This window comes from Acinetobacter sp. ANC 3882 (assembly GCF_022549545.1).
Taxonomy (GTDB): Bacteria; Pseudomonadota; Gammaproteobacteria; order Pseudomonadales; family Moraxellaceae; genus Acinetobacter.
In genome coordinates this window covers 1-57,671 of the sequence record NZ_JAKZGB010000005.1, presented here as the reverse complement: position 1 = coordinate 57,671, position 57,671 = coordinate 1, and the positions used below count along the sequence as shown (strand labels likewise).

Here is a 57,671-nt window from a genome sequence, read left to right as displayed (position 1 = left end):
ACGCGTATCTTCATCAAGTACGATACCTGATACATCAGCTGGCTCTAATGCACTTGCGATATATTGCGCTGGATCGTCAGACCACACCACAACATCAATGCGCTCACCATTTAATTCCTGTTGTACAGCTTGGATACGTGTACCACGCATACCAATACATGCACCTACAGGGTCAATACGATGGTCATTGGTTTTCACTGCAATTTTAGCACGAACACCTGGCTGACGCGCCGCTGCTTTAATTTCGATGATTTCTTCAGAAATTTCTGGAATTTCTTTCTTCATCAAAGCAATCAGCATTTCAGGACGAGCACGTGACAATAACAATTGTGCACCGCGACCTTCACGGTTCACGTTAAACAAAATTGCATTGATACGTTGCTTAGGACGCAAAATTTCTTTGTGAATGGTTTCTTCACGCGCTAAATATGCTTCTGCATTGTCGCCAAGATCAATGATAAAGCCATCTTTGGTCTGCTTCTTCACTTCACCGTAAATCAGCTCGCCGACTTTAGATTCATAGGCATCAGCAACCAATGCACGTTCTGCTTCACGAATCTTTTGTACAATGACTTGTTTTGCAATTTGCGCTGCGATACGACCAAATTCAATTGATTCAACTTCCAACTCGCGTACATCACCGATTGACCACTGAGCAGGGTCCAAATCAGAAATAGCGTCTTGGCATGCTGGCATTTCATGGTCTTCATCCGCAACCACAGTCCACTGACGGAAAGTACGGTAATCACCAGTTTTACGATCAATCTCAACACGTAGTTGAGCTTCTTCTGAACGTGTACCTTCGTAAAACTTTTTCTTCGTTGCCGCAACAAGTGCTTGCTCTAACGCTTGGAAGATCGCTTCACGACTAACACCTTTTTCATTACTAACCGTTTCTGCAACGGTAAGAATTTCGCGGCCCATAAGTCACCTACCGATTTCTTATAAAATTAAGTTAATATTAGTCTTGATAGATTAAATTTGCTTTATCAATATTATGACTATCAATTTCAAGTACATGATTACCTTCAACTTCGACTTGAATCGTTTCGTTTTCTAAGTCTACAGAAAGTAATTTCGCCTGAAATTTTCGACGGTTTTCGACAGCAGCAATTAATCGTAAAGCCACTTGTTGCCCGATATACGCAGGCAATTGATTGAGTTGGAAAAATGGACGATCCCAACCTGGCGATGACACTTCTAACGCGTATTCACCAGCAATTGGATCATGGACATCAAGCATTGCACCCACTTGTTGTGTTACCAGAACACAATCTTGAACGCCAATACCACGCCCTTGTTCGACTTCACCATCTTCATTTAAGACAGATTCAACATTCTCATCGATCGCTTTATCAATATAAATGCGTAATAAAGAACGTTTACCTTGTGGCAGGAACTCAATCCCCCACAGATCTACACCACAAGCAGCCACAGCTGGTGCGATTAGATCATGCAATGCTTGAGACTTATTTGATAATTTCATTTACTCTCGTCGCTCTCATGCGAGCCAATCAATCTTAACCATATAGTGAAGCACGACTATTTGACCAATTGATGTCGAACAACTACACGATAGCTAAACAACCAATAAAAAAGGGCGCAATCGCCCCTATATATTACACAGAAAAAGCATAGCCCACTGTGCAAAAAGGCCCACCGTAATTGTGAGCCTCTTTTTAGAAACTTGGTAGCGGGAGCTGGATTTGAACCAACGACCTTCGGGTTATGAGCCCGACGAGCTACCAGACTGCTCCATCCCGCATCAACGTGCAAAAATTATATACAAATATGAAAAAAAGTCAATCTAAGTTTTCATATCCGCTTGATTAAGTTGCACCTTAATCAAATGGTAGCGGGAGCTGGATTTGAACCAACGACCTTCGGGTTATGAGCCCGACGAGCTACCAGACTGCTCCATCCCGCAACAACACAAAAACTGCATACACCGAACTTACTGGTTATTAAGTTTGGTGCGGAAGGGGGGACTTGAACCCCCACGCCCTAAAGCACTACCACCTCAAGGTAGCGTGTCTACCAATTCCACCACCACCGCAGTTTGTGGGACGCATTCTAGTCCCTTAAATACAAAAAGGAAAGTATTAATTCAACTTATTGAGTTGTTTTTGGTGCATTTGGCGAAGTTTCAGGCGATGTCACGGGTGCAGATGTTGTTGTTTGAACAGTTTTCAAACTATATGCATCTGTGGTTTGCTTTTTGGCAAATACCGCCAAGGTCAAACTGGTTGCAAAAAACAATGCCGTAAAAATCGCGGTTAAACGAGTTAAAAAGTTACCTGCACCTGAAGCACCAAAAACAGTAGCAGCACCGCCACCACCAAATGATGCTCCTGCTTCCGCACCTTTACCTTGTTGTACCAAAACCAATGCAATAATTAAAATTGCTAAAATAATATGTACAACGAGTATAAAACTATACATCTCAATTCCTCGTTATTTGCTTTGAGCAAATGCTTTTGCGATTTGGTAAAATGATTGTGCATTTAAAGACGCGCCGCCAACCAAAGCACCATTAATATCTGGACATGCAGCCAATTCAACTGCATTTTCAGCCTTAACACTACCACCATATAAAATGGCAGTATGTTCACCATATGATGTAATTTGTTTTAAACCTTCACGAATCTTTGCATGCATGGCTTGAGCGTCAGCTGGCGATGCAGTTTTACCTGTGCCAATTGCCCAAATTGGTTCATAAGCGAACACAATTTTTTGCCATTGATCCGCTTGAACAACCGTCGCAATATCACAAATTTGTTGCAATACCACTTGCTCAGCAGCACCCTGCTCTCGTTGTTCTAGACTTTCACCAACGCAATAAATCACGGTCAAACCTGCATTTAACGCATTATGCAATTTTACTTTTAAAATTTCGACATTGTCGCCAAATAATTCACGGCGTTCAGAATGCCCAATTAAAACAAATTCAATGCCACTGTCCTTCAACAACTCAGCACTGACTTCTCCAGTATAAGCACCTGTACCTGCAACGCGAGAAACATCTTGAGCAACTGTATAAATTGTTCTCGCCGCATCTTCAAATTGCGTTTGAATATGACTCAAAGCAATCGCGATAGGCGCGACACCAATATGACATTGCTCAGGCGCAATATTGTCCTGTTGTAATAACTGTTTGAATTCTTCTACTAATTGGAAAGCATTCGCATGCATTGGATTCATTTTCCAATTGCCAACAACCCAAGGAGTAATGCTCGAGTTCGACATACTTCGCCCACCCACTGTTAATTAATTTCTCAAAAATGCTGCATATTTTACACGGATTTTTATAAAATTCAGTTTTTTCTTTTAGGGGAGTAGAAATCACTCCAAAATCATAAAGATCAACAAAAGTGAGCATTCTACGTTCATGAAAGAGTTACATTCGTTTAGCAATAAAAAGCTGACTTACATACAATTGATTTGATTATTGGTAAGATTTAGCTTAATAAAAGAAAATTAATTTGCAAAACACTCGATCAGTTCAAAGTTTTGGCTATGAATCAAGGTAAAAGCAACACTTTCTGTAGTGGTATTTTTGCATAACAAAAGTATAATTTTTAGAATACATATTATAAACATTTATTGTCATAAGGCGGACAGATGTCAGGATTACATACGTCTCCAAAGTTTTCGGGGTTTATTCGACGGTTAGTTGAAGATGGGCACATGCCTACAGCAACAATGCAAACAGCCATCGATACTGCTAAAAAAGCACAACAAGATATCGTTGCACACTTGATTGAACAACATCGGGTGTCCCCATTAACCATTGCTGAAACCATTGCAGCCGAGTTTGGTGAACCACTTTTCGATTTGGCTGTTTATGATACGGCCTTATTGCCGCGTGATTTGGCAGATAATAAACTAATCCAGAAACACAAAGTGATCCCGCTGATTCAACGCGGTCAAATCCTCTATGTTGCCACCAGTAATCCCACCAATATCGAAGCACTGGATGCGATTCGCTTCAATACTAAGCTCAATATTGAACCAATTATTGTTGAACATACAAAACTCGAAAAACTGATTGAACAACAGTTTGGTGATTCTGGCAGTTTTGATTTTGGTGATAGTGAAGACTTCGACCTTGATATCGATGTAAATCAAGACACCGCCAAAGACGACGACGAAGCACCTCAAGGTGATGAATCGCCTATCGTTAAATACATCAATAAGCTGTTGATTGATGCCATCCGTATGGGTGCATCTGATTTACATTTCGAACCTTATGAAAAAATGTATCGCGTGCGCTATCGTGTTGATGGTGTATTACGCCAAATCGCCAATCCACCTTTACAAATGGCAACCCGACTCGCTTCTCGTTTAAAAGTCATGTCACAAATGGACATCTCAGAAAAACGAATGCCGCAAGATGGCCGTATTAAACTGAAACTGTCCAAAACCAAGGCCATTGATTTCCGTGTCAACTCACTCCCGACACTATTTGGTGAAAAACTGGTACTGCGTATTCTTGATCCATCCAGTGCCATGCTTGGTATTGAAGCTCTGGGCTACGAGGACGAGCAGAAAGCTTTATTTATGGATGCATTGGATAAACCTCAAGGCATGCTCCTGATTACAGGTCCAACAGGTTCTGGTAAAACGGTCTCGCTATATACAGGCTTAAATATTTTAAATACTGAAGATACCAATATTTCCACGGCTGAGGATCCTGTTGAGATTAACCTAGAAGGGATTAATCAAGTCAACGTGAATCCTAAAACAGGTTTAACGTTCTCCGCTGCATTAAAAGCATTCTTACGCCAAGATCCTGACGTGATTATGGTCGGTGAGATTCGAGACCTAGAAACAGCGGAAATTGCAATTAAAGCCGCTCAAACAGGTCATATGGTGATGTCTACACTACATACCAATAGTGCACCTGAAACCTTGACTCGTTTACGTAATATGGGTGTACCTTCTTTTAATATTGCAACCTCTGTCAATCTGGTAATTGCACAACGCTTGGCACGCCGTTTATGTAGTCAATGCAAAGAAGCCATTGAGATACCGAGACAAAGTCTCTTAGAACTTGGGTTTACCGAGCATGACTTAAATGACCCTGATTTCAAAATTTTTCAGCCCGTCGGTTGTGCTGAATGCCGCGAAGGCTATAAAGGCCGTGTTGGTATTTATGAGGTAATGAAGGTTACACCTGAAATTTCCAGGCTGATTATGGAAGATGGCAATGCAATACAAATTGCAGCTGCTTCACAACAAGCAGGTTTTAATAATCTCCGCCGTTCAGGTCTGAAAAAAGTCATGCAAGGAATTACCTCTTTGCAAGAGATCAACCGAGTAACAAGTGAATAAAATTAATAAAAAGGATTAATAATCATGGCAGCTAAAAAAGCGCAAATGATGCCAACTTTTGCTTATGACGGGGTCGACCGGAAAGGAGCAAAAATTAAAGGGGAATTACCAGCACGTAATATGGCTTTAGCGAAAGTCACCTTGCGTAAACAAGGCGTGACCATCAAAAATATTCGAGAAAAGCGTAAAAACATTCTCGAAGGCTTGATGAAGAAAAAGGTCACCACACTCGATATCACCATCTTTACACGTCAGTTGGCAACCATGATGAAAGCAGGTGTACCACTGGTACAAGGCTTTGAAATTGTCGCTGAGGGATTAGAAAATCCATCCATGCGTGAGGTAGTGCTTGGTATCAAAGGCGAAGTTGAAGGGGGTAATACCTTTGCTGGCGCACTGAAAAAATATCCACAATATTTTGATAATTTATTTTGCTCTTTGGTTGAATCAGGTGAACAATCTGGTGCACTTGAAACCATGCTCGATCGCGTGGCAATTTATAAAGAGAAGAGCGAATTACTCAAACAAAAAATTAAAAAAGCGATGAAATATCCAATCTCCGTGGTTGTGGTCGCGGTGGTCGTCACCATTATTTTGATGGTCAAAGTGGTTCCCGTGTTCCAAGATTTATTTAGCTCTTTTGGTGCGGACCTCCCTGCTTTTACCAAAATGGTGGTGAATATGTCGAAGTGGATGCAAGAATATTGGTTTATTTTGATCATCGTCATTGGTGCAGTTATTGCGGCTTTCTTGGAAGCTAAAAAACGGAGTAAGAAATTCAGAGATCTCTTGGATAAAATGGCACTGAAAGCACCGATTTTTGGAGATCTGGTTTATAAAGCGATTATTGCTCGCTATAGTCGTACCTTAGCCACAACATTTGCTGCGGGTGTGCCACTGATTGATGCACTTGAATCGACTGCGGGTGCAACCAACAATGTCGTCTATGAAGAAGCCGTCATGAAAATTCGTGAAGATGTTGCTACAGGCCAACAATTACAATTTGCCATGCGCGTTTCCAACCGTTTTCCGTCTATGGCGATTCAAATGGTTGCAATTGGGGAAGAGTCTGGTGCGTTAGACAGTATGCTGGATAAGGTGGCAACGCATTATGAAAATGAAGTTGATAATGCCGTCGATGGTTTAACCTCAATGATGGAACCTTTAATCATGGCAATTTTAGGTGTTTTAGTCGGTGGTCTGGTAATTGCCATGTACTTACCAATCTTCCAAATGGGTTCTGTGGTCTAAGATTTATGCAACAATTCCTTTCTTATTTTATTGAGAACCCAACTGCACTCTATCTTGCGGTTGGGCTTTTTAGTTTATGCATCGGCAGTTTTTTGAACGTTGTTATTTTCCGTACTCCTCGCATGATGGAACAAGAGTGGCAGCAAGAATGTCAAATGCTGTTACATCCTGAACAGCCCATCATTGATCAAAGTAAACTGACCTTAAGCCAACCTGCTTCAACCTGTCCTAAATGTGACGCACCTATTCGTTGGTATCAGAATATCCCCGTGATTAGCTGGCTAGCATTACGTGGTAAATGTGGGAGCTGCCAAAATCCGATTAGTATTCGCTATCCGCTGATTGAACTGCTAACCATGCTCTGCTCTTTGGTTGTTGTTGCCGTATTTGGCGCAACAGTACAGATGCTGTTTGGTTTAGTCCTCACTTGGGTATTGATTGCATTAACCTTTATTGATTTTGACACCCAATTACTACCTGATCGCTTTACTCTTCCCTTAGCCGCTTTGGGCCTTGGGATCAATAGCTATGCCATTTATACCACCGCAAGTGCTGCAATTTGGGGATATCTCATCGGCTTTCTCTGCCTTTGGATTGTGTACTACATTTTTAAACTCGTGACTGGCAAAGAAGGCATGGGCTATGGCGACTTCAAGCTCTTAGCCGCACTCGGGGCATGGATGGGGCCGATGCTACTGCCTTTAATTGTGCTACTCTCTTCTATGGTCGGTGCAATTATTGGTATTATTTTTATGAAAATGCGTGGTGAAAATCAGCCATTCGCATTTGGCCCTTATATTGCAATTGCAGGTTGGATTGCATTTTTATGGGGTGATCAAATTATGAAGGTCTATCTAGGCGGTTAATATGAGTTTTATCTTGGGCATTACGGGTGGTATTGGTAGTGGAAAATCTGCGGCCACACAATGGTTTGAATCTCAAGGTATCACCGTCGTTGACGCTGACATTGTCGCAAGAGAAGTGGTAGAACCAGGTCAACCCGCCTTGCAAGCGATTCAACAAAGCTTTGGTGACTGGGTGTTATTGGAAGATGGTCAACTGGATCGACGTGCACTGCGTGAGCATATTTTCCAGTTCCCGGAAGCGCGTAAAAACTTAGAAAAAATTACCCATCCTGCCATTCGCCAATCGATTATTCAGCAACTACAAAATGCTGAAAGTCCTTATGTAATTTTAGTCTCACCACTGTTGTTTGAGACTAATCAACATGAATTGGTTCAACATACATTACTGATCGATGCTGATGAACAAACTCAACTGCAACGCGCAGGCCAAAGGGATGGACAAACTGAAGAACAGATTCGAAAAATTATTGCAGCACAAATGCCACGTGCTCAAAAACAACAATTAGCCAATGATATTGCACTGAATGATGGTTTATTAGAGCATCTGCATCAACAACTCAAACCTTTGCACTTCAGTTATTTACAACGAGCAGAACACGCTTTCTAGCCTTTTTTCTGTTTAGCAAGTTGAGTAGCCAAGGTGTCTTTACGAAACCAACGCCATGGCTGTAAGGCACCCACACCCATCCCGATCAAGCCACAAATAATAGCTGCATTCAATGGTTCATTCAGTAAAGGCACAGCCACAACAGCAGCAATGAAGGGTGCCAAAGTCACAATACTGCCTGTTTTAAACGCACCTAAGCGCTCAATTGCAGCAACATAAGTCAATGTGGCAACAATGACCACCAAAATGCCATGAAATAGCCCTTGGATCAGCAGATGTAGAGGTGCTGCATCATGAAAATGCTTGGGAATAAAGAAAAGATAAATCGGCAAGTAGATCACGGCTGACCAAATCACCACACCGGAGGTTGCATGCCAAGCAGATAATTTCCACTGTTTCAGCAACACCGTGAATATTCCCCACCATACTGCGCTGATGAAAAGTAACAGATCGCCCCATCCCAATGCTGACGCTTGGTCATGCAACATCAAGTAACTCATGAGAATTAAAGCAGCCATCATGATCATTAGACTCAACCATGTGTGTTTATCAAAGGGTTGTCTGAATAGCAGATAGGCCGCAACGGCTGTACAGAGTGGGATGCAGCCATTTAAAAAAATAGCAGCGTGTGCAGCAGGTGCATGTAAAAAAGCAGTATAGACGGTGAAACAATAAGCCAAGCCACCTATGAGCGCCAAGATGACGGGTCGAGTATCCCATAGAAATGTAAAATCTTTTTTATAGATCAAGACAGGTATTAAAATCAGGGAGGCAATTGCAAAGCGCATTGCCACCAGATCCCAGACACTCACATGCCAATGTGCATTTAAACGGGAGAAAATGGTGAATCCTCCCCAAATGCACATGGTAATAAAGACAAAGAAATAGCCTTGTGTACGGACGGTCATCTGAGTTTACATTGCCAACATTTGTTGGCTCAATTATACAGCACTACGCTGACGACACGCCTCATAAAGTGCCATACCTGTGGCCACGCTGACATTCAAACTTTGTAGATCACCTGACATCGGGATATACACGGTATGGTCACACTGTGACTGGGTAATCGGACGAAGACCTGTATCTTCAGCGCCCATGACAATCACCACAGGACCTTTGAAATCACATTGATGAATCGGCAATGCTTTTTCATCCAGCATGGTGCCAATCACACGGGTATGTGTGCTGTCTTTTAAATGTGCTAAGGTTCGCGCTAAATTGGTCACTTGAATAAACTTAACTTTCTCAGCACCACCTGCCGCAACCTTACGTGCTGTTGGTGTTAAACTTGCTGAACGATCACGTGGCACAATCACCGCCTGAACACCCATCGCAGCTGCGGTACGAATACATGCACCGAGATTATGCGGATCAGTCACTTGATCAAGCGCCAATAACAAAGCATCTGGTGACTGCTGCATCAATTCATCCAAATCTTTTTCATTTAAGGTTGGATGTGGACGAACAGCGGCAACCACTCCTTGATGGAATGGCAAACCTGCCAGCTTTTCTAAGCTGTCACGACTGGCTTTTTGAACACTAATCCCAAAAGGTTCTGCCAGCTGCAAAATCTTTTGCAAACGCTGATCATCACGACCTTTCAAGGTAAATAAAGTCAAAACGCGTTCAGGCTCTAACTCCAACAATGACTCCACCGAATGAACGCCATAATAATATTCAGGTTTAGCCATGAACGACCTCTAACAATTTCATATCAACGAAAAATAAAAATCCTGCAAAGCGACTTTACAGGTGAGGAGCGATTATAGCTCCGCAAGAATACTTAATAAAAAAATCCTGCAAAATGTCTTTACAGGATTTCTATTGACTCTAGTGTACTCGATTTAGAAGGGAATAAGTTAGCCTTCTAAATGACAAACATAATCGAGTACTTCATCCGCTTCGATGTGGAACATACTATTACCAGGCACATAGAAAGACTGACCTGCACGGAACAATTCGCTTTCAGTGCTATCTGCTATTTTGACACGGCATTCACCAGAAATAATTTCCATACGTTCTGGAACATGTGTTTCGAAAGTTAAAGCCTGTTCAGTAGGTAGAATTACACCCAAAGTCTTTTTTGTACCATCTTCAAATTGTACTGTATGGCTAATACATGCCCCACCAAAATACACATTCGATTTCTTAATGACCGTTACATGATCAAATTGCACTGAACTCATGCGTACTCTCCAAATAATGCCGCATTTATATTAAATTATGCTGGACGTAGTTTAATTGCGCCGTGACAACTAATCAATCCATTTTCTAGGCTAAACATAGCAATTTTCATACCTGAGCGAGGAAAAAACAAAGTGAAACTTTGTCCGAGTGCAAGACGAGTAGCTATGCTACGAGTGGCGAGAAAAAAACAAATCATAAAAAGCGGTCTGGGCGCAAGACGAGTAACTATGTTACGAGTGCTCAGACGAACAAAGTAAAGCTTTGTCCTGAGGAACGACTCAAGTTCCGCAAGAAGACGAGTAGCTATGCTGCAAGTGATGAGGAAATAATATTTACCTGAGCGCAAGAACTTACGCCATATATGGCTCATATTCTCCAGATAGCGCACAAGAAACCAAACAAATTGCCCAAGCGCAAAACCTTAGCTCACCCATATAAATGCTGAAGAAAAAATCAAGCAGCTAAATACATAACGAAATAACCCTCTATCTGCTCAGTAAATCAGGAAAATCCTACATTCAACTCTTGTGGCAACTTTAAAACTTCTCTATCTTTAAGCAAAAGATTCTGTGCATTGGATGCGTTTATGCTCACCCATTTAACTTTAATTAATTTTGCACTCGCTGACCATTTGGCTTTAGATATTGAACAAGGCTTCAATGTGCTGACTGGTGAAACTGGCGCGGGCAAATCATTATTGTTAGATGCCCTGTCTGCCTGCTTAGGTGAACGTACTGATACCAATTATGTGCGCTACGGTGCAGATAAAGCAGACATCACTGCAGTATTTAGCTATCAGCCTGAAAGTGCCGAAGCACATTGGCTGACGGAACACGAACTGGATGATGACTCAGGTGAAATTCATTTAAGACGTGTGGTTTTTGCTACAGGTCGCAGCAAGGCCTGGATTAATGGCCGCCCGAGTAGTTTAGCTGAACTCAAAGAAATTGGACGTTTGCTGGTACAGCTCTATAGTCAACACAGTCAACAACAGTTATTAGAACCGCCTTATCCGAGACGCTGGTTAGACCGTTATCATAATTTTGCTGAGCCCTCAAATGCGGTACGCGAAGCGTATAGTACATGGCAAAAGAATATTCGGCTGCATCAAGCGGCTTTGGATGCTCAAGCCACACGGATTCAAAAAATACAAAACCTAGAGTCTCAAATCGAAGAACTTGAGGACGTGGTTCAAACAGATTATCGAGAAACTGAACAAGAATTTGATCGTCTGAGTCACCACGAACATATCATGCAGGACTGTAGTTATAGCCTAAATGTATTGGATGAAGCGGAGCAAAATATTACTCAAGAAGTTGCCTCGATCATTCGTCGCTTAGAATCTCATGCGGGTCGCAGTGAACAACTTTCCAATATTTATAATGCATTATTGAATGCCCAAAGCGAAATCGATGATGCTACGGCGAGCTTACGTCAATTTATTGATCGCCAAAGCTTTGATCCTGAGCGTATGGAACAGTTGAATGCGACTTTAGAAGTATTCCATCGCCTAGCACGCAAGCACCGTACTCAACCTGAATTACTGAAACAAGAATACGAAACTTGGCAGCAAGAATTAGAACAATTACATCAACTTGAAGATCCAGAAACCTTAGCCGAACAAGTTGAAATTTCTTATCAAGCATTTATGCAGAAAGCACAGCATTTAGATGATATTCGTCGTGCAGCTGCAATTCCATTGGCCAAACAACTAACCGAACAAGTTAAACCGCTAGCACTACCTGAAGCACATTTCGAATTTAAGTTTGAACCACAAGAAGCTGCCAATGCAGAAGGATTAAGCTTCATTCAGCTGTTATTTACCGCGAATAAAGGGATCCCACCGCAGCCACTTGCACGTGTTGCATCAGGGGGCGAACTCTCACGTATTGCGTTGGTGATGCAGGTCATGAATGCCGAAAAAACGGATGCTGAAGTACTGGTATTTGACGAAATTGATGTGGGGATTAGTGGTGGCACGGCTGAGGTGGTTGGACGTCTGTTGGCGGATTTAGCCCAACACGTACAATTGCTGTGTATAACTCACCAAGCACAGGTTGCTGCGCAGTCTGACCAACATTTATTGGTGAAGAAACAGCAGACCGATCCTGCAAGCAGTACCATTATTGAGCTTGACGAAGATCAACGTATTTTAGAGCTGGCACGTATGTCGGGTGGTGTTGAAATCAGCGAAACCACCTTGCAACACGCAAAACAATTACGTCAGCTCAAATTTCAATCTGCCTGACCCTGTTACAAAATATTAGAAAATAATTGGCGAAATCCGATTAACTCTTGTATGTTGATAAAAAGAACCTATATAGATAGATCAGCACAATTTTTGATGGAGAACCGCCTAGGTGACGAAACAATACTTAACTCACCGTTGTCTCATCGCTCCACCAGACATGGCAGATGACAGCTTTGCAAACACCGTCATTTATCTTGCTCGCCATGACGAAGACGGTGCTCAAGGCATTATTATTAACCGCCCATCTGACCTACAAATCAAAGAACTACTCAATGATTTAGAGATTGATGCCGACAATGTACAGCCACATGCTGTTTTGCAGGGCGGTCCATTACGTCCAGAAGCAGGATTTGTTCTACACACAGGCCAACCGACATGGCATTCATCAATTGCAGTGGGTGAGAACGTCTGTATCACCACCAGCAAAGATATCTTGGATGCGATTGCACATAATGAAGGTGTCGGACGTTATCAAATCGCATTGGGTTATGCGAGCTGGAGCAAAAATCAGCTTGAAGAAGAAATTGCACGTGGCGACTGGCTCATTTGCGATTCGGACATGGATCTGATTTTTAATCTGCCATATGACGACCGCTGGGATGCAGCTTACAGAAAAATCGGGGTAGACCGTACTTGGCTGGCGTCTGAGATTGGTCATGCCTAATATGCAAAATGCTCAATCGATTATGGCTTTTGATTTCGGTACCCAAAAAATGGGGATGGCAATCGGTCAATCCAGTATTGAAAGTAGCAATCCCCTGCCATTATTTACAATGAAAGATGGTATTCCTGATTGGGATAAACTTTTAAAGATCGTCAAAGAATGGCAACCTCAATTATTTTTAGTGGGCTTACCACTGAACATGGATGATAGTGAATCTGAACTGTCTGCTCGTGCCCGTAAATTTGCCCGACGTTTACGTCATCAAACCAATATCGAAACTTGGATGGTGGATGAACGACTGACTACACGTGAAGCGAGAGAAGAACTTGAGTTTTATCAAAATAAAGGTCAGGCCAAACGCTTATCCGCTGATAGTTTTGCCGCTGCATTACTGATTCAAAGCTGGTACCACGATCCTGCTGGGATTACGCCTTAAAAAAATCGCACTCCAGTTCTTTCAACATAGCGGCATCCGTGCCGCTCAGCGCAAGTGAATAAGATCATTTTTCAATAATTCTAACCGTTGCGGTACGTCCAGAAACAAAAGCCAATGGATTATGCGGTTGCTCATCCAAAACAATTTTCACTGGTACACGTTGCGCCAAACGCACCCAACTAAAGGTTGGATTCACATTTGCCAACAGATTAGAACTGCCTGAACGTTCACGATCTTCAATCCCTGTGGCGATGCCTTGTACATGTCCGCGAATCTGCTGACGATCACCCATCAATTGGACAGTTGCCGAATCACCGACATGAATACGATTCAATTTGGTTTCTTCAAAGTAACCGACGACATAAAGTTGTTGGCGATCTAAAAGTGCTGCAACCGCTTGCCCAACTTTGACGTAGTTACCCACGCGTAAATCAAAGTTTGATAAGGTTCCGTCCGCTGGAGCAACCACCTCCGAGCGATGTAAATTCAATTGCGCCAAATGCAGGTTACTATTCGCAACCTCAATTAAGGCTTGTTGTTGTTGAATGGCAGCATTGGCTTGTTCAATATTGGCCGTCAGTTGCTCTTTTTCAGCTACAGCTTGATCACGCACAGCAAATACTTGATCCTGTTCCTGCTTTGAAATCGCACCATCCATCAAGCTTGCATATCGAGCTGCATTTCTTTCTGCCAGCTTTTTATTCGCTTCAGTCTTGACCAAACTGGCTTTTGCACCCGCTAGATTGGCATGTGCTTGTGCCAGACCTGCTTTGGCTTTGGCTAAATCTGATTTAGCTTGCTCAACATCCAGTGCTTGACGTGCCACATCAATTTTAAAAAGTACCTGCCCTTTTTTCACCGTCTGGTTATCTTGAACCAGTACTTCGGTGACTAAGCCGTTGACGTCAGATGCAACCTGAATCACATCACCACGGATACGACCATCACGCGTCCACGGAGCAGCATTGTAGTAATTCCATAAATGCACCACCGTATATACAGCAATCAGAACTGCCAGTATCAATACAATCGGACGTATGATTTTTCGCACATCAAATGCATTCATGTTCATCACCTCTACCACTTTCTTTTAAATCATTAAATTTCAGAATAAGCATTTATTCAAAGACCTTAAGCCCACAGCCACACAAACAACCAATGCACCACAAGCAATAAACCAAAGTAAAAACATAGGTTGAAAATACTCGGTAAGGCGATCCAGCCCTTGATTGCCGCACGGTCAATGAAAGGACTCATCAACTTGAACAGCACGTAGGCAATAATGGCTTGCACCAAAAGGATTGGGATATAAATCCCATAAACATTAATTTCACCCATGAGATACACCTAAGCCGTATATATCCGAATACATCTGTTCTGTTGAGACATGACCAATGCTTTCGCAAATATTATTGAGAGAAATCAACAGCCGCTGGTGCAATTGAACATCTTCAACCTGTTGTGCCATACGCTGCAAACGTTCTATTTGCTGCACAATGTGTATTGGGAAATGATTGATTGACAGCTGTTTTTCTTGGGCATAGAAATAGTCAGCGAGTTGCTGCTGCAATACATTGAGTTCACTTTGCAGCGCTGTCTGTTGGGGTAACTTCTGGCTAATTTCTTGTAACCGTACCAAATCAACTGTCGAGCTACTTTCAACCAACGCATGTTGAATCGCAGTTTTAATCTCAGGATTTTGTACCATCTTGGTATTCAATACCCCGACACGGTCTAACATACTGCGCAAATGGATTTTAAAATCACTGCCATAAGACAAATACAGAGTTTGTCGCATCGCTTGATAATGTAAAGCCAAAATCCGCGTTGCACTGGTATCTGGTGAAATTGCACGGACCAAATTAATGACAATCAGAGACACCAAAACCCCTAATATCATCCCAAAAGAGCCATCCAGATAAGAAACCGCATCCATCGTATATTGGTTATGCAAGTTCAAACCCATCATGGTATTAATCCCAAGCACCATCCCGATCGGCATCAACATCTGATTCGCCATCATCGTCACGGCCACAAGGAATACAGGAAAGAGTACTAAAGCTAACTGCCAGAAATGAGTCACATGCGGAAAAATGCCAAAGGCGTATAAAAACACCAGACCTGCCGAGACAACACTGCCCCAGATAAAGATTCTGAGTACAGGTACAGGGTTATCCAAAGCCGTCAGAATACAGGCGGTAATCGCACCCATTTGTGCCATCATAAAACCTGTTTTCCAACCCGATAAAATCCATGCCCCTGTCACAATAAAGGTAATCAATACCGCGCTAATCCCACCACGAATCGCAATGCCATGATCGCGATGCAAACTCGGATATTTGGTTGTGATTGCTGTAATCTCAGCTGGAATATCTTTTTGACCTTGTTGGATCTGCTGCCAAATCAACTTCACCGCCAAAATATTGGCAATAAAATGCCGAACATCCATTTTCAATGCAGCCAGCACGATTTGTTGTTCAGATGATGCCATCGCAATCAGTTCAGCAAAATCCTCTTCAAAACCTACAGGAAGCTCTTGTAAATCGCTTGGAACTAACTCTCTTTCCTGCTTTAAAAATGCCAGTGTATGTTGATGAATACGATTTAAATGCGGTGCAAGGTCAACCAACTGCATATGCTGTAACTGTTTGACTCGCTGAGACAATGCAACCAGATTGGCGACCACCAATGAAACCTGATGAAGCATTTCCTGCAAAGGTTTGGTCATACCATTGAGTTCACCTTTTTCATACGCCAGATGTACTGCCAAGGCATGAATATCTGAAGCATCACGGGTGATCACCGACAAAACCTGAGTGTAATTCTCAGGTTCATCCTGAACTTTAATTAATCTTTCAAAAGTACTTTCCAGATCACTTAAGGTCTTGTTGACACGCTGCTTGATCATTGCACCAACATGAACTGGAAAGAAAGTTGCCGATACCACTGCCGTTGCTATCACGCCAATTGAGATTTCCAAGACTCGTGCCAAGGCAATATCAAAAATATTGTAGGTGTCGATATAGGTAATGGCATTATAGGCAATCATGGCCGTTGAATAGCCTGCCAGCATAAAGACATAACTACGAGCAGTACGGTCAAGCAATGATACGTATAAAGCAAAGCCCACCCATAACGACAAAATAATGGTGAACAGCCACGGCGTATTGATGAAATGCGGTGTGAGCAATAAAGCAATTATCGCCCCTGCAATAGTACCCACCAAACGATAGACACACTTTGAAGACACCATACCCGAGTACGGACTGGCGATAATTAAGACTGTACCAATCGACCACATTGGATTAATTAAATCTAATTCAAACGAGATAAACAGTGCCAGCATACCTGCCACAAATGTTTTGCACGCAAAAATGAGGTCGAGTCGACTCGGTCTAAAAGCCAACAACTGTTTAAATAGCATGAACGTGTCTCAATTCAGATTCAGCCTTACCATTCTTACGTCACTAAAAAAGTGACGACTCGTCCTGACTGATTTGAGAAATTCGAATCAGGGCAACCGATATTAATAAAGCTGAGGATTGGGCGTGATACACAATGTTGGGTATTTTTAGACCAGAAATCCTAAAAATAATTATCCCAATAAGACATTGTGTTGCTAATTTTTTCAAAATAGAGTGAAATAGTCAACATAAATTATCACTATTTGATAATTTTTAATTTTAATTTAGAATAATCCCAATAAAAGTAATTCATTTTCTCAGGATAGTCGTTAATTTATTAGCCACGGATGATCAAATTTAAAAGTCCATTCACGACCTTGCGCTTTTCTGCTATAAAGCAATAAAAGTTCGGTTTTCACGTTATTTTTTAAGGAGTAGACAACTCATCATGGCAATTTCGAGTTTTGGTAAAATTCTCACCGTGCTGGATTTATTTTCAGTTTCACGTCCGATTATCAATGTCGATATCATTTGTGATGAGCTGAGCCTCTCCAAACCAACAGCCTATCGTTATCTAAAAGAACTCGTTTCTGCCGATATGCTCAAACGAATCAGCGGCACTTCTGGCGACTATACACTTGGCTCTAAAATTGCAGTTTTAGACTATATTTCGCATAGTACCGACCCTCTAGTTCAGATCAGTATTCCCTTTATGCGAGATATCGTAGATCGTACCGAACTGTGCTGTTTGCTGACCTATTTAAATCATGATTATTGTATCGACCTACATCATGAAACCTTTAAAGATGCAGAACTCCTTTCTTTTGGACGAGGTTGCCCACGACCTGTCTATATCGGCGCCTCTCCTAAAATTGTCATTGCACATTTAACCAAGCAACGTATTCAAGGCTATTATCAGCAGTTTTCGAAAGAATTGGCTCAAGTCGGATTTGCACAGACTGAAGATGAGTTCATTCAACACATGCGGAAAATTAAAAAGCAAGGTTTCTACCTGTCACAAGGTGAGATTGATCCTCAGCTTTGCAGCTTGTCAGTTCCTATCCGATTTTCAAGTAAAGAAGCCCCGATTGCACTCACTTTAGTCGCCTCGAAGAATCGTTTTGATTTCATCAACATTCAAAAGTTAATTGAAATTTTGCAAAATAATGCAACTCAAATCGAGCATAAATTTGCAACGCTTTCAGAAATTCAAAATAATCAAAGCTGAGAATATTAAAAAACATTTACATTTTTCACTGTTGTAAATTGCAATAAATTCTCATATTATGATTATGTTCTTCAGCATACTCTCCCAAAAGAGCATGACTTTCCTCAGAGAACTAAGCTCATTTTTGTGATGGGCTTTTTTCTTGTCTGATTTTTTATAGCACAATAAAAAAGCCCTCTCAACAGAAGGCCTTTTTTGTCAAATATACAAAACTATCAGGGTTGTTTTAAGTACGGCCAAGCGGCTTTAAGATAAATAAACATCGACCAAAGGGTAAGTATCACCGCAGCGTAAAGCAACGCATAAGCCCAGATTTCCAAAGGCTTCCAGTTCAACAAAAACACACTAATGGCGATCATCTGAAAAGCTGTTTTATATTTCCCCACGGTCGAGACTGCTACATTAGTACGTGCCCCCAACTCTGCCATCCATTCACGCAATGCAGAAACAGTAATTTCACGAGAAATAATCACAATCGCAGCGAAAGCCATTGAAATAGTCGGCTGCCATTGCACCAATACAATCAGTGCTGCGGCAACCATTAACTTATCCGCAACGGGGTCAAGAAAGCGACCAAAAGCAGACGTCTGGTTTAAAGTTCTCGCCAAATAGCCATCAAACCAATCGGTTACTGCAGCAATAATAAATATTGCAGTCAGTACCAGATGGCGCATCATTCCCCCATGATGCTCAGCAATCCCAATTGCTGGTGGCCAATAAGCAATCACCAAAAATACAGGGATAAAGGCAATACGTGCCAAAGTTAAAATATTAGGAATGTTCAGGATCTGCCCTGTGCTCATAAACACCGCCATGTTGTTCGCATCAAATATGCATACTGCACAAAGGATATGCTGAGATTGTATTCATGTGTCAGCAACTTTATACGAAATGCACCGTAGTGTCGACTAGGCAAAAACTACAACTGTCTGTCTAAGCACCGCAATTAACTGGTTTTTACGATCCCAAACATACGCATATTCAGTTGAATAACCGTGTTCTGCATATTCAGTCACAACTTTATATTTAAACCAATCCTGAATCTGATCCGAAATCGGATTCAGATAGGTAATTTGCCACGTGAGTGAACTTGCAGGAGCTGGAGTCTTAAACATTGGCAAAACACCCGGCGGCCACACATCCATTAGCACAAATAAATCGGCCAATTGCATGTCACGATTCGGATGAAAATTGGGTGCAAAGCGGCTCCATCCACCAAAGTCTGGCACTTTACTGCCTGCCATTGGATAACTACCCTCTGCCCAGCAAAGCTCAAATTGCTGTAAACACTCAGGCATCAACCCTTCAAGATAGAAGGTCTTATCAAGCTGCTCAGGTGTTGGATAATCTGGAACTTGCGGCAAATTCTGTACATGAATACGCGAATCACGTTGTGTACCAAAACTGGCAATTAAAATACTTTGAACCGCATCATCCTGCCATAACCTGACTTCCAGTGTGGTAACAGACTTCCCTTCACGTAATATTTCAGCACTGAGTCTCGCTCGCCCTTCCTGAACAGGCCCGACAAAAGTGATATTACAGCTGAGTAATTGTTTTGCCGCATCATCAACAGCATGAAGGGCTTTCTGGATCAATAATCCTGCAACCAGACCACCAAACACGGTACGACCTTGTAACCAACCCGATGGAATATCAATCCATTCCTGTTGTTCAACCTGCTGATATAACGGAAGCAATGACATTGTTTTTCCTTGATCCTCAAAACATCCCTATCTTTGAATGTTTTTAGTCATTTGTGAATGATCTTTGATACAACAGTATTGGGAAGTTTTGGTCAATCGGTCAAATTACTCATGCAAGATTTTATAAATCGTTCTTGCCATAACCTCTCCTAAACCAGGAACGAGCATTAACTCTTTTTCCGATGCTCTGAGTACACCTTGTATCCCACCAAAATGGGTCAAAAGATCTCGTCTACGTTTCGGCCCTAAGCCAGGAATCGCCTCTAATACAGAGCTGCTCCGACGTTTATCCCGCTTGGCTCGGTGCTTGGTAATTGCAAAACGGTGCGCTTCATCCCGTACCTGTTGAATGAGGTGTAGAGCTTTATGATCTTCTGGAAGTTGAATCTTGGTGCCATCGGTAAAATGTAGCGTTTCCAAACCGGGCTTACGTCCTTCACCTTTGGAAACCCCGATCATAAATGCATCCAACTCTAGTTCCTGCATCACCTCCATCGCCATATGCAGTTGTCCTTTACCGCCATCAATCAATAGCAGGTCTGGCAACATATTCTTTTTATAACGGCGTGTCAGGGCTTGCCGCATTGCAGCATAATCATCGCCCCCAGTAATGTCCTGAATGGCAAATTGACGATAATCGCGCTTTCTCGCCCCGCCTTGATCAAAGACCACACAAGATGCAATCGGCGCTTCGCCCATGGTATGACTGATATCAAAACATTCGATCCGATCGATTGGACGCCCCACCACCTGTTCAAGCTGATGAAAGCGCTCATTGAGTTCCAGATGGTTACTGAGTTTGCCTTTAATGGCATGTTGCACATTCATTTGTGCCAACTCTAACCACTCAGCACGGGTCTCACGCACTTTATGCTTGATCTGGACCTTTTTATTAAAGGTTTGCTGTAATGCCTCTTCCAGTTGTAGTTTGTCAGGCACATCAACATTGACAATCAACTCTGTTGGAACCTCATCCGCCACTTGGAAATAGAAGTTTGCGATAAAGTCACTGAGCATCTGCCCCAAATCATCACCCAACATATCTGGGAAATAGCTTTTTCCACCCAGCATCCGCCCATTACGTACATACATAATTTGGACGCACGTCACTCCAGCTTGGTAGGCAATTGCTAAGATATCGGCTTCACCTTTGATTTTAAAAACAGCTTGTTGTGCCTGAACTTCACGCAGCAAAGCCAAGCGATCACGATAGAAAACAGCTTTTTCAAATTCCAGTGCTTCAGCCGCCTGCTCCATTTTTCCAATCAGCTCTTGATTCAGCTCTTTGGTATCACCCTGTAGAAAACGGATGGAGTTATCAACATCTTCTTTATATTCGTCTGGACTGATCAGGCCTACGCAAGGTGCGGTACAACGTTTGATCTGATATTGCAGACACGGACGTTTTCTTTGTGAAAAATAGCTATTTTCACATTGGCGGACATTAAACAGTTTTTGTAAGACTAAAAGCGTATCACGCGCACTATAGGCACTTGGATAGGGTCCAAAAAACTTACCAATTTGATGCTTGCCTTTGCCACGTCCACTGGCAATACGCGGATAGGGTTTATCTGATGAGACAAAAATATAGACGTAAGATTTATCGTCGCGCAACATGATGTTGTAGGTTGGGCGATGTAACTTAATCAGATTCTGTTCGAGTAATAAGGCTTCTGTTTCGGAACGCACCACCAAGCTTTCAATATCATAAATACGTGAAACCAAGGCCTGTGTTTTAGGATGCTCAATGGTTTTAACAAAATAGCTCGATACACGATTTTTTAAATTTTTAGCTTTGCCCACATATAGTAACTCTCCATCCTTACCGAGCATTTTATAAACGCCAGGTAACTGAGTCATGTGAGCAAGTATTTTTTCAATGTGTTCTCGAGCGTTTGGGTTCACGATGTGCCTATTCTCTCTATTGACACCACATGATGTGATGCTTGCTTAATTTTTTTCAAGTTTTAAATGTGGATATCCTGTAAAGGCACGCACTATAGCTGAGTTAATGATCCATCATGGATTGATTTAAAGCCTTACAAAAGGCCTGTTTATCTTTTGGTGACACCAGAATATGCGTTGTCTCACCATTTTTCAGATAATCAATTCTTAAACGATCCAAAGATAAAGCTGGTGAAGAAATGAAATAGTGTGTAGATGAAATTCTCTTCACATCAGACTTGTTGATTTGCCATTTGAACCACAGTGAACGAATGATTAGATGCTGCTCCGTAACAATATAGCGTGTATTGAAAATCGGCCACCAGAGTATGGCAATTGTCAAAAAATAAAGTACGGCATGTTCAGGATATTCCTGCATTGTCCCCTTCACATACATCGTCCATAAAAACTTAAGTAATAAACCCGTTGTTGCGATCACTGCACCCCAGAACCACCAATCAATTTTGGAACGAAACGTTTGCATATCTTTCTTCAAAGCAAATTTAATGAATTAAAATATTCTAAGTCATCTCCAATAAAAAAACGCCCTTTCGGGCGTTCTATCTTATTCAAACTTAAAATACATAAGGACGAATAAAAATAAGGAAGAACAAGCCGAGCATGATGAACCACTTCAAAAAATAATACAGTGAGCGATTCGATTTCTTCAAAGCTTTCGCTTTAATACGGATTTGGTAAATATAACCAAACGCTTTATTTAACCCACCTGTTTGGTCACCCGCTTCATTTGGTGAACTCGCTGCCGTCATCACACTTTTACCAAACCAGTGATTAAACTTTTCCATAAAGCGTGTTTTTAAAGGACGCTCTACGTCAGCGAAGAAAATAATACGGTTTTGGTCTGTGGTATTTTCAGCATAATGGATATAGGTTTCATCAAACACAACACTTTCACCATCACGCCAAGAATAACGCTCGCCATCAACATCGATAAAGCAACGATCATCATTCGGTGTGATTAAACCTAAATGGTAGCGCAATGAACCTGCATAAGGATCACGATGACGTACCAAACGACTGTCTGGTGCCAACTCTGTAAACATTGCCGCTTTAATCGTAGGCAAAGTCTTAAGCAATGCTGTGGTTTTTGGGCAAAGCTCAGCTGCCGATGGATGTGCTGAGTCGTACCATTTCAAATAGAAACGTTTCCAGCCTGTTTTAAAGAATGAGTTAAAACCCAAGTCATCATAACTACTGGATGCTTTAATCCCACCTTTGTCATACAAAGCTTTAGCTTCGTCACGAATCATTTCCCAATTTTCATCTAGAACTTTTAAGTCCTGAAAATGTTGGGTGTCGATATACGGTTGATTCGGCACTTTAGAAAACATGTACATTAAAAAGTTAATGGGTGCGAGAATCGTAGAATGGTCAAAAAATTGACGGTAAAACGAATGTTTTACTTTTCCGCGGCGTTGAATATATAACGCCGAAATGATAAAAATCGCTAATATGATCCACTTAATCATAGACTACTCTATCTTCTTAGCTGAAAACCAAATGCCAGTTTGATAACCAAATTTCAAAATCGCACTCAAAAAATAAGCCTACTATTCTAACAAATTTATTGATGTAAATACCAATTTGCTTTATTTAACCTGAGTAACAGCAGATTTTGAATTCTCTATTACAATCAATGAGTAACTACGCTATTTCAATCGAAAAATTTATTTTTATTCATGTTTTAGCAGTTCAAGTCCAAGATTACAATAAATTGATGACCCTAGCGTCACGGCTTGATACAACTTGTTATGTCCTTTTTGGATATAGTTATCGTAAGATTAGCGAAGCTTTTTTGTGTGCTTAAGCGCACACACGCTTTATGACATCCACTCAGAATCCTCCACAACAAGGGAGATCAGGCATGATCCACGCTGGCAATGCCATTACCGTCCAAATGCTTGCGGACGGAATTGCAGAATTCCGCTTTGACTTACAAGGTGAGTCGGTTAATAAATTTAACCGTGCAACCATCGAAGACTTCCAAGCAGCGATTGCTGCAGTGAAAGCCAATAACGATATTAAAGGCTTAGTTGTTACCTCTGGCAAATCAACTTTCATCGTTGGTGCTGATATCACTGAATTTGGCGATAACTTCGCTGCGGGTGAGCAAGCGATTGTTGATTGGCTTATGCCTGTACATGATGTCTTCAACAGCTTTGAAGATTTAGATCTACCTAAAGTTGCTGCAATCAATGGTACAGCGCTTGGTGGTGGTTTTGAAATGTGCTTGGTTTGTGACTATCGTGTGATGTCAGAACAAGCGCAAGTTGGCTTACCAGAAATCAAACTCGGTATCTATCCTGGTTTTGGTGGTAGCGTACGTTTAAGCCGTGTTATTGGTATCGACAATGCCGTTGAATGGATGGCAATGGCGAATCCTAAAAAACCAGCTGCTGCACTAAAAGATGGTGCGGTAGATGCGGTTGTTGCTGCTGACAAACTTCAAGAAGCTGCTGTTGATTTAGTTAAGCAGGCACTTGCTGGTCGTTTGAACTGGAAAGCAAAGCGTCAAGAAAAATTAGATGCGATTAAATTGAACCCGCTTGAACAAATGATGGCGTTCAATACAGCGAAAGGTGCGGTCCTTGCGAAAGCAAATCCTGCACAATACCCTGCTCCAAAGTTATTGCTTGATTCTTTACAAGCAGGTGCAAGCTTAACACGTGATGATGCATTAAAAGCTGAAGCACAAGGTTTTGCTAAAGCAGCAATTACACCACAAGCAGGTGCATTGATTGGTTTATTTATCAATGACCAAGTGGTGAAGAAAACTGCGAAGAAATATGAGAAAGGTGCTCATCCTGTTAACCAAGCAGCTGTATTAGGTGCTGGTATCATGGGTGGTGGTATTGCTTACCAAGCGGCAAGCAAAGGTACACCGATCATCATGAAAGACATTGGTAACCCACAACTTGCATTGGGTATGACAGAAGCAAATGGCTTACTGACCAAGCAAGTTGAACGCAAGAAAATGAAACCTGCACAAATGGGTGAAACACTTGCTCGCATCCGTCCAACTTTAAGCTATGACGAGTTTAAAGAAGTGGATATCGTGATCGAAGCCGTGACTGAAAATCCAAAAGTAAAAGAAATCGTTCTTGCTGATACTGAAAAACATGTTCGTGAAAACACGATCATTGCATCTAACACCTCTACGATTTCAATTACTCGTTTGGCGAAAGCATTACAACGTCCTGAAAACTTCGTTGGTATGCACTTCTTCAACCCAGTACACATGATGCCACTGGTTGAAGTTATTCGTGGTGAGAAGACTTCTGAAGAAGCAATCGCAACAACTGTGGTACTTGCTCAAAAAATGGGTAAAACACCAATCGTTGTCAACGACTGCCCAGGCTTCTTGGTTAACCGCGTATTGTTCCCTTACTTTGGTGCATTCGACCTGCTTGTAAAAGATGGTGCGGATTTCCAACAAGTGGACAATGTGATGGCGAAATTCGGCTGGCCTATGGGTCCTGCATACTTGATCGATGTTGTTGGTATCGATACAGGTGTTCATGGCGCAGAAGTGATGGCTGAAGGTTTCCCTGACCGTATGAAGCCAGACTACAAAGGTTCGATCGAAGCAATGTATGAAGCAAAACGTCTTGGTCAAAAAAATGACGTTGGTTTCTACAAATACGTGTTAGACAAGAAAGGTAAGAAAGCGAAAACTGTTGATCCAACAGCATACGAAATCATTGCACCGTTCGTGACTGGTGAAAAACGCGAGTTTGATAGCCAAGAAATTATTGACCGTATGATGCTTGCTTTCTGTAACGAAACAGTTCGTTGCTTAGAAGACAACATCGTTGCAACTGCTTCTGAAGCAGATATGGCAATGATCATGGGTGTAGGTTTCCCTCCATTCCGTGGTGGTCCATGCCGTTACATCGACCAAACAGGTGTTGCTGAATACGTTGCGCTTTGCGACAAATATGCACACTTAGGTAAGGCTTATGAAGCGCCACAAATGTTGCGTGACATGGCTGCTAACAACACAAAATTCTACGGTTAAGGAGCGACGTGAATGGCTACTTTAAATCCACGTGACGTTGTGATTGTTGATGGCGTTCGTTCTGCCATGGGCAAATCACGTAACGGTATGTTCCGCAATGTACGTGCCGACAGTTTATCTGCTGAATTAGTACGTGCACTTGTTGCTCGTAACCAGTTTGATACCAATGAAGTTGAAGATGTAATCTGGGGCTGTGTAAACCAAACTTTAGAGCAAGGTATGAACATTGCTCGTAACATTGGTTTATTGGCTGATATTCCAAAAACTGCTGGCGGCCAAACAGTAAACCGTCTTTGTGGTTCTTCTATGCAAGCAATCCACACGGCTGCTGCACAGATTGCAACCAACCAAGGTGATGTCTTCATCATCGGTGGTGTAGAGCACATGGGCCACGTAGGTATGATGCACGGCATCGATCTTAACCCAGAAGCATCTAAACACTATGCGAAAGCATCTAACATGATGGGCTTAACCGCTGAAATGTTAGGTCGCATGAATGGTATTTCTCGTGAAGAACAAGATGCATTCGGTGTTGAATCTCACCGTCGTGCTTGGGCTGCAACACAAGAAGGTCGTTTCAAAAACGAAATCGTGGGTGTTGAAGGTCATGATGCCAATGGCTTCAAAATCCTTTGCGACATCGACGAAGTAATTCGTGCTGATGCCAACCTTGAAGCGTTCAAAGCATTGAAACCAGTTTTCGATCCTAAAGGTGGTTCAGTAACAGCAGCGACTTCTTCTGCTCTTTCTGACGGCGCATCTGCAATGTTGCTTATGTCTGCTGAACGTGCTCAAGCATTGGGTTTAAAACCACGTGCCGTGATTCGTTCAATGGCAATCGCAGGTTGTGATGCTGCAATCATGGGTTATGGTCCAGTACCAGCAACTCAAAAAGCGCTTAAACGTGCTGGTTTAACGATGGCGGATATCCAGACTATCGAATTAAACGAAGCATTTGCTGCTCAAGGCTTATCAGTGATGAAAGGTCTAGGCGTTTATGACAAACAAGACATCATCAACTTGAATGGTGGTGCGATTGCATTGGGTCACCCATTGGGCTGTTCTGGTGCGCGTATCACAACAACATTGTTGAACGTGATGGAACAACAAGATACTCAAATCGGTCTTGCGACGATGTGTATCGGTCTTGGCCAAGGTATCGCGACCATTATCGAACGTGTTTAATCGACACTGAGAGAAATAAAAATCCCCGCACTCTGCGGGGATTTTTATTTAATAAGATAACTTAATAAGGCTGTTTAAAGCCTCTCAGTCCATCTTGAATTTGCTGTTGTAATCGCAAAATATCATCGGTATTTAACTTAATTGTGCCATTACGAATCCCATCAATATTATTTCGATTAATATTCAAAGGTTCCAGCATTTTAAAAATACCATTAGTCGGGTCAGAAGACTGTAAACCAGAAGCAACCGCTAAAATATATTGCTGTAACACTGGTGAAAATTGAGACAAATCAGGCTGTGCTGCCGTAGGTTGGTAATTCACGACCAGTGGACTTTCACTTACACCAGCATTCTGCATATCATTGTGGATTTTATAGACACGGTGTTGCAGTGCTTGGCGGACTTGCTTATCTTCCTGATAAGGCACAAATCCCACTTCTTCACGCAATTCAGATTCAGCCATGACGCGAATGGTCGGTAATGAAGTAACGTCTGCTTCATTCGCATAGGCCATCGGCAAACCTGTAAAAGCCAATGCAGTGATCAGGACGGATCGTTTTAGAAAATTCATCTCTTGCTCCAAACATCCCTCATCCATAAGAAGATTGAGTTAAATAAAAGTGTCTATTTAATAGGCTACAACAAAGTGATGTTTGATTCAGTAGAGGTCAGATAAACGGTAAAGATCATGCAAATCTGGATTCAGGCTAAAGGATATTTTACCAGTCAGACAAATTTAAGCATGTAGTTCCTATTCCCTAGATTTTTGTTTATAGTCATTTTTCTTATCCAATCAGTTCTAAAAAGAAAGAATGAATTTTAAAACATTGAATCATAAAATATTTATTTGCTGTTTATTATCTGGATTAGTCCTTACAGGCTGTGCAAGTAACCGAGTCATTGGTGAAACCACACGGGACTTATACACAAAATATGAATCTGGTCATGAATGGACAACATTAATCGAAGATGAAGTGATTGCCTTTGGTAAACCATCCAGTCCCCTGCCAAATGAACCGACCAATAGCATTATCATTGCAGGGAAACAATATAGCTATGTGATTAACAAAGGGGGAGCAGAATTCATTGCACTCATCAGCCAGCTCAATCCAGCGTATATTCATATCAGCCGCGATTTAAATTTTATCGCCCCAGCTCCTGATAGCAATCGTTTTAGAGGTCAATTTAGATTCGCGTATACGCCACCAAATGGAAATCTCAGTGAAAAAGAGCAAGCACTATTTAAGCAATATGGTATAGCGCCTTGTCACTGTATCGACAAGCAGAATCCTCATACCTTTGAATTAAGCCTTGAAGGCATTGTTTATCCTGCGGTGAGTAACCTTAAATCATTACAACCACTCTCCAAGCCTTATCGAGTTAAAATTCAATACCTTCACTATAAAAGTGGCAAAGTTCAGTTATCGACTAAAGAAAAACTAGCTAATTTACCTCTGCTGCCCTTTACTTTAACCCTTGATGCAATTGCATTGCCCGCAAAAGTTTTAGGTATTATTTATCAGCCCTAAGATGATCAATCCTCAGCATAAAATGATTACAACCTTAAATTCAATCTAAGGCACAGATCTAAGCTTTCAAATAAAAGGAACACATGGATGTTTACATCACAAACAAAGACAGTAATTGCACTAGCAACGATAGCCGTACTCTCTACAGGTTGTGCCACTTCAACCCTGATCAAGAAAGACAATCGAAGTTATACTCGAACCACAAAAGTGACTTTGGTTGAAGACAATGTCGTCGCTTTTGGCCGTCCTGCGCAAAATGCTACAAACCTGCCTAAAGACAGCATCGTGATTGCAGGCCAACAGAAAAGTTATATCCTCACTCAGGGCGGGACTCAGTTCGTTACGCTAATCAGTAAGCTTGATCCTAAAAATATTCAAATCACCCGTGATCTCAATTTCTATTCAGAAAAAAATGATGGTCATTTTTCAGGGACTTTGCCGCTTTCTTATGTGAAATTGAAAGAAGACTTAAGCAAGAAAGACCTTGAGTTTTTTATTGAAAATGGTGCAAAAGAATGTTCGTCTTCAAGTGATGAGCGTATGCAAGCGCAACGCTTCTGTTTTGACATTAAATTGGCAGGTGTGGTGTATCCAGCAGCCAACAATCTCAGCTCATTAAAGGCGTTAAGCAAAGCTTATCAAGTCACCATATATACCAACAAAGAAGAAAGTTATAAATCCAAGTCCGGCTTGAATCCCTTTGAAAAACTGGTGTTGTTACCTTTTGCAGTCGCAATTGACGTAGTCAGCCTCCCTTTCCAAGCTGCGGACAAAATTTTTGATTAATCTCTAAAAAGACTTTTGTAATAAGATGATGAAGTGACTAACTATGCGTTTCCTCTTCATCATCCCCTTCAAAGGTTTTGGAAATTTTTTCGATATTTAAGCTCTTGGCCATCGCATCAAAGATGTTCTTATACGTACCTTGTTGCTGATAAAGTTGATGATGTTCACCATGTTCTACAATCATGCCATCCTGCATAACATAGGTGTAATCCGCATCGATAATTTGCGAAAGATTATGTGAGATGATAATTACGGTGCGTCCCTGCTTAATCTCATCCAGACTGTGTTTGATTTGCTCAGTTGCAATTGCATCCAAACTGGCAGTTGGTTCATCCAGGAAGATGATCGGTGGGTTTTTCAGGAACATGCGTGCAATCGCAATCCGTTGTTGTTGCCCACCTGAAAGTAACAAGGCATCAGATTGATAGGCCAAAGGTAACTTGAGAATCTGATCATGGATAGACGCTTTTTTTGCAGCGAGGATAATCTCATCCTGTGTCGCATCCATCTTGCCGTAACGGATATTTTCCTCAATCGTGCCCTGAAAGATATGATTTTTTTGCAGTACTAAACCAATGTGGTCGCGTAGATATTGAGTATCGATCTCGGTCAATGACGTTCCATTGAGTAGAATATCTCCCGACTGAGGCAAATAGAATTTATCCAGCAGACTGATTAAGGTTGATTTACCTGCGCCTGACAAGCCAACCAACGCGGTAATTTTATTCGGCTGAATGGTTAAATTGATGTCTTTCAGTGCATGGTAGCCATTGGGATAAAAGAAGTTGACCTGTTTCAACTCAAACTTACCTGTTAATGGTTGAGGTTTCAGCTCGCCAGAGGTTTCAATTTCATCATCAGCTTCCAATATCTTAAAAAAGCTTTCCGCATAAATCATGGCATCATTCACTTCATCATAAATACGATGTAAGGAACGAATCGGTGCAGAGACATTATTGAACAACAAAATATGGAACATGATCATGCCAATGCTCATATCCCCCACCAAAACGAAATAGGCGGTTAAAATAATGATAAACACCACGCCAATCTGTTCAATAAAGGTTTTAAGTCCATCGAACAAGAAACTGAGTTGGCGCGTATGCATCTGATCTTGGGTCAATTGTTTTTGTAAGCTGAGCTGTTTTTCGGCCTCAATCTGTTCACGGTTAAATGATTTAATCACTGTAATCGACTGAATAATACTCAAGGTGCCCTGACTTTTACGTTCGCGCCCATCTCGTAAATTACGTCGTGTGCCACTCAGTTTCTGCGCCTGTTTAAAGGTAATCCAGAAATAAATCGGCACAATACTTAAGGCCACTAAACCAATCCAGAAGTTGGCATAGAACATCAAACACAGGGCAATAATTGCACTGCTAAACAACGGAAAAATATCAATAAAGAAGATTTGCACCAGCCGAGTAATCGAGCCAATACCACGATCAATACGGGTTTGTAACTTTCCTGCCTGATTATCATCCTGCGTAAAGAACGCCAATCGATATTGTAAAAACTTGACGATGATCGACTGAGCCACATCCTGTGAGATCAGAATCCTTAATTTTTCGCCAAAGAATTTCTGCCCAAACTGAATGAAAATATTGAGCACTTCTTTGCTCAATAAAATCACACTGATGGTGATCAGGATATGCAAGCCTGCATTTAGGCCCTGCCCTGATTCAACCACAACATTGATCTGATCGACAGCATATTGCAGGGTTAACGCATTCACCTGAGCGGTTAAGGCACCAATTAAGGTCAGGACTAAGGTCACTGCAACCAGCCATTTATAGGGGAGTACAAACGGCTTAACTTTATGAAATAACTGCCATAGATTCATCTTGTTCGACTTCTACCTGTGCTCATACTGCAATATTTGTGCATTATCAATCTCGGTTACAGCTCATCCTCTAAAGCTTCGACATTATTTTTCTTAATTTTTTCCATCTTGGCATTCAGCTTTAAAACATCTTGATACAGCGTATTAAACTTTTTCACCTGTGTTGTTTCAGCAAACAGAATGGTTTTATCGTTTCTTTGCCATGGATATTTTTTCAGCATATCAAACATCGCCTGTGCCTTTTCGATAATCTGCTGCTCAATCGGGAAAATATCATGCGCTTTGTCCGCTTTCAGATTATGTTCTAATTTTGCTTGGAGTGAGCTTCTCATTTCATTATGGATAGCCAAACTTTTTGCCTGCTGCATGGAACTGGTCTGAATCTGTTGCCTTGCTTGCTCATACTCAGCCGATGCTTTACGGACATTTACAAACATCTGCTCAGTCTCTTTATAGTTTTGCTTGCGGTCTTGGTCCAAGCGTTCAACATCTAAAAAAGTATCCCAATTGGCTGCTTTGAGTTCTCGTAAATAGCGATTGCGAGCTTCTACATTTTGCATCCAATAACTGAGTAGAAACTCGGACATCAACTTATAATCCCCCGCTAAACGATCATCATGAATATCTAGCTGCACGGGTGTGGACCAGTCTTGCGCCTGATCATAAAGTGTACGCATTTTCTCAGCCATCACCACTTCAAACATTTGCTGACTATTGATGGCTCGCTGTTTCAAGGTATGCTGATAAAAGAAGAAAGAACCGATACACAGCACGACAACGGTAATAAATAATAAAAAACGGCGCATAGTGCCTCCAAATATAATTATATTTTTTATGTTGTTAATCTGAGTTTAATCTATAAAACACATGCAGTTATATACCTTTTTATTTCACTTCTCGTAACGGAGCATTACATTTTCATCGCTTTAAATTCTGTACATTCGCCCCTATTATCTGTTTAACGAGAATTGAAGAGATCCACCATGCGTGTAGATATTTGGTCAGATGTGGTCTGTCCGTTTTGTTATATTGGTAAAAAACGTCTTGAACATGTGGCTGAAGAAGCTGGTATTGAGCTAGACATTCACTGGCATAGCTTTGAACTGGACCCAAATGCACCCGCTAAACATGAGACCTCAAATACTGAACGTTTAGCGCAAAAATATGGCCGTAGTTATGCGGAAATGGAAGAAATGGAGCGTAATGTTGCAGCCATGGCAGCAGTAGAAGGCATCGACTTCCAATGGCAAAAAGCCAATTCAGGCAATAGCTTCAATGCACATCGTATTATTCACCTTGCGCAAAGCAAAGGCTTGGGCAATGAAGCGAAAGAAGCTTTTTTCCATGCATATATGACAGAAGGTTTGGCGATTGGCGAACGTGAAGTGGTGGAAGAAATTGCCTCACGGATTGGCCTAGATAATGCTGAAGTTGAGTATGTGCTAGATACCAATGAACTCGCTGATTTTGTTCATCACGATGAACAGATTGCACACGAACAATTGAAAGTGACAGGTGTTCCTTTCTTTGTCTTTGACCAAAAACTTGCTCTTTCAGGTGCTCAACCCCGTGAGATTTTCTTACAGGCGATGCAACAAGCGCAGTCAGAATCAACTGAAGAAATTGAACAAACTGATGCAGCTCAATGTAATGATGATCAATGCGAAATTAAGCCTTAATTTCGCTTGATCAAAAGACCGCTTCCACAAACCTATGGAGGCGGTCTTTTTTATCGTTAATTGTCTTTTATTTCAGTCTTTTATCTTTGAATAAATACCGTTTATCGACAGTCACCATTATTTCAATCGTGACATATTTTCATTTGCTGAGCTTTTCATCAAGGGATATGTGAAAGTGATCACAATTCACGCATAAATTTATAGATAAAGTTTTATCTTATGATCTACTTCTTCGATTCACTATTTTAAAATGTTTTTATTTTCAATGAGAAACCATGACCCATATCTCGATTTGAGCGATACAAATGAGATTTTCTACTAACTTCCCCACTATAGATTTTGCCTCTTTTTCTTCTATAATCGTCATAAAGTGACAATCTTTTTAGACTAAAATGTAAGCATGCATCAATATCACAAATTGTTTGTCACAGGCGTAAAACAGCATACTTTATCCATTATAACCGATTAAAAACTGTTAGAAACTGCTGTCACTTTGTCCTTATTCATGATTTAAAACAGGCTCAAGCCTATCTCTAAGGAAACAATAGATGGACGTATTAGAGAAAGCACTCTTGGTTGATGAGCTCAAAACCCTCGTCGACGGGCTTAATGATGATAAAACATCACTTTTTGAAATTGCTAAATCAAAACAACGCATTAAAGACATCTGCGCATCTTGCGACGATCCTAATTTTCAGGATCAACTTACCCCCTATAAAGAATTTATCCTCAATGAAGAGTTTTCGAGCGATGATTTAGCTCATTATGGCTATGCCATGACTTATCGTGGAACCTATAACTTTATGGGCCGTGTGGAAAATGCCTTGTTTGCTTCGGCTGATATGGGTTGGGCGGCGTTGCGCCAAGCGCAACACTGGCAAGTTTGGGTGATTCGTCCTGCACTATCCTTCCTGAAAAGCCCTTGGCTGAACTCAGCTCAAGATGCCTTGCTATGGCTACAAGAACATGCCAGTGAATATGTTAAAACAGATCATGAGTTACAAAATCTGATTCCAGTTTTAGAGCCGATCCAAACTGCAACCGAGCAACAAGCAACCAGTCAAGACAGCTTATCGATTATTAAAGAACAAACAGCCAAATTTCAGTCACAACTCGATGCAATTATTCAAGAAAAAATTCAACCTGCACACGTGACTCCTTCCATTCAAGCAGCAACACGCGTCAAACCGAGTTTTAGATCAGGTACGCGTCCGTCAGCAAATCTCAATAAGGCAAAACCACTGACACTGAATGATTTTAATTTGGATGGTTTGCTTTGCAAATTGGAGCGGCTAGATCCTCGCACCTTTCCATCTTTGTATCGTGTAGATCTACATAACGAAATTGATCAAAATATAAAAATTGATTGGCTTTATTTAAAAGCCGAAAATGAAGCACAACCGCTTTGGGGATCAGCACAGATTTTCATTGCTGAGCAGCTGTATGCACAAGGCCAATTTTCACATTATGTGGTCTTGGTTGGAACACATAGTGTTGAATACGCAACGACGATTTTACAGGCCTACACCGATCAGCGGCATACCCGAACCAGTTCCATTCATCAAACCAGCTGGAATAATTTTAAACAACATTATCATCAGCATGAAACCTTGTTCAATGAATGCATTATGAATGGCACCTTGGTCTGGCAACGCGATCAACGGGTTTACCCTTATATTCCTGCATCATTTATCAACACACAGAAATTCATTCCCTTTGAGGAAACAGCAGCAACCTTCCTTACCCCTGTGATTTTACTCAGAGAACGTCAGAAGATTCGTGTCATTCACGGATTAGAACGCGTCAAACTATCCAATGAAGATCAAGCTTATCCTTATCTGTTATTAGACCGAGCTGATGGCTATACATGGCAATTGATTCGTCAGGTAATTAGCCGCCTACCGCAACCAATCTCTGTCCATGATCTGTATCAAGCCTTAGAAAATAGTGCCTTGCCAGAATCATCTTAAACTGAGTCAACTACATATTTTTTAGATGCGCTGCCTCAAGCTGTCATTCGAGTATTGGCTGAATTTTTCCAAAAGGACTGGGATCAGCTAATGCAGCTGTATTTCACTAAACCATTATGATTTCTAGCATTTTTACTTGGTTAAATTGCTGCTTTTTGTGTCTAGTGCTTGCTTTTATGGCCTCAATCATCAAAAGTTAACATAAGAACAATATATAAGTCTTCATTATGAACAATTTACAGCAAATGGTACCAATACGTATCTTTTTTGCTTTGTTAACACTTTCGATGGGTACGATCAGTGTGACCAAGGCAGAAACTAATACTCAAACACTGGATCAACAGCCGAATAATGCTGCAAATTCAACGGTACCAAATACTTCGGAAAATGCACTGGACTATATTCCACGTTGGGTCGATGCCACGCCTACTATTTTTCCACAGCAGTCAGATCAAGTCACTGTTCCGCCAACGGCAGAAACAGAAGATAAAACCTGGTTTGACAAAAAGCAGCGTAGTATTCGAGAGTGGACTGATCGTACCTCAGTCAAAATTGATGATTGGTTTGGCGACGTCGATCCTGAAAATCCGGCCTCAGCGACCATTCGAGTGATGCTGGATAACTACTGGAATGAGTATGATAACTATGAAGTTAAACCTCGTATTCGCGGTAAAATTAAATTACCAACCTTAGAGAAAAAAGTCAGTGTGGTATTTGGTGATGACTCGCTCGATGATGAGTTTAAAAATAATGTCGCCAATACCAATAATCAACCCAATCAAGATCCAAATAAAAAATTCGACTCCAGACAAACCCGAGACAGTAACGGTTCCCTCGCCTTACGTTGGTCAAATTTCTCAAAGAAACTTCCTTTTGAAACCGATGCCGATATTGGTATTCGTTCAGGCAGTGATATTTATGCCCGCTTAAGAGCTGAGAAGCACTGGGACCTACGCAATGATTTCCGCTTTAACGCAGAACAAATTTATCGCTATGGCAGTAAAAGTGAAAATTATCTGCGTACTAATTTAGAGTTGATTCATGCACGTCCTAATCAGCCCTTCATCTCCAATCAGTTTAGCCTGACCTATGCAGATAAGCAGGATGATGATCTATGGTGGGATAACCGGACTTTTCGCCAGCATCAGTTCTTTGCCCATAACAACTTCAATTATGGTATCTATACGGGCGGTTACTACAACAATGATCAACTGCGCTTAAATAGTTGGGGGCCATTCGTATCATGGCGACAACCGCTGTGGCGTGAATGGTTCTATGTGCAGGGTGATCTCAATTATTTTAATGATCATCGTGAAAACCGTGATCATTTCGTCAGTACATTTGTCCGTTTGGAAACTTTATTCTAATGTTTGATTAAAATGACTGATGCCCAATTGCATGTGTAATTGGGCATCAGTCATTTCAATTTTTTTTAATCGAGTAAATAAAGCATTAAGCTTAAACTGCTATGCTTATTTTCCTTTATTTTTCCTCACTTTAACATGTATCAACGATACGCTACGGCTGGGTATTTTTTGATGGTAGGCAGCCTCTGCCTCGGTGAACTCCTCACACCCTTCTTTCCAATGCTATTGCCTACAAGCAGGCATTTTACGCGTACGTCACTACATAAAAATGCTGATACTTATCATACACCCCGATCTACAGATGCACTCACTTGTGAGCTCGCCCATGAAAATTATTCTGATCAACTGAATGATGCACAATTGAGTCAGGAATTGATGGCGGTTTTCGGTGATGACTCATTATGGTTACGCGCACAACAACCTCAAGCACTTAAAAAGCTGGGGAAAAATAGCAAACACACGACTCATAAAAATATAAGTACGACCAACCCACTCAGTGCCGGTTGGAGTACTATTTCGAGTTGGTTACCATTTAGCAATGATCTGGACTTAGGTTCAAATTCCAATACGGATGTTTATGTGCAGTTTCTTGCCAAGAAACAATGGCTGCTACCCTCAGGGCTGAATCTGGATACTGCACAAATCTTTCGTTATGGTTCAAGCAGTAAAAACTACACCGAAACCAATTTCAATTTAACGCAGAAATTTCAGCAGCAAAGCTTGTTATCGACACAATTCAATCTGTCCAGAGCCCAAGATGAAGACTATACATGGCGCAATCGCACCTTTCAGAAACTGCATTTGTTATCTAAAGATAATCTTAGTTATGGCATCGTCAGTGAGGGGGAATATGAAAATAAAGAGCTGCGTGTCAATCAATGGGGTCCGTATTTTTCATGGAAACGGCCCATTTGGCGTAACTGGCTGTATATGCAAAATGATCTAAATTATTTAAATGTCCCTGCAGATAAACAGGACAATCATTTTAGTTATCAGATGAGCTTTGAAGCCCACTTCTGAGCAAAAGATCAACACAACTGTGGATAACTTTAAAGTTATCCATACAAATAAAAAAACCCCTACCGAAGTAGAGGTTTTTGGGTCAAATCACTTATTGCAATAACAAGCTATTGATACGTTTTACATAGGCTGCAGGATCTTCTGGTAAGCCGCCTTCAGCAATTACCGCCTGATCAAAGATCACATTGGCCAAATCATCAAACTGTGCAGAGCTTTCTAATTTTTTCACCAATGGATGTTCTGGGTTGATCTCTAAAGTCGGTTTGATTTCTGGCACCGCCTGTCCTGCTTGTTTCAGCATACGGATCAGCTGCGGAGAAAGCTCACCTTCGCTGGTCACTAAACATGCTGGTGAATCCACCAAACGTGTCGTTACACGCACTTCTTTGGTTTTGTCTTTTAACGATGTCGTTAAGCGATCCACCACAGGCTTAAACTGCTCAGCAGCTTGCTCTAGAGCCTTTTTCTCTTCGGCATCCTGTAGATCACCTAGATCGACTGCGCCTTTAGATACGTTTTGTAGTGGCGTACCATCGAACTCAAAGACAAAATTCATTGCCCATTCATCCACACGGTCCGCCATGAGCAACACTTCAATGCCCTTTTTCTTGAAGACTTCAAGTTGTGGCGAGTTTTTCGCAGCCGTTAAACTATCCGCAGTCACATAATAAATCGCTTTCTGCCCTTCTTTCATACGTGCCTTATAGTCGGCAAAAGACGTACTGATTTCATCATTAGTAGAAGTTGCATAACGCAATAACTTCAAGATACGGTCACGATTGCCCGTGTCTTCACCCAGACCTTCTTTCAACACTGAACCAAATTCGGTATAGAAAGTTTTAAATTTCTCTTGGTCTTTCTCATCTTCCGATTTTGCTAAACCATCCAATAGCGTCAACACACGGCGTGCATTACCTTCACGAATGGTTTTTACATCACGGCTTTCTTGTAAAAGTTCACGACTGACGTTCAATGGTAAATCTGCGCTGTCTACCACGCCTTGAACAAAGCGTAAGTAATTTGGAATCAGATTATCCGCTTCATCCAAGATAAATACACGTTTTACATACAGCTTGATACCTGCTTTCGCTTCACGGGTAAATAGATCTTGTTTAGCTTGGCTTGGGATATACAGTAACTGAGTATATTCGGTACTGCCTTCGACGCGGTTATGTGCCCATGCCAAAGGCTCTGCAAAGTCGTGGCTTAGGTTTTTATAGAACTCGATGTATTGTTCATCGCTAATTTCACTCTTGTTACGTGTCCATAACGCACTCGCAGAGTTAATCGCTTCCCACTCATCGGTCTTGACCATTTGACCGCCTTTTGGCTCTTCACCTTCAGCGACTTCTTCCTCTTGCCAGACTTCTTTTTGCATTTCGATTGGCAAGCTAATGTGGTCTGAATACTTATTAATGATTTGTTTAACTTTCCACGACTCTAAATAGTCGAGTGCATCATCACGTAAATGCAAGATGATGTCCGTACCACGGGTTGCTTTCTCAATCGCTTGAACTTCGAACTCACCCGTACCACCACTGATCCAACGCACGCCCTCAGCAGCCTCTGAACCTGCACGGCGTGATTCAACAGTAATCTTATCGGCAACAATAAAACCAGAGTAAAAGCCAACACCGAACTGACCAATTAACTGGGCATCTGATTTTTGGTCGCCTGTCAATTTAGACATAAAGTCTTTGGTGCCAGATTTTGCAATCGTACCTAAGTTATCAATGGCTTCTTGTTGACTCAAGCCAATACCATTATCTGAAATAGTTAAGGTTTTATTGTCTTTATCTAAACTAACGCGAACACGTAGATCTGGATCATTTTCATAATATTCAGGATGGTTAATCCCTTCAAAACGCAACTTATCACAAGCATCTGATGCATTAGAGATCAATTCGCGTAGAAAAATTTCAGGATTCGAATACAGTGAATGCGTCACTAAATGTAATAGCTGCGCAACTTCAGCCTGGAAACTATAATTTTTTGCGACCTGTTCACTCATAAATCACTCCTTATCTGTGCTTATATCTTTGGAATGATTTATGAATGGTGTATATCTTGGATTTTTCAATCCTTCAGCTTTATTTTTCAGCTAAAAATCGTACAAAAATGAAAATTAGAATGGTCCTTGGCTCAAGACACGCGTCTGTAACAGCTGATCAAGTTGCTGTTGTCGTTGTGCATAGGCACGTTTCAAGCAAGGTGTATTTGCACCACAAGAGTTACGTTGCTTTAACCACTTGAACTGCTGATCCTTCTCGGCATCGCGTCCTCCCATCGGTAAAGCATGCAATATAATTTGATAGGTCGTCGCCAGTTTTACATCGGCATCATTCAAGCTACGTTCATTACAAATCTGTTGTTCAGCTTTTAACTTCGCCGCTTTGCAAGAGAAACTCGCCGCCTGAGCCTGAGACAAAAACAATAATGGGGTGAGTAATAATGCTGTACTTATAAATTTTTTCATCATGGATCATTCACTTTTATTTAAGATTATTTCTCAGCATACAAAACTCAAGTGTTGAAGCCTGTATCGGTTTTATTTCAAATTGCAAAAAGAAAAAACCTCACACAAGGTGAGGTTCTTCAATCTTTCATCGACTTAGAATTTGTAGCTATAGCCTAATGTATACACCACAGGATTGAGATCTAAATCAAATTTAGTACCATCGACCAAGGTCACTTCTGGGCTGATGTCTGCATAACGCACATCAACATAAACACCCCAGTTTTTCGCATCGGCTGGCTGGAAGTTAAAGCCTAACTGACCGGCAAAACCAAATGCTTCTTTTACATCTTTCGCAACACCCTTTTCATGCCATGGGATGAATGCTGTACCACCGACACCAATATATGGCGTAAAGCGAGTTGAGTTTTTAAAGTTATATTTCGCGGTAATTGTTGGTGGCAAATGACGAACACTGGCAACTGATTCGCCATTGAGTAAAACATCATGCTTCACTGGTGTTGCCAATAAAATTTCAGCTGAGAATGGCGTTTCACCAAAGAAATATTCTACTGATGGTGTAAAGGCAAATTCATAATCCCCTTTTACAGTTGCACCTGGCTTTAAAGTTACATCCGCAGTTGGATCAATTAAACTCGCACCTACTTTAACTTGAAAGCCCCCTGCAAATGCAGTTGAAGATAACCCCAATAATGCAACAACCAATACTTTCTTTAACATTTAAACAACCTCTTTAACAATTTATGTTCTTGTTCAACATAATAAGCACGGGTTTTTACATTATGCAATACTTATTAATTCCGACCTTTTAAATCTATTTTGTAATATATTGAATATTAATAAAATATAATTGTTAAGATATGTAAAAATTATTAATTCAGACTATTTCAATCAAGTTAAATCACTATAAAACCTAGTATTTTCATCGGAATAAGATATTGCAAAATATCAATTAAAGTTTTTAGAAAAATTAAATTTAGATGAATTTAAAAATATAATCACACAAAACTTAATATTAAAACCACATTATAAAATTAGATTAAAAAAGAGACAAAAAATGTCAAATACTGATATTTTTTATATTTTAATTCTTAAAATAAGCAGCCATAAAAAATGGCTCTTAACGAGCCATTTGTATTATAAAATCATTGCGGCAATCCAGCCAAAAATAAGCAATGGGATATTAAAATGTATAAATGTCGGCACAACTGTATCCCAAATGTGATCATGTTGACCATCTACACCCAAACCCGCTGTTGGTCCTAAAGTCGAATCAGATGCAGGAGATCCAGCATCACCCAATGCCGCAGCGGTACCAATCAGTGCAATCGTTGCCAATGGTGAAAAACCAAACTGTACGCATAAAGGGACGTAAATCACTGCAAGTACAGGTACGCTCGAAAAAGATGAACCAATACCAATCGTCACGAATAAGCCGATAAAGAGCATCAGGAACGCAGCTAATGCATGGTTATCACCAATGATATGCACCACCCCATTGACCAGATGAGTAATGTCACCAGTATGGGTCATCACTGAGGCAAAGCCTGCCGCAGAAATCATGATAAAGCCGACCAGTGCCATCATCCGCATGCCTTGCACGAACACGTCATCAGCATCTTGCCATTTAAAAATACCTGACGCGGACAACACAGCAAAACCAACTAAACCACCGAGAATCATTGAACCTGAATATAATTGTGCAACCAAGGTTAGAGCGATCGCAAGAACAGCCATAAACATGGTCTTCTTGGAGATATAAGGCACATTCTCAGCTTCTTGTTTGAGTTCTTCAGCATCGGCTTTAAGATCATATTCTGCTTGCGTGGTCACTTTCAGCGGCTTGTCTAGGTCAATGGTTTTGACTGGCGTAATTGAACGATCAACATATATACGCGGCTTACGATAGCTAATAAACACCGCAACCAAAGTTCCGATCACCATACCTAAGACAGGAATCGCCATACCCAGTGGCATCATGCCGCGTTCAACATGTAGCCCATACGCTGCACCGATCTTGTTGATATTGCCCATCAGAATCTGTTCAAGGAAGATCGCACCAAAGCCCACCGGTAGGAAAATATAGGTTCCAACCAGACCCAAGGTCATCACACATGCCGCCGCACGACGATCCAGCTTCAAGTGGTTCATCACTTTCAATAAAGGCGGAACTAGAACTGGAATAAAAGCAATATGCACTGGAATCAGGTTTTGAGAGAAAATTGCAGCGATCAGTAGAATAGTTAATAAGAGATATTTCACCTTTTTCTGCTGATTTTTACCTGCTTCCATACCTAATAAACCAATCAGTTTATGGGCAAGCAAATCCGGTAATCCAGATTTTGAAAGTGCCAATGCAAATGCACCTAATACGGCATAAGCCAACGCTACTTCAGCGCCATCGCCTAAGCCAGCATTAAATGCTTCTACAGTTTGAGAAAGACTTAGACCAGCGACCAAGCCTCCAATGATGGCTGAAATCACCAAAGTGAGGACAACAGAAACTCGTGCCAGTGACAGGATAAACATCACGGCAATCGCAATTACGACAGCATTCATGAACAAATTCAGGAGCAAAGAAAAGGCGATATTCTAGCAGATTCATTAAAACCTAGCTGAAAATATCGCCGTATTATCGCTAATCTTAAGTGATTTTTAGCTTAATAAATCCACTAAAGCCTTAAGCAGCTTGACGTTGCACGAATTGACGGATCAGTTCAGCAATTTTTTCTGGTTGGCTCAATACCGCCCAATGGTTGGCATCGAGTTCAACATACTCAAATTTTTCCACCCATTTTGGCATAGATTCAGTAATGTACTCAGTACTGACAAAGGCATCGCGCTGTAATACGATCGCTTGTACAGGACACTGTGCATAGCGTTGGCGCGGCTGAGTTAAAGAGGGAATAAAATTGGCACGATACAAATTAATGCCGTATTTACCATCCGCCACAATATTGGCATTTAAAGGTAAATTTTTCTTTTTTTCCAAACCACTTAAAATCTTGCCCCATTTTTCAGGGCTAAAGAATGTCCATACCGTTGGCGCAACGAAAGGTAAATGGAAAGCACCGATATACCAAGATTTGGTCAGCATTTTCAGTACATTGCTTGGTGCAGATTTAAATTTCTCACGCAGATACAAAGAAGCATGATCCAAACAAGGACCTGAAATCGTCGTATAAGACAATAAACGACCTTTTAATTTTGGTTCAGTCGCTGATTCCCATGACTGCAAAGACCCCCAATCATGCGCTGCCATGTGAAAGTTACGCCCCGGAATCACGGCATCAACCACTTCTTGCAAGTCCAATGACAAACGTGGCAAACGGTAATCTTTGATGCGTTTAGGAATCGAAGACAAACCTGCACCACGCACATCATAAGTCACCACATAGTAATCATTGACGAGTTTTTCAATGATGGGTTCCCACACTTCCTGATTATCAGGATAGCCATGCACTAACACCAAAGGTGTTTTTTTCTCATCACCCCATGTTTTGACACAAAGCGTTTGCTGATCAGACGTCGTTACTGTTTTTACTTGTGCTTGCATAATTCTTTCCCATTTTGTTTTCTATCGGCTTGGTCATAAAACAGCCATTGCCAGCGATGCAATAAAAATGATACTTATGGAGTATGAATAGAGTTGCAAGAAAAAAAATTGACCATGAAAGACTTTTTCAAAAAAATTCGAACCATTCCCGCGATATCGAAATTTATGCTGAATCATTATTCACCTTATCGTGGTGCAGGCATTGAGATTGAAACCATTGATCTAGATGATTATTACATTCGAGTCAAAATGCCCCTGACCAGACACAATCGCAATATTGTGGGAACACATTTTGGTGGTAGTCTGTATTCAATGGTTGACCCTTTTTATATGCTGATTCTGATTCATCATTTGGGGCATAAATATATTGTCTGGGACAAAAGTGCCACCATTAATTTTCTATCACCTGGCCGTAATACCGTGTATGCAGAGATTCAGCTCAGTGCCAATGAAATCACCGAGATTAAACGACTGGCAGAAAATCACGAACCTGTTTTACGTCATTACACCTTAAATATTGTTGATGATGCTGGAACACGAATCGCAGAAGTTGAGAAGGTTCTGTATATCCGTCGGAAAAAGCCCAAAGCCAGTGCTTAGCTTTACGCATATAAAAATGCCTGCAATCATTTGCAGGCATTTTTGAATCTGAAAGGAAGAAATTATCTTTTCTTCTCTTGGATGGCAGCACCAGCACCGCCACCGATAGCACCACCAATTGCAGCACCTGAGTCACCACCGAAGATCGCTTTACCAACAACTGAACCGATACCAGCACCGACAGCACTGCTCGTAGTTGAGCTACTACTACCACCTTTAGCATTTGCGCCTACACCCGCACCCGCAGCTGCGCCTACACCAGCACCTAAGCCACCGCCGACATGGTTACCAACACCGCCACCGACCGCACCACCCAGTGCTGCTGCACCGATACGCTGATCAGAGGCGCTCATATTTTGACAACCTGTAAACATAACCGCCGATAGCACCAAAGTAGAAACTAAACCTATTGTTTTTTTCATGACTATACTCACTCCTATACTTTCTAATAAAAAGCATAATCTTCTTTTATGTGGATTTTGATCACATTGTGTTATCACAATGTCCCAATCGATTGATATTTTGTAAAGGCAGCTGCTTTTAAAAACATTTGAATGAAGATGAAATAAATAAGATCGAGATACCTTTGCTCACGCTGAATGCTTTAAAGAATTAGGATGAATTAAAATTTGGATTGTAAATAAGGTTTTTATTATGGAACTTTTCTCAGCAATGCATTTATGCTCACTGAGAAAAGACAACTTTATTCAATGAAACTGTTCGATGGCTAAAGCTCAAAGAGATAATCAGCCATCGAGCTATTTCTATTCAGGCTTAGTACTTGCCTTTTTTCTCACCATAAGCAGAACCAGCACTACCACCTAGCGCACCACCAACAGCAGCGCCAGAATCACCACCTAATACAGCACCACCAATCACTGCACCTAAGCCAGCACCGATTGCGCTATTACGTGTATTTTTACTATTTGAACCTTTAGCATTTGCAGCAACGCCTGCACCAATTGCAGCACCTAGGCCTGCACCAAGATTACCACCAACGTGCTTACCTACAGCACCACCTGCACCACCGCCAATCGCAGCAGAACCAATACGTTTACTTTCTGGACTCGCGTTCTGGCAACCGACAAACAGGGTTGAAGACATTAAAGCTACACCAGCAATCATCATCATTTTTTTCATTAGAACAACTCCTCTCTCAGATGTGCATAGAATAGTATTCTTTAATGAACTGTTTACTTTGATTAAGTAATCAAATACTGATGCTGTAATGTGTTTTTGTAACAACTGCTCTATTTTTCCACAAAAAAAGGCACCCGAAGGTGCCTTTTTAATTCGTTAAAACTTAGAACTGGTCTGAGTTCAACGCTTGACTAAATGCTTGGTCAACTTCACTGAAATCGTTATGAAGTTCAAATTCAGCAGCTTCTGACTCTTGACGACGACGCTCTAAGTGATACGCAAGACCTGTACCAGCAGGGATCAAGCGACCTACAACAACGTTCTCTTTCAAGCCACGTAAGTCATCTTCTTTACCGGTTACAGCCGCTTCAGTTAACACACGCGTTGTTTCCTGGAACGATGCAGCAGAGATAAATGAGTCAGTAGAAAGCGATGCTTTCGTGATACCCATCAACTGACGTTCAAACTTCGCAGGGAACTTGTTCTGAGCCAAGACTGCTTGGTTCTCTTGAACAACGCGGATGTAATCCACTTGCTCGCCTTTGATGAAGCTTGTATCACCGCCATCAGTGATATCAACTTTACGCAACATTTGACGTACAACAACTTCAATGTGCTTATCGTTGATTTTTACACCTTGGAGACGGTAAACGTCTTGAACTTCGTTCACGATGTAGTTGGTTAATGCAACTTCACCTTTCAAACGCAAGATGTCATGTGGGTTTTGTGGACCATCAGAAATGGTTTCACCACGGTTCACATGTTCACCTTCGAACACGTTAATGGTACGCCATTTTGGAATCAATTCTTCGTAGATCTCAGAACCATCATCTGGAGTAATCACTAAGCGGTTCTTACCTTTGGTCTCTTTACCGAAGCTTACAACACCTGATACTTCTGCAAGAATCGCGTGTTCTTTCGGTTTACGTGCTTCAAATAAATCCGCTACGCGTGGAAGACCACCGGTAATATCACGTGTACGTGAAGTTTCTTGTGGTACACGACCAAGTACATCACCCACACCAATCGTTGCGCCATCGCGAACTGTTACGATCGTATTTTGTGGTAAGAAGTAGAATTGTTCGCCACCATCTGTTGTATCCAACACAATTGCAGGACGTAAATCTTTACCAGAAGCAGGACGAGCTGTTACAGGTAAGATTTCAACAGTGGTCATACCTGTTGCATCATCTGTCTTAGAGGTTGCAGTTACACCATCAGCGATTTGGCTGAAACGTGCTTTACCAGCAACTTCGGTAACAAGTGGATGTGTATGTGGATCCCAAGTCGCCACGATACCGCCCGCTTCTACAGCTTCACCATCTTTCAACAAGATGCTTGCACCGTAAGGAAGTTTATAGCGCTCACGCTCACGACCTAAATCATCCGCAATACCAATTTCACCTGAACGTGAAACTGACACTAAGTGACCTTTGGCATGTTGTACAGTTTTCACGTTGTGGAAACGTACAGTACCTTTATTACGTACTTGAACACTGTTTGCAGCAGACGTTCGGCTTGCAGCACCACCCACGTGGAAGGTACGCATTGTTAACTGTGTACCTGGCTCACCAATTGACTGTGCAGCCATTACACCGACTGATTCACCTGGGTTCACCAAGTGACCACGTGCAAGGTCACGACCATAACAACGCGCACATACACCGAATGTTGATTCACATGCGATGACTGAACGTACTTTAACTTCATCGACACCAGCTTCTTCAAGCTCAGCAGCAATTTTCTCGTCAATTAACGTACCGCGTGGAAGTACAACTTCATCATCAGATGCACGACGTACATCTTCAGCAGTTACACGACCCAATACGCGATCGCGTAACGGTTCAATAACGTCACCACCTTGAATGAATGGTGTCATCACTAAACCACCAGCTGTACCACAGTCAGATTCAGTAATGACCAAATCTTGTGCTACGTCTACAAGACGACGAGTCAAGTAACCAGAGTTCGCTGTTTTCAATGCGGTATCGGCCAAACCTTTACGCGCACCGTGTGTTGAAATGAAGTACTGAAGTACGGTCAAACCTTCACGGAAGTTTGCTTTAATCGGAGTTTCAATGATCGAACCATCTGGTTTCGCCATCAAACCACGCATACCAGCAAGCTGACGGATCTGCGCCGCACTACCACGGGCACCCGAGTCAGACATCATATAAATCGAGTTGAATGATTTCTGTTTCTCATCTTCACCTTGTTTGTTTTTCACAAGGGTATAAGACAAGTTATCCATCATCGCTTTCGCAACTTGGTCGTTGGTACGCGCCCAAATATCGACAACTTTGTTATAGCGTTCACCAGCAGTTACGAAACCTTGTTCAAACTGTTGTTCGATTTCACGAACTTCTGTTTCAGCTTTGTCGATAATCGTGTGCTTATTTGGTGGAATAAGCATGTCTTCCATACCAACAGATACACCTGAACGCGTCGCTTGACGGAAGCCCAAATACATCAATTGGTCAGCGAAGATAACTGTATCTTTCAAACCAAGTTTACGGTAGCAAGAGTTGATTAACTTAGAGATGTTTTTCTTGGTCATCTCAAGGTTGATCGATTCAAAGCTTAAACCTTGTGGAACAACTTCCCACAACAAGCAACGACCAGGTGTTGTATCAACAATAATAGTTTGCTTTTCACGCTGACCATTTTCATCGATCACAGTTTGGTGTACACGTACTTTTACACGTGCATGGATCGCAACTTTACCTGTCGCTAACGCACGGTTAACTTCGTGTGTATCCGCAAACACCATGCCTTCACCTTTGGCATTTACCGCATCACGAGTGATGTAGTAAAGACCCAAGACAACGTCCTGAGAAGGAACGATGATTGGCTCACCATTGGCAGGTGACAAGATGTTGTTGGTTGACATCATCAAGGCACGTGCTTCTAACTGTGCTTCAAGTGTCAATGGAACGTGTACCGCCATTTGGTCACCATCGAAGTCAGCGTTAAACGCAGCACATACGAGTGGGTGAAGACGAATCGCTTTACCTTCAATCAAAATAGGTTCAAATGCTTGAAGACCTAAACGGTGAAGTGTTGGCGCACGGTTCAACATTACTGGATGTTGACGAATCACAGATGCAAGAACGTCCCAAACTTCTGGAGTTTCACGCTCAACCATTTTCTTCGCAGCTTTAATGGTTGTTGCCTGACCTGAAGCTTGTAGTTTAGCGAAAATGAATGGCTTGAAGAGTTCAAGTGCCATCTTCTTCGGAAGACCACATTGGTGAAGACGTAAAGTAGGACCTACGGTAATTACTGAACGACCTGAATAGTCAACACGCTTACCAAGTAAGTTTTGACGGAAACGACCTTGTTTACCTTTGATCATATCTGCCAAAGATTTCAACGGACGTTTGTTCGAACCAGTAATTGCACGACCACGACGACCGTTATCAAGCAATGCATCAACAGACTCTTGTAACATACGTTTTTCGTTACGTACGATAATGTCTGGTGCAGCCAAGTCGAGAAGACGTTTTAAACGGTTGTTACGGTTAATCACACGACGATATAAATCGTTCAAGTCTGAAGTCGCGAAACGACCACCTTCAAGTGGTACAAGCGGACGTAAGTCTGGTGGAAGTACTGGAAGTACATTCATCACCATCCATTCAGGCTTGTTGTTTGAATCTTTGAAAGCTTCCATCAATTTCAAACGCTTAGACGATTTCTTAAGTTTCGTCTCAGAGGTTGTTTGAGGAATCTCTTCGCGTAAACGCGCAATTTCAGCTTCAAGATCGATATCTTTTAATAGATCCTGAATCGCTTCTGCACCCATCTTCGCAGTGAATTCATCACCGTGTTCTTCAAGTGCATTGTAGTATTCTTCGTCTGTTAGAAGTTGATACTTTTCAAACGGAGTCATACCAGGATCTGTAACAACATAAGATTCGAAATACAATACGCGTTCGATATCACGTAATGTCATATCAAGAAGCAAACCGATACGGCTCGGTAATGATTTCAAGAACCAAATGTGTGCAACTGGAGATGCAAGTTCGATGTGACCCATACGCTCACGACGAACTTTGGCAGTTGTTACTTCAACGCCACATTTTTCACAAATGACACCTTTGTATTTCATACGCTTGTATTTACCACACAAGCATTCGTAATCTTTTACTGGACCAAAAATTTTGGCACAGAACAAACCGTCACGTTCAGGTTTAAAAGTACGGTAGTTAATGGTTTCAGGCTTTTTAACTTCACCGTGAGACCATGACTTAATCATCTCTGGCGACGCAAGACCAATACGGATACGGTCAAATTCAACAGGTGCATGACCTTCTGAATCCGGTTTCTTACGCATGATATCGAGCAAGTCTTTCAATTTTTTTCTCCGTGTGTCGAGGAGCTAAGCTCACTCGACTGGGTCACAAATATTGTTTTCACTGAAATTTGGGAATATCTAATCCCCCTAAATCCCCCTTTATAAAGGGGGACTTTCTCCCCTCTTTCTCAAAGAGGGGTTGGGGGAGATTTTTTAGTCACCATTTTTCAGTTCAATGTTGATACCTAAAGAACGGATCTCTTTGGTCAATACGTTGAACGATTCAGGCATACCCGGATCCATATAATGGTTACCATCTACAATATTCTTATAGATGCGTGTACGGCCTTCGACGTCATCCGACTTCACAGTGAGCATTTCTTGAAGTGTATATGCGGCACCGTATGCTTCAAGTGCCCATACTTCCATCTCACCAAAACGCTGACCACCGAATTGTGCTTTACCACCAAGCGGCTGTTGAGTAACAAGTGAGTAAGAACCTGTTGAACGTGCATGCATCTTGTCATCAACCAAGTGGTTCAATTTGAGCATGTACATGTAACCTACAGTTACAGGACGATCAAACTGTTCACCTGTACGTCCGTCAAACAATACCGTTTGACCAGTACGTGAAATGTCAGCCAATTCAAGTAAGTCTTTGATTTGGCTTTCTTCAGCACCGTCAAATACAGGTGTTGCCAATGGAACACCAGCACGCAAGTTACCTGAAAGTGCCAAGACTTCTGCATCAGTTAAGCTATCAAGCTCTTCTTGCTCGCCACCCACCTTGTTATAAATCTTGTCTAAGAATTCACGCAGTTCAATCACTGTACGTTGTTCTTTCAACATTTTTTCGATTTTATCGCCAAGACCTTTAGCAGCCATACCCAAGTGAGTCTCAAGAATCTGACCCACGTTCATACGTGAAGGTACGCCCAACGGGTTCAATACGATATCAACTGGTACACCATTGGCATCATGCGGCATGTCTTCAACTGGTAAGATGTTTGATACAACACCTTTGTTACCGTGACGACCCGCCATCTTATCACCAGGCTGGATACGACGTTTAACAGCGAGGTAAACCTTAACAACTTTCAATACGCCAGTTGTTAATTCATCACCTGTAGAAAGTTTACGTTTCTTCTCAGCAAACTTCTCATCAATTTCGTAACTCTTCTCTTTCAAGAAGACTTGAATTTGAGTTAAACGCTCAGCAATTGCTTCATCAGTCGGTTGGATTTCAAGTAAATCAACCAGCTCTAAACCAGACAATACATCTGCAGAAAGTTTATCGCCACGCTTAGTTGAACCACCACCGTTAGACTCTTGACCAGTCAACAAACGAACAATACGTTCACGTGCTGCTTCTTCGAAGATTTTATATTCTTCTTTCAAGTCTTTACGGTATGCATCAAGCTGAGCTTTCTCAATTGCTTGCGCACGTTCATCTTTTTCCAAACCATCACGCGTGAAGACTTGAACGTCAATGACGGTACCTTTAGTACCAGACGGAACGCGTAAAGAAGAGTCTTTAACGTCAGCTGCTTTTTCACCAAAGATTGCGCGAAGTAATTTTTCTTCAGGTGTTAACTGAGTTTCACCTTTAGGCGTTACTTTACCAACTAGAATGTCACCGGCAGTAACTTCAGCACCGATATAAACAATACCAGACTCATCCAACTTAGACAGTGCAGCTTCACCAACGTTAGGAATATCGGCAGTAATTTCTTCTGCACCTAACTTAGTATCACGCGCTACACATGACAATTCTTGAATGTGAATCGACGTTAAACGGTCTTCTTGAAGCACACGCTCAGAAAGTAAGATCGAGTCTTCGTAGTTATAACCGTTCCATGTCATGAACGCGACGCGCATGTTTTGACCAAGCGCAAGTTCACCCATATCAGTCGATGGACCATCAGCCAAGATATCGCCACGAGCAACTTTGTCGCCCAAGTTTACGATAACGTTTTGGTTAATACATGTATTTTGGTTTGAACGTGTATATTTGATCAGGTTGTAGATATCTACACCTGCTTCACCCGCGATCATTTCATCTTCGTTTACACGAATAACGATACGAGATGCATCTACATATTCAATCGCACCACCACGGTCTGCAATCACACACACACCTGAGTCACGTGCTACGTTTGCTTCCATACCTGTACCAACAAGCGGCTTGTCAGCACGTAAGGTCGGAACAGCCTGACGTTGCATGTTTGAACCCATCAATGCACGGTTCGCATCATCGTGTTCAAGGAATGGAATCAGTGACGCAGCAACAGAAACAACCTGCTGAGCAGAAACGTCCATATGCGTTACGCGCTCAGGCGACATACGAACGAAGTCACCCTGATGACGTACCGAAACCATTTCTTCAGTTAAAGTACCATCTTTATCTACTGCAGAATCGGCCTGTGCAATGACAGTACCTACTTCTTCAATCGCAGATAAATATTCAACTGTATCTGTTACACGACCATCTACAACTTTACGGTATGGTGTTTCCAAGAAACCGAAGTCATTCGCTTTTGCGTACACAGAAAGCGAGTTGATCAAACCAATGTTTGGACCTTCAGGCGTTTCAATTGGACATACACGACCGTAGTGAGTTTGATGTACGTCACGTACTTCAAAGCCCGCACGCTCACGTGTCAAACCACCAGGACCAAGCGCAGATACACGACGTTTATGTGTAATCTCAGACAATGGGTTGTTTTGGTCCATGAACTGAGACAATTGGCTTGAACCAAAGAATTCTTTGATTGCAGCAGCAACTGGTTTTGCGTTGATTAAATCTTGTGGAGACAAGTTATCAGTTTCTGCTTGGCTTAAACGCTCTTTAACAGCACGTTCAACACGAACTAAACCAACACGGAATTGGTTTTCTGTCATTTCACCAACAGAACGTACACGACGGTTACCCAAGTGATCGATATCGTCGACTTCACCCTTACCGTTACGGATCTCAACCAATGTACGCAGTACATCGATGATATCTTCGTGCGATAAAATACCTTCAACTTCACGAGACTTCTGGTCTGTACCCACTTCGTAAGGACGACCCAAACGACGGTTGAACTTCATACGACCTACTGGAGAAAGGTCATAACGCTCAGAAGAGAAGAACAAGTTGTTGAATAAGTTTTCAGCAGCTTCTTTCGTTGGTGGCTCGCCTGGACGCATTACTTTATAGATTTCGACAAGCGCTTCTTCACGGCCTGTTGTTGTATCTGCACGTAATGTATCTGCAACGAAAGAACCACGATCGATGTCGTTAGTGAACAGGATGTTAAACTGCTTAACACCACCTTCTGCTAACTTCACCATCACTTCATGGCTAAGTACGGTATTCGCAGGAATTACATCACCGTCTTTTAACTTGATGTCTTCAGCAGTAATACGCTCATATAAATATTCATCAGGTACAGAAAGCTTCGCTAAGTTCGCAGCTTCCATTTGACGTACATGACGCGCATTAATACGTTTACCTTGTTCAACGATTGCTTTGCCATCATTGTCCAAGATATCAAATTGCGCCATTTCACCACGTAAGCGGTCTGGAACGAGGTCAATTTGATAGCTACCCATATCAAGATATACAGGTACTTTTTCGTAGAACAAATTCAAGATTTGTTCATTGCTATAATTTAAAGCACGTAAAATGACTGTCGCCAATAGTTTACGACGACGGTCAATACGTACGAATACCAAATCTTTAGCATCAAATTCGAAATCTAACCATGAACCACGGTAAGGGATAATACGTGCTGAATACAACACTTTACCGCTTGAGTGGGTTTTACCCTTGTCATGGTCGAAGAATACACCTGGTGAACGGTGTAATTGAGATACGATTACACGCTCAGTACCGTTGATAACGAATGTACCGTTATCTGTCATGAGTGGCATTTCACCCATGTAAACTTCTTGTTCACGAACGTCTTTAATTGACTTCGTTTCGCGATCTTTAATGATCAAACGAATTTTTACGCGCATTGGTGCCGCATAAGTTGAACCACGTAAAATACATTCACGCACGTCAAACTCTGGCTTACCAAGACTATACTCAACAAATTCTAAAGCAGCATTGCCAGAATAACTTTCAATAGGAAAAACTGAACGAAATGCGGCTTGGAGACCGATATCTTCGCGATTTTTTGGAGTTTTACCACCTTGTAAGAAAGTACGGTACGAATCGACCTGAATCGAAAGTAAGTACGGTGCTTCCATTACGTGGGGCAATTTACCAAAATTCTTACGAATCCGTTTCTTTTCGGTATATGAGTATGCCATCTGGAGTCCTCGGAAAGTAAACTAAACCCGCCTGCAGAACGGGTTTAGAAGGAATTACGCAGGCCGATATGGCCACCACTGTTTACAAATGCTGCAATTTTTAGTGGTATTAAAACGCTTAACAATATTTTTATAAGCAAAAAAATATTGGTAAGCGTTTGATATTATGTTGTTTGTTTGAATTTTATGCGTAAAAAACGCAAAACTAACAAAAAACGAGCCGATTATTGTAACGCAAAAAGGCTGATGACCCAAGAGCCATCAGCCATTTTTTGGAGCCGATTTTCAAAAAATCGACTCCCTACAGAATTACTTAAGTGTAACTGTAGCACCAGCTTCTTCAAGCTTCTTCTTAAGCTCTTCGCCTTCTTCTTTAGAAACGCCTTCTTTAAGAACTGCAGGAGCGCCTTCAACAAGATCTTTAGCTTCTTTAAGACCAAGGCCAGTAGCTTCACGAACTGCTTTAATTACAGCAACTTTGTTAGCACCGAAAGAAGTCAACTCTACGTTGAATTCAGTTTGTTCTTCAACAGCAGCAGCAGCTGGACCAGCAGCAACAGCTACAGCAGCAGCAGATACGTTGAATTTTTCTTCGAAAGCAGAAATAAGTTCAACAAGTTCAAGAACAGTTTTTTCAGCAACTGCGTTTAAGATTTCTTCGTTTGTTAAAGCCATGAGAGTAACTCCAAATGGATATTGAATGGTGTGAAAGTAGATTTAAGCTTAAGCAGCTTCTGACCCGTTTTTCTCTTGAAGCGCTGTAAGTAAGCGACCCAATTTCGAAATAGGAGCTTGAAGAACAGAGGCAAGCATAGTAAGCGCTTTTTCTTGGTTCGGAAGATTCGCGATAACGCTAACGTCAGCACCTTGATAAAGTTTGCCTTCAAATGCAGCAGCCTTTAATTCAAATGCTTTATTAGTTTTAGCAAATTCTTCGAACAAGCGTGCAGCTGCACCCATGTCATCTTCAGAAGTTGAGAATGCTAAGATTGTTGGACCAACAAGGTCATCATTCAAGATAGCGAATGGCGTATCTTGAAGAGCGCGTTTAGCTAAAGTATTACGTACAACACGTGTAGCAACACCTAGTTTACGAGCTTCAACACGAAGAGCAGTTAATTGCTCAACGGTTAAACCTTGGTAGTCAGCAACAACGGCAGCGAACGCTGTAGAAGCAATTTCACTTACTTCAGCAACGATCTGTTTTTTGTCTTCGATAAGAAGAGCCATTGTAAAACCTCCTAACGGTGATTTATGCACTCATACGAGCACACTCCCAATTCGTAAGCCTTATTCAGACTTACACGCGGAGGAGCAACAAATCACACCACCGCGTCTACTCAGACTGGGTTATTAAGAAGATTTTCTAAAAAGAATCACTTCGCCTGAGGTCTTTGACGCTGATAAACATTCATTTATCAATTCAAAGTTTGCTTAGATTTTTTCAACGAAAAATCTAAGGCTTCAAAATTCTTTCTAATTACTTAGAAACGTTGCTTACGTCAACGATCAAACCAGGGCCCATAGTAGAGCTCAAAGTGATCTTTTTAACGTATACACCTTTAGAAGTTGCAGGCTTTAACTTTTTCAAGTCTGCAATTAAAGTTTCAACGTTTTGACGTACAGCTTCTTCGCTAAAGCCAAGTTGGCCGATCGCAGCGTGGATGATACCCGCTTTGTCTACACGGTAACGTGCTTGACCAGATTTAGCATTCTTAACCGCGTTAGCAACATCAGGAGTTACTGTACCCACTTTAGGGTTTGGCATTAAGCCACGTGGACCAAGAATTGTACCAAGCTTACCAACAACGCGCATTGCATCAGGAGCAGCAATCACTACGTCGAAATCAAGGTTTCCACCTTGAATGCTTTCAGCAAGGTCATCAAAACCAACGATATCAGCACCAGCAGCTTTCGCAGCTTCTGCAGCAGCACCTTGAGCAAATACTGCAACACGTACAGTTTTACCAGTACCCGCAGGTAAAGTTGTAGCACCACGAACAACCTGATCAGATTTACGTGGGTCTACACCAAGGTTTACCGAGATATCTAAAGATTCTTTGAACTTCGCAGCTGGAAGGCTGTTAAGAACTTGTACTGCTTCTTCCAAAGTGTAAACTTTGTTTGCTTCAACAGCAGCAGCAATGGCTTTCTGACGTTTAGTTAACTTTGCCATGTCTTATAGCTCCACTTCCAAGCCCATAGAACGTGCAGAACCAGCGATGGTACGAACACGAGCGTCTAAATCAGCACCAGTTAAGTCTGGTTCTTTAGTAGTCGCAATTTCTTCTAACTGAGCACGAGTCAACTTACCAACTTTAGTTTTGTTCGGTACAGAAGAACCCTTTTGAATACCAGCAGCTTTCTTAAGAAGAATAGATGCAGGCGGAGTTTTCATGATGAAAGTGAACGACTTATCGTTGTACACAGTGATCACGACAGGAATTGGCAAACCAACTTCAAGTTTTTGTGTAGCAGCATTGAATTCTTTACAGAATGCCATGATGTTTACACCACGTTGACCTAAAGCAGGACCAATTGGTGGAGATGGATTTGCTTTACCAGCTGGGACTTGCAGCTTGATATAGCCGTCAATCTTCTTAGCCATTGAAAATTACCTCTGGGTACAGACGCCGTTAGGCTCCCCAAAAATTAAACAACACCGAAGTGTTAGAACAACAATGCCCGATCAAATCGGGCGCTTCTCAACCTATTCAGATTAAACCGTTTTTTCGACTTGTCGAAACTCGAGTTCAACCTGAGTTGGTCGATTAAATACATTAATCGTCAACGTTAAACGTGACTTTTCGTATAGTACTTCCTCCACGACCCCTTTAAAGTCAGTGAACGGACCATCTATAACGAGCAATTCTTCACCAGGTTCAAACATCGTCTTAGGACGAGGTGCTTCACCTGTATTACGTACACGAGCAAGGATCGCGTCAGCTTCACGTTGTGAAATCGGTGCTGGTTTCTCTGGTGTACCACCAATAAAACCAAGAACCTTTGGACACTCTTTTACGATGTGCCAAGTATCATCATTCATTTCCATTTCGACTAACACATAGCCAGGAAAGAATTTACGTTCAGACTTGCGCTTCTTACCATCCTTCATTTCCACTACTTCTTCAGTAGGGACAAGGACTTCACCAAAGCTTTCAGCAACAGTACTACGCTGAATTCGATCATTAAGCGAACGCATCACTTGTTTTTCAAAGCCCGAATAGGCATGAATAATATACCAACGTTTCATCGCGTTCTTACCCAATAATTAACTTAATAAACCAACCTAAGCCGTAGTCGAAACACCATAAAACCAATGATGCAACAAGTACAACCAAAAGAACTTGCCACGATGTCGTGATCGTCTCTTGTTTTGTTGGCCAGGTCACTCGACGCAGTTCAATTCGCGCGTCTTGTAATAAACGCACAAAGCCTTTGCCTTGATGGGTGGCGTATAATAAACCTAAAGCGACTACGACACAAGCCAAAATCACCCCAACGCGCACCCAAATATCATTTGCGGGTGCCCAATAGGCAGGTAAATGCTGATTTACCAATGCTGAACCGACCAATAAAGCTATAGCAATCAACCACAAGACAACATCAAGCGGTGAACCAGAACTTACAACTTCTGCAACATTATTTCTTTGAGGGATTGGCGCGTCGCTTAATGCGTCACGCGATTTATCATTCGACATTTTTTTACTCGTCGTAGAATTCGCGACTTATTATATGACAACTTAGCCAGAATTAAGCTTTTTTATTTAAAAAAAGTGGCAGGCCAGGAGGGACTCGAACCCCCAACATTCGGTTTTGGAGACCGACGCTCTACCAATTGAACTACTGACCTAACGTACAAATCGAAAGCCGAAGCTTTCGATTTGGGTGTAACACACGGTATTGGGCTTATGCAGTTACTTTAGCAACAACACCAGCGCCTACAGTACGACCACCTTCACGGATCGCAAAACGTAGACCTGGGTCCATTGCGATCGGGTGAA

The 57,671-nt window shown here is 41.7% G+C and carries 50 protein-coding genes, 4 tRNA genes and 1 pseudogene (1 of these 55 running past the window's edge); 17 read left to right on the top strand and 38 right to left on the bottom strand.

From position 1 onward, the window contains the following. The 7 genes from nusA to tpiA all read right to left on the bottom strand — a co-directional run. Positions 1–924: the 5' portion of a transcription termination factor NusA gene (gene nusA, locus MMO42_RS11150; RefSeq protein ID WP_005191970.1), read on the bottom strand. 561 nt of this gene lie to the left of the window's left edge; only the first 924 of its 1,485 coding nucleotides appear in the window; it begins with the start codon at positions 922–924; its stop codon lies off the left edge, out of view. Between the two features lie 37 nt (positions 925–961). Further along, positions 962–1,486, bottom strand: a complete 525-nt coding sequence (rimP, locus tag MMO42_RS11145; protein WP_241320569.1) for a ribosome maturation factor RimP — start codon at positions 1,484–1,486, stop codon at positions 962–964. A gap of 202 nt (positions 1,487–1,688) precedes the next feature. Beyond that, a tRNA-Met gene (locus MMO42_RS11140) sits at positions 1,689–1,765 on the bottom strand. A gap of 85 nt (positions 1,766–1,850) precedes the next feature. Further along, positions 1,851–1,927: transfer RNA gene (locus tag MMO42_RS11135), tRNA-Met, on the bottom strand. Positions 1,928–1,971: 44 nt separating this feature from the next. Further along, positions 1,972–2,056 (bottom strand) — tRNA-Leu (locus tag MMO42_RS11130). Between the two features lie 56 nt (positions 2,057–2,112). Beyond that, on the bottom strand, positions 2,113–2,442 hold the full coding sequence (secG, locus tag MMO42_RS11125) for a preprotein translocase subunit SecG (protein WP_005291430.1): 330 nt from the start codon (positions 2,440–2,442) through the stop codon (positions 2,113–2,115). 12 nt (positions 2,443–2,454) lie between these two features. After that, positions 2,455–3,246 (bottom strand): triose-phosphate isomerase, encoded by a 792-nt coding sequence (gene tpiA / locus MMO42_RS11120; protein ID WP_241320568.1) that lies wholly within the window; start codon positions 3,244–3,246, stop codon positions 2,455–2,457. A gap of 375 nt (positions 3,247–3,621) precedes the next feature. Here tpiA and pilB point away from each other — a divergent pair, with 375 nt between their 5' ends. From pilB to coaE, 4 genes are read left to right on the top strand one after another with little or no spacing between them, the layout of a single operon-like run. Continuing rightward, positions 3,622–5,334, top strand: a complete 1,713-nt coding sequence (gene pilB / locus MMO42_RS11115; protein WP_241320567.1) for a type IV-A pilus assembly ATPase PilB — start codon at positions 3,622–3,624, stop codon at positions 5,332–5,334. Positions 5,335–5,358: 24 nt separating this feature from the next. Further along, positions 5,359–6,585 (top strand): type II secretion system F family protein, encoded by a 1,227-nt coding sequence (locus tag MMO42_RS11110; protein ID WP_241320566.1) that lies wholly within the window; start codon positions 5,359–5,361, stop codon positions 6,583–6,585. A gap of 5 nt (positions 6,586–6,590) precedes the next feature. Next, positions 6,591–7,451 carry an A24 family peptidase gene (locus MMO42_RS11105; RefSeq protein WP_241320565.1) on the top strand — a complete coding sequence of 287 codons (861 nt, stop codon included), beginning with the start codon at positions 6,591–6,593 and terminating at the stop codon, positions 7,449–7,451. Position 7,452: 1 nt separating this feature from the next. Further along, entirely contained in the window at positions 7,453–8,058 is a 606-nt protein-coding gene (gene coaE / locus MMO42_RS11100; RefSeq protein WP_241320564.1) for a dephospho-CoA kinase, read from the top strand. On the opposite strand, the gene MMO42_RS11095 is transcribed toward coaE, so the two are convergent. From MMO42_RS11095 to MMO42_RS11085, 3 genes are all read right to left on the bottom strand, one after another. Further along, positions 8,055–8,966 carry a DMT family transporter gene (locus MMO42_RS11095; RefSeq protein ID WP_241320563.1) on the bottom strand — a complete coding sequence of 304 codons (912 nt, stop codon included), beginning with the start codon at positions 8,964–8,966 and terminating at the stop codon, positions 8,055–8,057. The two genes, coaE and MMO42_RS11095, sit on opposite strands and share 4 nt — an antisense overlap. A 33-nt stretch (positions 8,967–8,999) precedes the next feature. Further along, a complete protein-coding gene (rlmB, locus tag MMO42_RS11090) occupies positions 9,000–9,749 on the bottom strand; it encodes a 23S rRNA (guanosine(2251)-2'-O)-methyltransferase RlmB (RefSeq protein WP_005154883.1) in 750 nt (249 codons plus the stop codon). A gap of 168 nt (positions 9,750–9,917) precedes the next feature. Continuing rightward, positions 9,918–10,244 carry a pyrimidine/purine nucleoside phosphorylase gene (locus tag MMO42_RS11085; protein WP_004802302.1) on the bottom strand — a complete coding sequence of 109 codons (327 nt, stop codon included), beginning with the start codon at positions 10,242–10,244 and terminating at the stop codon, positions 9,918–9,920. A 587-nt stretch (positions 10,245–10,831) separates the two neighbouring features. On the opposite strand from MMO42_RS11085, the gene recN reads away from it, so the two are divergent. The 3 genes from recN to ruvX all read left to right on the top strand — a co-directional run bounded on the left by recN (position 10,832) and on the right by ruvX (position 13,596). After that, positions 10,832–12,493, top strand: a complete 1,662-nt coding sequence (gene recN, locus MMO42_RS11080; RefSeq protein ID WP_241320562.1) for a DNA repair protein RecN — start codon at positions 10,832–10,834, stop codon at positions 12,491–12,493. A 112-nt stretch (positions 12,494–12,605) separates the two neighbouring features. Next, positions 12,606–13,160 (top strand): YqgE/AlgH family protein, encoded by a 555-nt coding sequence (locus MMO42_RS11075; protein ID WP_005154877.1) that lies wholly within the window; start codon positions 12,606–12,608, stop codon positions 13,158–13,160. After that, a complete protein-coding gene (ruvX, locus tag MMO42_RS11070) occupies positions 13,153–13,596 on the top strand; it encodes a Holliday junction resolvase RuvX (protein ID WP_241320561.1) in 444 nt (147 codons plus the stop codon). The genes MMO42_RS11075 and ruvX overlap by 8 nt, the downstream gene beginning before the upstream one ends. A gap of 64 nt (positions 13,597–13,660) precedes the next feature. Here the strand turns inward: ruvX and MMO42_RS11065 are convergent, their stop codons facing one another. The 3 genes from MMO42_RS11065 to MMO42_RS11055 all read right to left on the bottom strand — a co-directional run bounded on the left by MMO42_RS11065 (position 13,661) and on the right by MMO42_RS11055 (position 17,020). Continuing rightward, a complete protein-coding gene (locus tag MMO42_RS11065) occupies positions 13,661–14,662 on the bottom strand; it encodes an HlyD family secretion protein (protein WP_005210140.1) in 1,002 nt (333 codons plus the stop codon). A 65-nt stretch (positions 14,663–14,727) separates the two neighbouring features. Continuing rightward, positions 14,728–14,934 (bottom strand): DUF1656 domain-containing protein, encoded by a 207-nt coding sequence (locus MMO42_RS11060; RefSeq protein ID WP_241320560.1) that lies wholly within the window; start codon positions 14,932–14,934, stop codon positions 14,728–14,730. Then, on the bottom strand, positions 14,927–17,020 hold the full coding sequence (locus MMO42_RS11055) for an FUSC family protein (protein WP_241320559.1): 2,094 nt from the start codon (positions 17,018–17,020) through the stop codon (positions 14,927–14,929). Before MMO42_RS11055 ends, MMO42_RS11060 begins: the two co-directional genes overlap by 8 nt. Positions 17,021–17,448: 428 nt before the next feature. Here MMO42_RS11055 and MMO42_RS11050 point away from each other — a divergent pair, with 428 nt between their 5' ends. Beyond that, complete coding sequence (locus MMO42_RS11050) at positions 17,449–18,228, top strand: IclR family transcriptional regulator C-terminal domain-containing protein (protein WP_241320558.1); 780 nt, start codon at positions 17,449–17,451, stop codon at positions 18,226–18,228. A gap of 215 nt (positions 18,229–18,443) precedes the next feature. Here MMO42_RS11050 and pgsA read toward each other — a convergent pair whose 3' ends face one another. The 5 genes from pgsA to lpxO form a co-directional block, all read right to left on the bottom strand. Then, positions 18,444–19,031, bottom strand: coding sequence for a CDP-diacylglycerol--glycerol-3-phosphate 3-phosphatidyltransferase (pgsA, locus tag MMO42_RS11045; RefSeq protein ID WP_241320679.1), 588 nt, complete (start codon positions 19,029–19,031; stop codon positions 18,444–18,446). A gap of 105 nt (positions 19,032–19,136) precedes the next feature. Next, complete coding sequence (locus MMO42_RS11040) at positions 19,137–19,934, bottom strand: thioesterase family protein (RefSeq protein ID WP_241320557.1); 798 nt, start codon at positions 19,932–19,934, stop codon at positions 19,137–19,139. A gap of 105 nt (positions 19,935–20,039) precedes the next feature. Next, on the bottom strand, positions 20,040–21,839 hold the full coding sequence (gene uvrC, locus MMO42_RS11035) for an excinuclease ABC subunit UvrC (protein ID WP_241320556.1): 1,800 nt from the start codon (positions 21,837–21,839) through the stop codon (positions 20,040–20,042). Between the two features lie 103 nt (positions 21,840–21,942). Then, positions 21,943–22,362: a PH domain-containing protein gene (locus MMO42_RS11030; protein ID WP_241320555.1), complete on the bottom strand. Its 420-nt coding sequence runs from the start codon at positions 22,360–22,362 to the stop codon at positions 21,943–21,945. 91 nt (positions 22,363–22,453) lie between these two features. After that, positions 22,454–23,368: a lipid A hydroxylase LpxO gene (lpxO, locus tag MMO42_RS11025; RefSeq protein WP_004802281.1), complete on the bottom strand. Its 915-nt coding sequence runs from the start codon at positions 23,366–23,368 to the stop codon at positions 22,454–22,456. Between the two features lie 395 nt (positions 23,369–23,763). On the opposite strand from lpxO, the gene fadB reads away from it, so the two are divergent. Next, complete coding sequence (gene fadB, locus MMO42_RS11020; RefSeq protein WP_005291394.1) at positions 23,764–25,917, top strand: fatty acid oxidation complex subunit alpha FadB; 2,154 nt, start codon at positions 23,764–23,766, stop codon at positions 25,915–25,917. Between the two features lie 12 nt (positions 25,918–25,929). After that, positions 25,930–27,102: an acetyl-CoA C-acyltransferase FadA gene (gene fadA, locus MMO42_RS11015; protein WP_004802276.1), complete on the top strand. Its 1,173-nt coding sequence runs from the start codon at positions 25,930–25,932 to the stop codon at positions 27,100–27,102. Between the two features lie 61 nt (positions 27,103–27,163). Here fadA and MMO42_RS11010 read toward each other — a convergent pair whose 3' ends face one another. Then, positions 27,164–27,673 carry a hypothetical protein gene (locus tag MMO42_RS11010; protein WP_241320554.1) on the bottom strand — a complete coding sequence of 170 codons (510 nt, stop codon included), beginning with the start codon at positions 27,671–27,673 and terminating at the stop codon, positions 27,164–27,166. A 241-nt stretch (positions 27,674–27,914) separates the two neighbouring features. Between MMO42_RS11010 and MMO42_RS11005 the strand changes: the two genes are divergently transcribed. Both MMO42_RS11005 and MMO42_RS11000 read left to right on the top strand, forming a co-directional pair. Continuing rightward, complete coding sequence (locus MMO42_RS11005; protein WP_241320553.1) at positions 27,915–28,631, top strand: hypothetical protein; 717 nt, start codon at positions 27,915–27,917, stop codon at positions 28,629–28,631. 87 nt (positions 28,632–28,718) lie between these two features. Then, positions 28,719–29,417, top strand: coding sequence for a hypothetical protein (locus MMO42_RS11000; RefSeq protein WP_241320552.1), 699 nt, complete (start codon positions 28,719–28,721; stop codon positions 29,415–29,417). 37 nt (positions 29,418–29,454) lie between these two features. Here MMO42_RS11000 and MMO42_RS10995 read toward each other — a convergent pair whose 3' ends face one another. Both MMO42_RS10995 and MMO42_RS10990 read right to left on the bottom strand, forming a co-directional pair. Next, a complete protein-coding gene (locus MMO42_RS10995) occupies positions 29,455–31,260 on the bottom strand; it encodes an ABC transporter ATP-binding protein (protein WP_241320551.1) in 1,806 nt (601 codons plus the stop codon). Between the two features lie 56 nt (positions 31,261–31,316). Continuing rightward, entirely contained in the window at positions 31,317–32,066 is a 750-nt protein-coding gene (locus MMO42_RS10990; RefSeq protein WP_241320550.1) for a hypothetical protein, read from the bottom strand. Positions 32,067–32,243: 177 nt separating this feature from the next. Here MMO42_RS10990 and MMO42_RS10985 point away from each other — a divergent pair, with 177 nt between their 5' ends. The 4 genes from MMO42_RS10985 (at position 32,244) to MMO42_RS10970 (ending at position 37,296) form a co-directional block, all read left to right on the top strand. Beyond that, complete coding sequence (locus tag MMO42_RS10985) at positions 32,244–32,939, top strand: DsbA family oxidoreductase (RefSeq protein WP_241320549.1); 696 nt, start codon at positions 32,244–32,246, stop codon at positions 32,937–32,939. 548 nt (positions 32,940–33,487) lie between these two features. Then, positions 33,488–34,909, top strand: coding sequence for a hypothetical protein (locus tag MMO42_RS10980; protein ID WP_241320548.1), 1,422 nt, complete (start codon positions 33,488–33,490; stop codon positions 34,907–34,909). A 227-nt stretch (positions 34,910–35,136) separates the two neighbouring features. Then, entirely contained in the window at positions 35,137–36,276 is a 1,140-nt protein-coding gene (locus tag MMO42_RS10975; protein WP_241320547.1) for a hypothetical protein, read from the top strand. A 135-nt stretch (positions 36,277–36,411) separates the two neighbouring features. Further along, a complete protein-coding gene (locus tag MMO42_RS10970) occupies positions 36,412–37,296 on the top strand; it encodes a selenocysteine synthase (RefSeq protein WP_241320546.1) in 885 nt (294 codons plus the stop codon). A gap of 91 nt (positions 37,297–37,387) precedes the next feature. Here MMO42_RS10970 and htpG read toward each other — a convergent pair whose 3' ends face one another. From htpG to MMO42_RS10945, 5 genes are all read right to left on the bottom strand, one after another. Further along, positions 37,388–39,307 (bottom strand): molecular chaperone HtpG, encoded by a 1,920-nt coding sequence (gene htpG / locus MMO42_RS10965; RefSeq protein ID WP_241320545.1) that lies wholly within the window; start codon positions 39,305–39,307, stop codon positions 37,388–37,390. 114 nt (positions 39,308–39,421) lie between these two features. Further along, positions 39,422–39,772 (bottom strand): hypothetical protein, encoded by a 351-nt coding sequence (locus MMO42_RS10960; RefSeq protein ID WP_032862714.1) that lies wholly within the window; start codon positions 39,770–39,772, stop codon positions 39,422–39,424. Between the two features lie 135 nt (positions 39,773–39,907). Continuing rightward, complete coding sequence (locus MMO42_RS10955; RefSeq protein ID WP_151715598.1) at positions 39,908–40,492, bottom strand: OmpW family outer membrane protein; 585 nt, start codon at positions 40,490–40,492, stop codon at positions 39,908–39,910. Positions 40,493–40,909: 417 nt separating this feature from the next. Beyond that, positions 40,910–42,331, bottom strand: coding sequence for a Na+/H+ antiporter family protein (locus MMO42_RS10950; RefSeq protein WP_005291365.1), 1,422 nt, complete (start codon positions 42,329–42,331; stop codon positions 40,910–40,912). A gap of 121 nt (positions 42,332–42,452) precedes the next feature. Next, positions 42,453–43,328, bottom strand: a complete 876-nt coding sequence (locus MMO42_RS10945; RefSeq protein ID WP_005291363.1) for an alpha/beta fold hydrolase — start codon at positions 43,326–43,328, stop codon at positions 42,453–42,455. Positions 43,329–43,442: 114 nt separating this feature from the next. On the opposite strand from MMO42_RS10945, the gene MMO42_RS10940 reads away from it, so the two are divergent. Beyond that, the gene (locus tag MMO42_RS10940) at positions 43,443–43,928 is read left to right on the top strand and encodes a DUF4442 domain-containing protein (RefSeq protein WP_241320678.1); all 486 of its coding nucleotides are present in this window, start codon (positions 43,443–43,445) and stop codon (positions 43,926–43,928) included. Positions 43,929–43,990: 62 nt separating this feature from the next. Here MMO42_RS10940 and MMO42_RS10935 read toward each other — a convergent pair whose 3' ends face one another. From MMO42_RS10935 to MMO42_RS10880, 12 genes and pseudogenes are all read right to left on the bottom strand, one after another. After that, positions 43,991–44,350: a hypothetical protein gene (locus MMO42_RS10935; RefSeq protein WP_005291359.1), complete on the bottom strand. Its 360-nt coding sequence runs from the start codon at positions 44,348–44,350 to the stop codon at positions 43,991–43,993. Positions 44,351–44,702: 352 nt separating this feature from the next. After that, complete coding sequence (locus MMO42_RS10930; protein WP_005200545.1) at positions 44,703–45,068, bottom strand: hypothetical protein; 366 nt, start codon at positions 45,066–45,068, stop codon at positions 44,703–44,705. Between the two features lie 163 nt (positions 45,069–45,231). Continuing rightward, complete coding sequence (gene rpoC / locus MMO42_RS10925) at positions 45,232–49,425, bottom strand: DNA-directed RNA polymerase subunit beta' (RefSeq protein ID WP_005191871.1); 4,194 nt, start codon at positions 49,423–49,425, stop codon at positions 45,232–45,234. Between the two features lie 153 nt (positions 49,426–49,578). Further along, complete coding sequence (gene rpoB / locus MMO42_RS10920; protein ID WP_241320544.1) at positions 49,579–53,667, bottom strand: DNA-directed RNA polymerase subunit beta; 4,089 nt, start codon at positions 53,665–53,667, stop codon at positions 49,579–49,581. Between the two features lie 309 nt (positions 53,668–53,976). After that, positions 53,977–54,342, bottom strand: a complete 366-nt coding sequence (gene rplL / locus MMO42_RS10915) for a 50S ribosomal protein L7/L12 (RefSeq protein WP_004802232.1) — start codon at positions 54,340–54,342, stop codon at positions 53,977–53,979. Positions 54,343–54,390: 48 nt separating this feature from the next. Beyond that, entirely contained in the window at positions 54,391–54,897 is a 507-nt protein-coding gene (gene rplJ, locus MMO42_RS10910; protein ID WP_004802230.1) for a 50S ribosomal protein L10, read from the bottom strand. Between the two features lie 250 nt (positions 54,898–55,147). Continuing rightward, a complete protein-coding gene (gene rplA, locus MMO42_RS10905; protein WP_005210094.1) occupies positions 55,148–55,843 on the bottom strand; it encodes a 50S ribosomal protein L1 in 696 nt (231 codons plus the stop codon). Positions 55,844–55,846: 3 nt separating this feature from the next. Beyond that, positions 55,847–56,275, bottom strand: a complete 429-nt coding sequence (gene rplK / locus MMO42_RS10900; RefSeq protein WP_004637639.1) for a 50S ribosomal protein L11 — start codon at positions 56,273–56,275, stop codon at positions 55,847–55,849. Between the two features lie 111 nt (positions 56,276–56,386). After that, on the bottom strand, positions 56,387–56,920 hold the full coding sequence (gene nusG, locus MMO42_RS10895) for a transcription termination/antitermination protein NusG (protein WP_005154809.1): 534 nt from the start codon (positions 56,918–56,920) through the stop codon (positions 56,387–56,389). Positions 56,921–56,927: 7 nt separating this feature from the next. Then, positions 56,928–57,368 carry a preprotein translocase subunit SecE gene (secE, locus tag MMO42_RS10890; protein WP_004802225.1) on the bottom strand — a complete coding sequence of 147 codons (441 nt, stop codon included), beginning with the start codon at positions 57,366–57,368 and terminating at the stop codon, positions 56,928–56,930. Positions 57,369–57,444: 76 nt separating this feature from the next. Beyond that, positions 57,445–57,520: transfer RNA gene (locus tag MMO42_RS10885), tRNA-Trp, on the bottom strand. A 56-nt stretch (positions 57,521–57,576) separates the two neighbouring features. Further along, positions 57,577–57,671: pseudogene (locus tag MMO42_RS10880) on the bottom strand (elongation factor Tu); the annotation flags it as partial.

Coding starts and splice junctions, on each gene's coding strand:
- rimP (WP_241320569.1), bottom strand. CDS start 1,486: ATGAAATTATCAAATAAGTCTCAAGCATTGCATGATCTAATCGCACCA.
- secG (WP_005291430.1), bottom strand. CDS start 2,442: ATGTATAGTTTTATACTCGTTGTACATATTATTTTAGCAATTTTAATT.
- tpiA (WP_241320568.1), bottom strand. CDS start 3,246: ATGTCGAACTCGAGCATTACTCCTTGGGTTGTTGGCAATTGGAAAATG.
- pilB (WP_241320567.1), top strand. CDS start 3,622: ATGTCAGGATTACATACGTCTCCAAAGTTTTCGGGGTTTATTCGACGG.
- MMO42_RS11110 (WP_241320566.1), top strand. CDS start 5,359: ATGGCAGCTAAAAAAGCGCAAATGATGCCAACTTTTGCTTATGACGGG.
- MMO42_RS11105 (WP_241320565.1), top strand. CDS start 6,591: ATGCAACAATTCCTTTCTTATTTTATTGAGAACCCAACTGCACTCTAT.
- coaE (WP_241320564.1), top strand. CDS start 7,453: ATGAGTTTTATCTTGGGCATTACGGGTGGTATTGGTAGTGGAAAATCT.
- MMO42_RS11095 (WP_241320563.1), bottom strand. CDS start 8,966: ATGACCGTCCGTACACAAGGCTATTTCTTTGTCTTTATTACCATGTGC.
- rlmB (WP_005154883.1), bottom strand. CDS start 9,749: ATGGCTAAACCTGAATATTATTATGGCGTTCATTCGGTGGAGTCATTG.
- MMO42_RS11085 (WP_004802302.1), bottom strand. CDS start 10,244: ATGAGTTCAGTGCAATTTGATCATGTAACGGTCATTAAGAAATCGAAT.
- recN (WP_241320562.1), top strand. CDS start 10,832: ATGCTCACCCATTTAACTTTAATTAATTTTGCACTCGCTGACCATTTG.
- ruvX (WP_241320561.1), top strand. CDS start 13,153: ATGCCTAATATGCAAAATGCTCAATCGATTATGGCTTTTGATTTCGGT.
- MMO42_RS11065 (WP_005210140.1), bottom strand. CDS start 14,662: ATGAATGCATTTGATGTGCGAAAAATCATACGTCCGATTGTATTGATA.
- MMO42_RS11060 (WP_241320560.1), bottom strand. CDS start 14,934: ATGGGTGAAATTAATGTTTATGGGATTTATATCCCAATCCTTTTGGTG.
- MMO42_RS11055 (WP_241320559.1), bottom strand. CDS start 17,020: ATGCTATTTAAACAGTTGTTGGCTTTTAGACCGAGTCGACTCGACCTC.
- MMO42_RS11050 (WP_241320558.1), top strand. CDS start 17,449: ATGGCAATTTCGAGTTTTGGTAAAATTCTCACCGTGCTGGATTTATTT.
- pgsA (WP_241320679.1), bottom strand. CDS start 19,031: ATGAGCACAGGGCAGATCCTGAACATTCCTAATATTTTAACTTTGGCA.
- MMO42_RS11040 (WP_241320557.1), bottom strand. CDS start 19,934: ATGTCATTGCTTCCGTTATATCAGCAGGTTGAACAACAGGAATGGATT.
- MMO42_RS11030 (WP_241320555.1), bottom strand. CDS start 22,362: ATGCAAACGTTTCGTTCCAAAATTGATTGGTGGTTCTGGGGTGCAGTG.
- lpxO (WP_004802281.1), bottom strand. CDS start 23,368: ATGATTAAGTGGATCATATTAGCGATTTTTATCATTTCGGCGTTATAT.
- fadB (WP_005291394.1), top strand. CDS start 23,764: ATGATCCACGCTGGCAATGCCATTACCGTCCAAATGCTTGCGGACGGA.
- fadA (WP_004802276.1), top strand. CDS start 25,930: ATGGCTACTTTAAATCCACGTGACGTTGTGATTGTTGATGGCGTTCGT.
- MMO42_RS11010 (WP_241320554.1), bottom strand. CDS start 27,673: ATGAATTTTCTAAAACGATCCGTCCTGATCACTGCATTGGCTTTTACA.
- MMO42_RS11005 (WP_241320553.1), top strand. CDS start 27,915: ATGAATTTTAAAACATTGAATCATAAAATATTTATTTGCTGTTTATTA.
- MMO42_RS11000 (WP_241320552.1), top strand. CDS start 28,719: ATGTTTACATCACAAACAAAGACAGTAATTGCACTAGCAACGATAGCC.
- MMO42_RS10995 (WP_241320551.1), bottom strand. CDS start 31,260: ATGAATCTATGGCAGTTATTTCATAAAGTTAAGCCGTTTGTACTCCCC.
- MMO42_RS10990 (WP_241320550.1), bottom strand. CDS start 32,066: ATGCGCCGTTTTTTATTATTTATTACCGTTGTCGTGCTGTGTATCGGT.
- MMO42_RS10985 (WP_241320549.1), top strand. CDS start 32,244: ATGCGTGTAGATATTTGGTCAGATGTGGTCTGTCCGTTTTGTTATATT.
- MMO42_RS10980 (WP_241320548.1), top strand. CDS start 33,488: ATGGACGTATTAGAGAAAGCACTCTTGGTTGATGAGCTCAAAACCCTC.
- MMO42_RS10975 (WP_241320547.1), top strand. CDS start 35,137: ATGAACAATTTACAGCAAATGGTACCAATACGTATCTTTTTTGCTTTG.
- MMO42_RS10970 (WP_241320546.1), top strand. CDS start 36,412: ATGTATCAACGATACGCTACGGCTGGGTATTTTTTGATGGTAGGCAGC.
- htpG (WP_241320545.1), bottom strand. CDS start 39,307: ATGAGTGAACAGGTCGCAAAAAATTATAGTTTCCAGGCTGAAGTTGCG.
- MMO42_RS10960 (WP_032862714.1), bottom strand. CDS start 39,772: ATGAAAAAATTTATAAGTACAGCATTATTACTCACCCCATTATTGTTT.
- MMO42_RS10955 (WP_151715598.1), bottom strand. CDS start 40,492: ATGTTAAAGAAAGTATTGGTTGTTGCATTATTGGGGTTATCTTCAACT.
- MMO42_RS10950 (WP_005291365.1), bottom strand. CDS start 42,331: ATGAATGCTGTCGTAATTGCGATTGCCGTGATGTTTATCCTGTCACTG.
- MMO42_RS10945 (WP_005291363.1), bottom strand. CDS start 43,328: ATGCAAGCACAAGTAAAAACAGTAACGACGTCTGATCAGCAAACGCTT.
- MMO42_RS10940 (WP_241320678.1), top strand. CDS start 43,443: ATGAAAGACTTTTTCAAAAAAATTCGAACCATTCCCGCGATATCGAAA.
- MMO42_RS10935 (WP_005291359.1), bottom strand. CDS start 44,350: ATGAAAAAAACAATAGGTTTAGTTTCTACTTTGGTGCTATCGGCGGTT.
- MMO42_RS10930 (WP_005200545.1), bottom strand. CDS start 45,068: ATGAAAAAAATGATGATGATTGCTGGTGTAGCTTTAATGTCTTCAACC.
- rpoB (WP_241320544.1), bottom strand. CDS start 53,667: ATGGCATACTCATATACCGAAAAGAAACGGATTCGTAAGAATTTTGGT.
- rplL (WP_004802232.1), bottom strand. CDS start 54,342: ATGGCTTTAACAAACGAAGAAATCTTAAACGCAGTTGCTGAAAAAACT.
- rplJ (WP_004802230.1), bottom strand. CDS start 54,897: ATGGCTCTTCTTATCGAAGACAAAAAACAGATCGTTGCTGAAGTAAGT.
- rplA (WP_005210094.1), bottom strand. CDS start 55,843: ATGGCAAAGTTAACTAAACGTCAGAAAGCCATTGCTGCTGCTGTTGAA.
- rplK (WP_004637639.1), bottom strand. CDS start 56,275: ATGGCTAAGAAGATTGACGGCTATATCAAGCTGCAAGTCCCAGCTGGT.
- nusG (WP_005154809.1), bottom strand. CDS start 56,920: ATGAAACGTTGGTATATTATTCATGCCTATTCGGGCTTTGAAAAACAA.
- secE (WP_004802225.1), bottom strand. CDS start 57,368: ATGTCGAATGATAAATCGCGTGACGCATTAAGCGACGCGCCAATCCCT.